This is a genomic window from Nitrincola alkalilacustris (genome assembly GCF_008973755.1).
In the GTDB taxonomy this organism is placed as follows: Bacteria; Pseudomonadota; Gammaproteobacteria; order Pseudomonadales; family Balneatricaceae; genus Nitrincola; species Nitrincola alkalilacustris.
Map to the genome: position 1 here is coordinate 1 of NZ_WBOM01000013.1, position 57304 is coordinate 57304.

Genomic DNA, 57304 nt, shown 5'->3' on the forward strand with positions numbered 1-57304 from the left:
TCACCGAAGAATGTGTTTATGACCAGACCAAGCTGGTGGTCATCAAAGAGCAGTACCGTGAAATCGAGGTCAACCAACGCTTTTATCAGTATGCCACCACAGCTGGCTTCAGAATCCATGCCTGTGAAGGCTACGACCCTCAGAGTAAGGGTAAGGTGGAGGCCGGGGTTAAATACGTCAAGCGGGACTGTTTTTATGGCGAATACTTTGCCAGTCAGCAAGCGGTTAAAGAGCATCTGCAAAGCTGGTTGGATGAAGTCGCTAATCGTCGTGTACACGGCACCACGGGCCTGGTGCCCCACACCGTGTTCATGACTGAAGAACGCACTCAACTCAAACCGTATTTAACCCCCGGCAGCCTTCATGCCCCTTCAGCTGTTGAAATACGGCGTGCGGATAAAACCGGACTGATCAGCTATCAGGCTAACAAGTACTCCGTACCACTGGCCTGGCAGCAGGCTCAAGTGGGCGTGATGGAGCAAGAGAGTCAGTTGATCATCACCGATCTGAATACAAGAGAGATCCTGGCTGAGCACCCCTTGTGCCTGGAGAAAGGCCGCATTATCAAAAACAACCATCATTACCGAGATAAAGAAGCACGAGTGGCGCAATTGGTCGCTGAGATTAATCAGGTACTGGGCGATGAATTAGGCACGTCGCTCTGCCAGCAAATCAAGCGTACCGAACCCAAAATCATCAAAGACCAATTGGTTGCACTAAAGATGCTCATCACACATCTGGAGCCGGTTGAACGAACACTATTGGAGCAGTTGTCAGATCGGCCGGGGATAACTGCTGGCAAGATCAAACGGTATCTGGAAGCGGAGCGTCAAGCGCGGGACAAGGGGCGTGAAGAGGATCAGCATCCTGTCGCCAGACCATCCAGCACTGTGGACCTCTCAGCGTATCAGCGACTTGGCCACTCCAGTGGTCAGGAGGTGACCCATGGGGCAGCTTGAACAAACCCGAGCCCGTTGCCGAAGCCTGCGCTTGACCTGGATGGCTCAACAGCTCCCGCAACTGCTCAGTGAGGCGGAGAGCAATGAGTGGTCATATCTACAATGTGTTGACCATCTGGTGGATTATGAACTGAAGGAGCGAGATCAAAAACGCATCCAGCGCCACTTCCGTCAAGCTCACTTCCCGATGGAAAAGCGCTTGGATGACTTCGACTACCGTCACCAGACAACCATTACCAAACGCCAGATCAGTGCCTTGTTGGACTTTAACTTCCTGGATGCGCGCCAGAATCTGGTGTTCATCGGCCCTCCCGGTGTTGGCAAAACCCACCTTGCCATTGGTCTGGGCTACAAAGCCATCGAAGCGGGCTACAAGGTACTGTTCAAAACTGCCATGGCCTTAGTGGAAGAGCTGGAGCTAGCTGAGAAGCGGGGTGAGCTGAAGAAGCGAATCAACCTCTTGGCCAAAAATGACCTACTGATCATCGATGAGTTAGGTTACCTGCCAATGAGCCGGCAATCGCGGTACAACCTCTTCCAACTGGTCAATAGCCTCTATGAGTACCGCTCCATCATCCTGACCACCAACAAGGATTTTACAGACTGGGGTGAGTTCTTCCATAACGACAATGTGGCGATCCCGATCGTGGACCGGATCATCCATCACTCACACATCTACATGCTGGGAGGTGAGAGCTATCGACTGAAAGAAAAACTGACCAATTAGCGAACTAGGTGGGTCAATTTTATTGGCCAAAAGGGGGTCAAAATAGATGGCCATTGACAGTGGCGTCATCCTCGGTGCGTTTATCACGATGCCATCGAGCGTCAAGCTATGGCGGACGTTTCCGCGCCGAGCACCCTGAGCACCTTGGACAAATTCTTGTCGGAGCAGGAGCCGGGGACTAAGCATTGGCGTACGCTGGGCCGCTCTCGGAAGAAAGTTGTACGCGAAACGATGCCGAAAACTGCCGATGAGTGGGTAGCCTTCTACGATGCGATCAACGAGCGCGAGAGCGAGCTAGAGCGCGCCGGCATCGACTTAGAGATTGTCCCCTCAATGCGCGTTGGTCTTTGTTCGACGGCTACCACGGTCGATTTGGTTGCGCCGGTTGAAGTTCGATCCAAAGACGAAGTCCGAGCATTGGCGATGCTTGCCAAGCGGTTGCTTAAGCGCGAAACCACCATTGCCGACGAGTGGCCCGGCTACAGCTATGGACGTGATACGTGGTTATCTGAAGCCGGCTTGCGGAAACGTCGTCGATCAGAAGTTCAGTGAGGCCGCCCCCCAAGCGTCAGGTCCGGCAAGCAAATTTCATGGTTTCAGTGTTTTGGCTGGCTTCAACTGATGCAACCGCCGGCAGTGGTTTGTCATTCATATTGATTTCGACCGGTGATTTTCGTGTTCTCATTGATCTGCCTACGAAGCTAAGTCAACCGCCTGATAGTAACGTTACTAGTGTCGATTCAGTGTTGTATTGCTACTGTACTGCTGATGTAAACCCTAATGGTCAGGCAGTTCAATGATGAGAGCTGTCCATGCTCTTTGTGATCGCCTGTGACACTCAGGTTGCGGCATGAATGTGGAGCGGCACAATACTGCAGCTGGAGTGACTGGAAACTAGCGAGAGATGAGTCAAATAACACATTGTGATGATCTGACAATGAAGCTCCCCAATGTTAGTGGATAGAAATAACAGATTAGACCTACATCACAGAGTCATCATTAGCTTCCGGCCACCAGTAATCGTGAAGCCTTCCCGTTCGTAAAATGCTAGCGTCTCATCAAACTGTGGCAGAGGTGGTGTAGTGACCTCCAGGCGTTTCCAGCCTTGATAAATTCCAAAAAACTTTGCTCTTGCTATAAGACTGAATCCAATATTATTTGAACGATATTTAGGGAGAACATAAAGTTCAGAAATCGTACCAAAAGCACCTTCAGCATAAAGAGCATGGTTTTCATGAAGCGACAAAAATCCAACAGCTTCGTCACTATTATTTCGAGCTACAAACGCAAAATATTTCTCACGCTTGATAAAGTGCGTGACCCTGCTTATTGTCTCTTCAAGATTAAAATCAAACGATTGAACACCAGTTTTTTTTATAATCTCAGAAATCAATTGTCCGGCTAATATGGCGACTTCAACAGCGTCATTTGATGTTACACGATGAATAGAAAAAAACTCACCAGCTCGTTTTTCGTCTAACATTATAACTTTACCACCCATTCTAAATATAAATTCAAGTGAAGTTCTGCATAAAACTAATAAATATTATATAAATAGCGTAAAAATTAAAAAGAACTACTTATTACAGCTAGAATTGATCCTGAATTTTGCGGTTTCTTGTAGTAAGTCTCTTGCAATATATGATAACTCATTAGATGAACTAAGCACCTCTTCACTTTGTAAACTAGCTTTCCTCATACCATCCTGAAGTTGTGATAGCCTGTTGGCAATATCTTCAGAAACTTGGCTTTGCTCTTCTGAAGCACTTGCAATAGAGGATGACATGTCACCAACATTAATAACTAAAGAGCGAATTGATTCGAATACTTCCCCTACTTTTCTAGACTTTTCCAATACAATAAGTGCCTCATTATTACTACTCTTCATTCGTTCACTCATTGACTTGGAAACTTTCTCAAGAGTATCGATCTTAGCTTGTATCTCAATAGTAGAATCTTGAGTCTTCTTGGCTAGGGATCTGACCTCGTCAGCAACTACTGCAAATCCTCGTCCTTGATTTCCAGCCCTCGCCGCTTCAATCGCCGCATTGAGAGCAAGTAGGTTTGTTTGTTCTGCAATACCATTAATCACATCCAATATATCTGCTGCATCATGTACAGAATTGTTGAGTGCCTCCAAATCCTCGATGGAGTTACTCAGTGTTTGAGCTAAAAGCTCAACAGAACCTAGAGCCTGTTTTATTGAAGAGTTACCTATGTTGGTAATATTGTTCATTTCATCAGCAGATGCTGCTGCTTCGGAACAGCTTTGGGCAACTTCCTTGGCAGCCGAAGAATTTTCATATACTGATGTAGCGATCATTTCTACCAGCTTACTCTGTTCAATAGTTGTCTGTGACGACGCTGAAGAAATCTCACGTAAACTATCGGAATTCCTTGAAACTAATCCGGATAAGTTAATTATATTAGATAAAGATCCAGAAAGCTTTTCAGCCATTTTATTAAAACTTGTTGCAACTCGACTAAGCTCATCTTTATTATTGATTGTTATAGTTTGCGTAAAATCACCATCTGCCATAACACTTACTTTGTCTTTTAGAGTTTTGCTAGATTTCACTACTCGATTTTCGATCACAATATAGCAAATTATTAGTACTGCTATAATGGCTGCACATAAGACTATACTAACCCTGCTATATAAATATGCTGCATTACTTACTAGATCAAGGCTTTTCGTTGATTGTTCATCTGTTAAATCAATAAATTTCTTAACGGGGCGAGCAACTCTTTCCAATTCGGCTATATATAATTGACTATGTAGCATATCTAAAGCTATAGCCCATTTTTTTAATTCATTTTCATTAAGAGATTCCAGAGATCTCCCCTCTAAAGAGGTAACCAAATCAAAAGCGTCTACCTCTATGTCTACAATATTTAGTGATAACTCATTCGAATCCTCAAGTAGTGAAAGTGATTCTCCACTAACTCCAATCTCTATAAGTCTTTCAATATAGGATAAATCACGCCCATCCTCCCACTTTTCATTCCCTTCAATTTGATCGACCAGTAAGTTATAACTATCCTTGTATACAGGATCAAGAGTTGAAATGTATTTTCTGGCGAGCGAGGTAAGTTGATCAGAATGATATATTGACAGACTGGCTAACTGCAAAGCATTGATTCTGAAATCAGCCAGCTCCTGACTTTTTTCCATCTTATGGTTGAGAAGTATTGAAGTTATAAATAAGGCTGTGGTTAATAGAGATATTATCCCAAAAACACTTCTCATGATTATCCGTATGCTCATAAATACCTCATACAAAGCCTAAAATATGTTGCTTTATTTAATATATTGATTTCAATAAGCAGCCAAATGCGTAGCTTAATAATTATGCCTCATGGCGAGAATGGATAGACCAGTCACTATAAATGTAATACCCGCACCAAAATTAAGTCCTGAAATAATTCTAGAGCGTCCTATAATCAAGTCGGATAAGCGTGAAGAAAATATACCCATAAGTGAAAATCCGAGCCCCGTCAAAAGGGCGAACCAGACACCATATACCAGCATTTGTATTGTGACAGATCCTAATTCAGGATTAATAAACTGAGGAATGAACGCGAGTACAAATAGGCCAGGCTTCGGGTTAAGGGCAGCAGAGAGAAACGCTGTTAGAGCAATATGACTCAACGATTTTGCCGCAACAGGCTCAAAGGTAATCAGGCTACGTGACCTTATCACTTTAAAACCCAACCATATTAAATAACTAGCACCGATGACCTTGATCACCCAGAAAGCCACCTCTGAGGTTTGAAGCAAGAGTGTGAGGCCGAACGTTGCTGTTGCAACATGAAAGAGAATACCAATCCCCGAAAAGGCTCCAGAGACACTAGCAGCCAAGTTTCCCTGGCTTAACCCACGACCAATCGCTAGTAGGTTGTCTGGTCCTGGCGCCAGAACAAGAAGAATGCAAGCAGCTGTATACGCGAGCCAGATCTCGATGGGAAACAATTTATCTACCTCTCATTGATGCTAATAATTTGTCGAAAACTATATATTTAAATATACTGCTTAATCTTCCATATAAGATTGAATCGTGTACTTTCATCACAATAAATAGTAACTTGATTTTATGTTATATAGCTCATCTAAGATGTCTTCTTATATTGCGCGTTTATACCAAGATATTTGTCTAGGATCATAATCATATATCCACTTATTAGACCGAGGTCCTACAATTGGTAAAATCACAGATAAAGCCTTTTTTATAAACCAGAATTTTAATGGGCTAACTGGAGGCTGCCGTTGACGGCGAGCCAATTCGGCTATTTTTTCAACTCGCTCTTTACGCATCGACGCATACTGCTCAAATGCTATTTGAGGACATAAATCATTAACACTCAAAGAACATGCAAGACTCAGTGCATCCTCCATTGCTAGTGAAGCACCTTGGCCTGAGCTTGGTGGCATTGCATGTGCGGCATCCCCAATCAAGACAGCCCTATTTTTGTGCCATGAATGGAGTGGTTCTAAGTCATAAGCGTGATTCACAGATATATACTCTGTTTCAAGCAACAACTCTTGAACTGGTGATTTCCATCCACTAAAGGCATTCAGAAGTAGCTCCCTTTTTTTCTCTCTGAGCGTATGTGAAATTTTTTCAGAAATATCATCATCCACCCTACACCACCACATCCAGATAGATTCATCCTTAGATCCGCAACAAAAGCCAAAGGACTTATCATGATGTAGTAATAAATTTATACTGCTTCTTGAGCTATCATCTTTATAATTAATAATTGATTTGATATTTTCTGATTTAACAAGTCCACCTATTACTACGGATTTATGAATTTTTGGGGTTGATTGACCGTCACAAACATATTGTCGGATAGTTGAGTTAGCTCCATCTGCTCCAATTACCATATCCGCTTTTACCATCTCTTTATTTTTAAAATACAAATTGACGTAGTCATGATGGTAATCAATGTGGTCGATAGAGAAGTCATTTAGAACAGTGATCCCGGCTTCGCTAACCTTTTCACGTAGTACCTGCATTAAAGTACTACGTGGCAATGCTATCGCGCCGACCTCATCAAGTTTAGAGCTCTTATTACCAAACCGTGAAATAGCTTTATCTGTCTTATCTGTGAATCTTATGAAATCAATAGGTGCACCAAGTCTAGCGATCCTATTGCCAATTCCAAGGTGGTTCAGAATCTTCATGCCATTTGGTGCTATGGTCATACCCCCTCCTCCAGGCTCGGTTACTTGGGCTTCATATACTGTTGAGCTAATACCTACAGATTTCAGGCATAGAGCTGCTGTAAGGCCAGCTATTCCTCCGCCTACGATCGATACATGCAATGCTCTTTGATAGTTCTTAGGAGAATTCATTTGACACCATATAGATTACTTAATAAGATACTTAGAAAGTAAGCTAAGGACATAGAGATGTCAAGTTCAGTATCTAACAGCAGTATTGTTGAAGATAAAATAACTAATGAAATCAGGGTATTAATTGCAAACTCGGGGCTCTTTAATCAAAAAATTGCTGACCAGTTGCACATAACACCTTCAGATTTGCAGGTTCTTCACCTGATAGCGCTTAGCGGGCCTATGACGCCTGGATCTTTAGCTAAGGCAACAGGTTTAACTACAGGGGGGGTGACAGTATTAATTGATAGGCTTCAATCACAAGGGTTTGTATGTCGTAAAAGAAATGAGAAGGATCGCCGTAGTGTGTTCATACATTTAATAAGAGATAGTCTTGCTGATGTAGAGGTGGTTTATGAAAATAAGCGAACAGATACTTTGAATGTAATACGAGCTTTCAATTGCGATGAGCAAAGTATCATATTTAACTTTTTATTTAAGCTGAATAACGAAGTGTCATAGGAGGATAAGAGAATGACAAGCTATAAAGATGAAAATAATAATGAAGTAAAACATGAAAGTATTGGAGTAATTGATAGAATATTGCAAGGGCTATCTGAAAAGCTTGGTATTTCACGTAAGTTTATTATTGTTTTTCTAGTGTTGATCATGCTAGTGAACTTTCCCTTAGCAGTTCTTTTGGTAATACTTTCTTACTTTTGGATTGAGCACCCAGGAAAGTTTGACTCATCTTTCTCTAGCATTATAGGCTATGTAAAACGTTTGTGGTCTGGTGAAAGTAATAAGGATGACTCTAAAACCAATCATACTCCTGATATTAATGAAAAAATAAAAATAATCGAAGACAGGCTAAGTGAAATTGAAAATAAATAAAATGGTATTCGCTTTTTGCGATCTCCATACGCTCGCTCTTCGCGCCTTTTATTACGAACGATAACTGTCATAAAGCATATAAGGAGCCACATCTATGTCAAATGACTTTTGTGTACGACAGATTACTGCAAATGATTTGGAGTTGATGGTGGCTCTCTTGCACACTTTCGGTGAGGTCTTTAATGAGCCCGAGACCTACACAGCAAAACGGCCTGAAGATGCTTACCTTCGCCAACTACTTGCCAGTGACTATTTCATTGCTCTTGTGGCCATTAAAGATAGTTCTGTTATAGGTGGCTTGGCTGCTTATGAGTTGAAGAAATTCGAGCAGGAGCGTAGTGAAATCTATATCTACGATTTAGCTGTTTCAGGTGAGTACCGGCGCCAGGGCGTTGCCACTTTACTGATTCAGGAGCTCAAAAAAATAGCTATGTTACAAGGTGCCTATGTGATTTTTGTTCAGGCTGATACTGGAGAAGAAGACGAAGCAGCCATCGCTTTATACACAAAGCTGGGCATCAAGGAAAACGTTCTACATTTTGATATACCAGTACAAAGGCAATGATACGGAGTTATAAGTTATGCGGCCTCTTCATTATTGGAATTCGCAGCATAGCTTAATATCTTTATATGAGCCGTAATACTAAATATACAGGGTTAGTTATCCATTGTTAGTTACGTTTATTTATAGCGGAGTGACTCTTTCATGCTAGAGATACCAATAGTGTTTGAGAACAAGTACTACTCAAGTGTGACTAGCCTGGAAGCATGGTAGATTGAGCAAGTAGTACCCCCCCCATTCATATTTTTACTGTGCAATGGGTGCGGAGATTTTGCTGGACTTATTTATTGAATTCTCGATATTACACTAAATGTAGGCCCTACAAAGGGACTTATTTTCTATGAAAAACCTGACTGTTCGAAAGCTGTTTTTCCTCCTTGCATTTGCCGTTACCTCTCTCATGATACTCCTTGCACTAGCCACAGTTCGCCAGCTTGGACTGGGGCAGGAGCTGGCTGAATCCAGTCATAACCGATATCAATCCTACCTGTTGGCAGACGAATTACGTCAAAGTTCCGATGAGTTGACTCGCCTGGCGCGTACCTATGCCGTGACCGGGGATCCAAAATGGGAAAAACAATACTTTGATATTCTCGCCATCCGCAACGGAGAAAAACCTCGCCCGCAAAACTATCACCGCATCTACTGGGACTTTGTCGCTGCCGGAGAGCCGGCCCCTCAGCCTCCGGGAGAAACGATTGCGCTGACACAACTGATGCGCCAGGCAGGCTTCAGCCATGAAGAGCTTGCGAAACTGACCGAAGCACAGCAGAACTCGGATGCCCTCGTCGCACTTGAAACCAAAGCCATGAATGCGGGTAAGGGCCTGTTTGCCGACAGCAACGGCGCTTATACCCTGAGAGGAGAGCCGGATCTGGAACTGGCCCGCACCCTCATGCACAGTGATGACTACCACCGCTTTAAAGCCCAGATCATGAAGCCTGTGGATGAGTTTTTCGAACTCCTTGATCAACGCACCTTGGCTGCCGTAACAGAAGCGAACCATCAGGCCACTGCGTGGCTCACTCTTCTGATCGGCATTGTTTTCATCATTCTGCTGGTATTGCTGGGCGGGCTCTACTTCAGCTATCTATTCCTCAAGCGAACAATAGGTGGCGAGCCGGTCATAGTTGCAAGAGCCTTGCAGGATATTGCCGAGGGTGACATTTCCAACACCCTGCCAAGCGCCACTCATGGCAGCATCATGGCCAGCGCTGAAGCGATGCGTAGTAGTCTGGTGCATGTGATTTCGGCTACCCGCAAGGCTGCAGAATCGATTACAGGTGCAGCCACGGCACTTCATCATAATAGCGAGCAGGCCAGTGAACGTGTCGACCATCAGCAAAAAGAGGCTGAACAAGTAGCGGCCGCCATGACGGAGATGGTGGCGACCGTACAGGATGTTGCACTCAGTGTTTCCAAGGTGGCCGAACTGAGTAAGGAGACAGATGCTCATGCAAGAGAAGGATTGGGTATCATGACAGAAAGTGTGGATGCCATCGGCACGCTGGCAAGTGAGATCGAGGATATCGCCAGGGTGATCGAAACCGTCAGGGCTGACAGCCAGGCCATATTTCAGGTGGTTGATGTCATCAACGGTATTGCCGAGCAGACCAATCTGCTGGCACTGAATGCTGCCATAGAGGCCGCACGTGCTGGTGAGCAGGGTCGAGGATTTGCAGTGGTTGCTGACGAGGTTCGCACGCTGGCAAGCAGAACCCAGGGATCCACCAATGAGATCCACTCCATGATTGAAAGACTGCAGTTGAGTGCATCAAACGCCGTCACTGCGATGACCGAAGGGTGTAACCGAGCAAGGCGTAATGTTCAACTCTCCGCATCCGCCAGTACAGCCTTCAATACCATCTCCTCATCTGTCAATGAGTTGAATGATATGAATGTCATGAGTGCCACGGCAACCGAACAGCAGGAAGCTGTCGCTGAGCAGATCAACGTCAACCTCAACAACATCAGCAACGCTGTCACCGAAACAGCCCTGTCAGCAAGACAACTTGCCGAGTCTGCGGCTTCCCTGACAAATCTGACGGATGAGATGATGATCAGCATCAGCCACTTTCAGCTTCCACAAAAACGTGACATCCCATAAATCATTATTGCCAATGAATTACTGGTCCTACAAACAGCAACTGAAATGGAGGGGGATGCTCCGTACTTTGAAAGTTGTATGTTTGAAAGCAAGTGGATGTCATCTATGGTGTTACCGACTAGACCAATAAGATATCGAGCTGAACGTATGTCATATAAAGCAACCAGAACACTTTTACAGCCTTGGAGCCCTGATTTCATTGAGCTTGAGCCCCTTAACTCGTTGGTGAAATCAGCTAGAGTCATTGGTGTTGGTGAAGGGGCCCACTTTGTTTCTGAGTTCTCTTTGGCTAGAGCTACCTTCATCCGGTATTTCGTGGAGACGCATGGGTTTAATGCAATCGGACTGGAGTGTGGGGCTATTCAGGGTGATCGAATTTCCAAATGGCTGAATTCTCCATCAGATACAAATAAGCTTGATAGCGTTACTAATCCATTAACTTTCGCTCTGTATGGGGCAGTGCTCGTCTGGCTCAAAGCCTATATCCGAGATACTGGAGCAAAGTTGATCGTTATAGGTATTGATCTGCCCAACACCCTAAGCCCTTGCGAGGATCTAGAGCAGTTGGTAAGGGGTATTGAGGTCCTTGATCCTCTTATGAAATCGGAAGTGGATCTAATGAGACAATCTTTGGCATCAGTCTCTGGCGAATCGGCAGTGGTTTCTTCAATGCAGTGGGGTGAGCTGGATCTAACTTCACGTAATAACGCACTCTCTGGGATAATGCGACTGAAATTGCGACTTTTGGGATTGGCACCAGTTTTTACCAAACATAGGGGGGAGCCGTTCAAAAAGCTATTCGAGAGCGTGTTGTCGATTGAGCATACGCTGGAAACCCTGCGTATCATGAAGACACTATTTGATGGCACTTCGCTTGAGGGCGATACTTCTGTGCGAGAATCATTCATGGCTAGCGCTGTGGAGAGGTATCTCAAGGAGTATCCAGATATGAAGATGATTTTACTTGCGCATAACAATCATATTCAAAAGACGCCAGTCTCCTATTCTGGTGAGTTGATGGCCGTCCCGATGGGGCAGCACCTAGCACATCGAGAGGACTACTATTCCATTGGTGCGACCCACTTGGGGGCCACAGTTCCTGAGATGCAGTATCCATCACCTAGTAGCCCGCTTGGGTTCTCAGTCGAACCTGTCTTGGCTGATAAAATTCGTAAAAGCAGCGTAGAGCACTTTATCCTGGATGCTGGTTGTGTCATGGATCCTTGTGTACTGCTCGCTGATGATGTGAGGCACACACAGCGAATCAGATCGCAAAGTTCGTCGATTGTAACAAGTGTGGCTGATGCATTCGATGCACTCTACTGCATTCCTTCTGTCAGCAAAGACAAATTGGTAGAGGTATAAAAGACAGGCTTTACCTAGTTGTTGACATACTTTCCTGCAGTGTGGTGGCTTGTAGGATGAAACGACATTACCTAGCAACTTAGTAGTGGAAGCCAAATCTGTCCTTGATGTCCGAGGATTAAAGTACAGGAGGGTAATTAACTTGGTGATGGGTTCATTTCTTAAAGCTCGATGGTTTCATTTCATGCTTTTGAGAAGCGCTCGACACTGCATTTTTTTCATGTTCAATTAGCCAGCGTTTACGTGCTAAACCACCACCGTAGCCTATCAACGAGCCGTCTTTGCCAACTATGCGATGGCACGGAACAATAATAGCAATTCGGTTTGCTCCGTTGGCCGAAGCAACCGCACGTACGGCTTGTTTTTTACCCATTTTATCAGCCTGTGCCTGATAGCTGCTTGTCATACCATAGGGAACTGTTTGCAATACTTTCCATACTAACTTCTGGAAATCACTTCCTGGCATATCCAATGCCACATCGAAACTTCTTCTCTGGCTGGAAAAATATTCTCCGATCTCATATTCGGCCTGTCGCGTGTGATCGTTCTCTCCTGCAATGATTTGGGAGTTAAGCAAGCGTTGTAAATCTTTGAACTCAGTTTCCAGCATACGCCGGTCGACGAACTCTAATAGGCAAATACCTCTGTTTGTGGCGCAGACAAACATAGGGCCTAAGGGGGTAGTGAATCGATTGATGACGATTACATTCGTACTTGCACTTTTTTTGGGAGTTTTACCAATCAATTTCTTGTAGGTATAGTTAAATCCACTAAGAGACTCATAGCCGCTATCAAATGCTGTAACCGTTGCCAGCTTTCCTCCTTTTAGTTCCTGCAAAGCAGTATTCACGCGCAGCATACGCTGAAAAGCCTGAAAGGTCATACCATAGTGCTTTGTAAACCAGCGTCTTACCAGTTCAGGGCTGATGCCATGTTGCTTCAATTGTGTATCGCTAATACGAACTTTTGGGTTGACTCTCACCAGTGCTATGGCCTGCTCGACTGGAGGTGGAGCGAGATAAGCATTTTCTGTGGGCCGGCAGATTTTACAAGGACGAAATCCTGCAGTAAGCGCATCTTTAAAGTCGGTATAAAACTCGACGTTCTCACGTTTTGGTTTACGTGCACGACAGGTAGAGATGCAAAACACACCAGTTGTTTTCACACCTACAAAGAAAATTCCGACGTAGTCTGTTGCACGCTCTATCAACGCCCGGTAGTACCTCTCAATCTGAGTGCTATCAGTAACCAGCATGATTGAACACCGGCTGAAAGGATTGCTGCAGCTGGATGTTCTGAAAAATTTCGAACAACTGCTGTTGTAAATGTGCGTGGATAAAGTTCCCCATGCTGATCCGCTTTACACCAAGCTCAGCTAGCCTATCGAATGCTGGAAGATCCGGCGTACACATGACGTTCAGTGGTAGTGATACAGATTCGACGATCTCGGAGATGTCTCGCACTTGAGTGATGTAGGGTACAAACAAACCGTCTGCTCCAGCCTTAGCAAATAGGCGGCCACGGCGGATGGTTTCTGACTGCGCATTCTCTAGGCCTAGCAGGAAAGTATCCGTGCGAACATTGAGAAAAAGCTCAACCCCCCTTTCCTGAAGATCCAGCTTTATTTTCGCTAGCTTTGCCGCAAAGCAATCGGCGCTGAGCAAGTAGCGCCGGCCTTTACACACCATGCTGTCTTCTATGTTTACACCTACAACTCCAAGTGCTGCCAGATACACCAGATTCTCAATCACCTTTTCCGGTGTGTCTGCATAACCTGCCTCTATATCGACACTTAGAGGAAGGTCACATTCAGCGCGCACTCTAGAGATAATATGGAGTATTTCAGAAAAGCTTACTCCTTCGCCGTCAGTGTAACCGAGCATGTGAGAGATGGCAGCACTCGATGTACCAATAGCACTGTAGCCGGCCTGTCGGGCAGCTTGCGCACTTGAGACATCCCAGATATTGGCAATCAACAGCGGCGATGCTTGCTGGTGCAGAGACGAAAAGTTCATAGACTGGTTCCAAGTGAAGTTCGAACTCCAGCTTATCGGCCTGCCTATCTGACGTACAACCGAAAATTTGACAAGTAATTTATACTATTCATTGTAAAACTATCTGTTCAGCTTATTCAGGGAAGCAGGATTTGTTACATCAGTTTCGAAATTAAGGGGCGGATAGTTGAACGAGATATTCGTGAAGCACTGAGTTGGATCGAAGCGAACCAGACCTTTCTGTTTGATGAATGGCGAAGGAGTAACTCATGAGAGAATATTTTTCCCCGAAAATGACGGCGGTCATTGCTTTGGCACCTTATCGCTTGCGCACGACCTGGAGTACGGGAGAGGTGCTGGAGGTTGATGTGAATGACATTCTACATAAAATCCCAGCACTGGCGCCCATTCTGGATCCTGAGGTTTTTGCGTGTGCACACATCGCCGAGTGGGGGGGCAGTATCGAATGGCTTGATTCAGAGTTCGGCGAAGATAATGTGTACGCATGGGCGAAGGAACAAGCCGGAGAAGTCAGCCACGAAATGTTTGGTGACTGGATGTCTCGTAATGACTTGTCACTGAGCACGGCTGCAGAAGCATTGGGTATCAGCCGTCGCATGGTGAACTACTATCGCACTGCACACAAAGCTATTCCTCGTGCTATCTGGCTTGGATGTCTGGGCTGGGAGGAAACCCGGCCCAAGGATAAAATTCTGCCGTGCACCTTGCCAACATGTCAGTGAGTTCGTTGTTTTTCATACTTTAAAGATGGGGATCACATCTGTGTGAGGTGTGCTTCTTCTCAGCCCTGGCTCCACTTAAAGAGCAGCGTTGTAGTCCAAGATAACGTCCTCACCCCCTTTACGGACTTTTAGCACTGTTGCTGACACTGGCCGATGCTGGGAAAGCGACGGGTCAAAAGCAGCTCGGCCACCTCCGGTCCGACTGCCTCAATGTGAATCACCTCTATTGTCTGAGGCTTGTCATCCCTGATGTCGTATTCAACGGTGATGAGGCTTACCTGGCCGCCTGCGGCCGATACCTTGCTGGCTAGCAAAGAGTGTAGTTCTGATGGGCAATTATCAAGGATCATTATGGTACGTCGGCCCTCAGCCATCAGCCTATCCAACATTGCTGCTGAAGGATCAGGTCCAGCACCGGTGTCGACATAGACAGCGACGGTCCGATCAAGAGCATCTACTCCAACAGTCTCGTCAAAGAGAGTTTGCACGATCCTGGTCTTCCCGACGCCGGACAAACCCGTTATGCGAATCGCCTTCTCCGTAGTCCGAATGAGCTTCCGCATCGGTTCAATGGCATCTTCTATGCTGAGCTTCTGATCCTTCCCTGATGGCAGCGTGACCATAGCGCCAGAGGCAGAAATCAGCGTATCGTCGGCACCATGAGGTGGATTGCTCCAAGCACCGTATGGCTGCCAACCCGAATATCCTTGACCAAGCTTTCCTTTCACCCACAGCATGACGGACGGGTGCTGGCGCAGCCATTGGGAAAGCTTCGAGAGGTCGTAGAAGTCCAGGTGAATATTGCCGCCATTGGGATCCTCTTTGACAGCATCCTGCATAGCTTTGAGGCGCACTTTCTTCATGGGAGGAGAGCAGTCATCAGCCAAGCTGACGATGATGTAGCTACCACCCTTAGCCGCTTGCTCAGAGATAGTTGGTGACAATTCTCTGTCGGAGACCATTTCCTTTGTGATCTCGGCCTTCGGCATCGAATGTTTCTTGGCCTGAAAGATTGTATCCGACCTTTCAAGAAACCCCGTGCTCAGTGTATCGACAGGAATCTGAACGTGAATATCAATTCCCTCGTCAGGAGAATTGATTGAACCTGACCAGCTTACCCATGCAGGGCTATAACCATGTGCTGCCACCTCAGCCTCAGAGAGGCGAGCAATCAACTCTTCTAGCTGAGTATCGGACAGCCGGAGCAATTCGTCTTTCTCAATGTCAAAGATGGCCACGACCTCTCCTCAGTAGAACATTTTGGTGTTATACCCAGAGGTAACCCAATAATCCAGCTAATATGAGAAAGAGTGCCCGCTGGAGTGCTTGTTGTGAACGGCTACAACTAGTAATTTATCGGGAGAGGACTAGGTATTATGAAAGTAATGATGCAGCAAACTGTAGAAGTGACCAGCCATGTGTTGTGTGATGTCTGTGGTCGCAACACTTCAGACGGTAAAACATCTGAGTTTGGGACGCTCAAAGCGGATTGGGGGTATAGCTCTGCGCATGACGGTGCCAGCTATGAGGTACATCTGTGTGAGGTGTGCTTCTTCTCAGCCTTGGCTACACTTAAAGAGCAGCGTCGCGCTCACACCTTATTTTCAGATGATAATTTGGACAGCGCAATTGAGTTCGGGCGGGTAATTGCCGAATAGCATTGGTAGGCAGATCACCTCTTCAGCCATGGGTATCTGCAACAGCGCTGTTTGGCCGCTTCATCAGTTGAGATTGTCCGGTTTATCGGATCTGGCGACGCGTGTTGCTTCGCTCATTTTCAGCGAAGGTGGCTGATGATCCATTCGGCTGTTCTCAATGCGCGGATCGTGATATTGCTGAGGGATACATGTTCACACCCTCCTTAGGCAATAGTCGCTACTAAAAATATCAAACTTTATTATCAATAGTTTAATGATAATGGCGCTGTATTAACAATAAAAAATATCAAACTTTAATAGCGCTCAGATTTGAAAATTCGCGTAAAATTTAAATTTTTTATCAAACTTTATTATCCTCTTACAACTGTGACTTGTGATCAGGGTGGAACGCGATGACGGCCTTCCATGAATCATCCCACGTTTTTACTGGTCAGGATCCAGATCGGACAAAAAGCGACGAAGCCGATCCTCTTCCGAGAGGTCACCATAGAGCACGGAAACGCCACCGGTCGGGCTAACTTTCAGCAAGGAGGGCGTCGCAAACACTGAGTGTTTGATGCCTTGCTCAGGTTGTTCGAGCAGATCAATCTCATAGGGCTGAATGTCAGTGCAATTGAGTTGCTCAAGCATCTTGGCAATGTTGGTCCGGGCGCGTTGGGAGCGTGGCGCTGTGCCCGTCACGAACAACATCAGCACTGGCAATCTCGACTCTCCAGATTGTTTTATAATGCTCATGACAGCCCTCCTTCATCGCTGGCGGGGTGCAAAGGCGGATTATTTTTCTCCGGGTCGCGCCGCTGTTTGATCTGTTGGCGCTGAATGCGCTCCAGTCGATCCGTTTCGGCCGACTCTTCTTTCTCTAATTCCAGCTCTGCTGCCAGGGTTTGGCGTTCTCGCTCAACCAGCTCCATCCGGCGTTCGATGTCCAGCAAACGTTGCTTGCGCTTTAGTTGCCGGCGTCGCTCAGCCGTAGCCTCCTCTCGTTCTCGGGTCGCGCGCGCGGTGCCCATCAGCACCTCAGAGCCATGCTCGTAAACATCGGCAAGGTAGATGCCATCACCCGATAGCAGCAGCTCGCGCTCCTGATTCGAATGGGCCGAACCGCGAGACTTCACAATCGATAGAGAGCGATTTCGTTCACCGCCGCGCACGTTGTAGTCAAGCACAATCCAGCTGTCAGCCAGTGTTGATACTTGGCCGAGTGTAGACTCACCCTCTGGATCGTCTATGCCGCTTAATGATGTGAGCACGGTGGTGATACCCCGGCGGCGCACCAGATCTATCAGGTGCTCGGTCGCCATGCTTGCCCCTTCGGTGCCACTGGCCTTGTACAGTGCGGAGACTGGGTCGATCACCAGGCAATGAGGATCGAAAGAGTCAAGCAGGCGGCGTAGAATTAAAAAGTGCTCGGTCACCCGCAAGGAGTAGGCGGATAGATCCTCGAATCGGATCAGTCCGGCTTCAATATGGGCGCGCAATTTGATCCCGACAGAAGCCAGGTTGCGCACGTACGGGGCTTCCATTTCGTCAAAGCTCACATATAAAGTGCGCTCGCCTCGCAGGGCGGCGGTCTGCGCGAAACTGCCGGCGAGGGTGCTCTTGGCGGTACCAGGGCGGCCTGAGATCAGTAGGCTCGATCCACGGTAAATGCCCCCGTCAAGCAGCTTATCCAGACGCTTGATGCCGGTGCTGAGCCGTTCGTTGCTCGCTATCACCTCATCAACGGGTAGATGTTCATGATAGGGGAGCTGAATACCCTCGTCGTCGATAATCATCGGTAGCTCGTCTGCCAGGTGCCCGGAACCCCGGAACTTGGAGATGCGCAGTGACCGGTTGAGCTGTTGGTTAACCAACCGCGCGGACAGCACAAGGGTCGCTGATAGCAGATACTCAATCCCCTCCAGGTGGGCTGGTGCCATGCTGTCGCCGATGGCCTTGCCACTCAGCAGGAGGGTCCACCCGTTGTTTTCACAGTATTCGTTGATGAGTCGCACTTGGTCGATCGCGACTCGTGGATCTGGCTGGTACTGCAGCAGCTGATCAATACCGTCGAACACAACCCAGGTTGCGCGAGTCTTTGCGATGGTCGCCGCGACAATGCTGAGTAGGCCCTCGATATCGAATTCGCCCGCTGCCTCGGTATTGAAGCGCGGACGAGCGTCGATCAATTGCCAGCGATCAGACTCCTGGAGGTGCACTCCCCAAGAGAACGAGGCTGCGTCACGTTTCACCTGTGCCGGTGATTCCTCAAAGGTTACGAACACGCCGCCCTCGCCGCGCTCAATGGCACGGGCCAGTATCTGGAGACTCAAGACCGTCTTACCCGCTGCAGCCTGGCCGAGTAAAAGTGTCACCTGACCCGACGGTAGGCCTCCACCAGTGATATTATCCAGGCCGATGATGCCGGTTTTAAGCTTTTGCAATTTAGTCTCTTTTTCGCTCATTATGCACGCCTTGTTAGTGGCCGGGGTCGGTCGTGAGTGGAAGTTTGCTTCTCTGTTCCAATAACCAGCGAAAGTCCTCTGCCTCCAGCGGCATGCTGTAGAAAAAGCCTTGACCGGAACGGCAACCCATCTCAATAAGGGCATTTCGCACCTCGGCGGACTCTATGCCCTCTGCTATGACTTCTGCATTCAATGCCTTGGCGAGCATGATCACCATCTCGACGATATTGCGGCTAAAGGGATCTTCGAGCAACTTGAATACGAAACCCTGGTCAATCTTGATCTCATTGAAGGGATACCGCTGCAAGTACAATAGTGAGGAATAGCCGGTCCCAAAATCATCCAACGACAGCCACACACCCATGTCGCGTAATACGGACATCTGGTTCAGCAGAACTGCTGACTCACGTTCGAACACACTTTCAGTGACTTCCAGCGCAAGTTCTTCCGGTGCCACTTCGGATTGATCGAGGGCGGTTCGTACCCGGCTTGCGAAATCACCCCTCTGAAACTGGATTATGGAAACGTTCACGGCCACACGCACAGGCTGCAGGCCGGCATTACGCCAGTCGCGCAGGTGTTGGCAGGCCCGATATAGCACCCAGTCGCCGATTGGTCCGATCATCTGGCTTTGTTCAGCGATGGGAATGAACTCTCCGGGTGAGATCAGCCCTCGAGTGGGGTGATTCCAGCGAATCAGTGCCTCGCAGGCGATGAGCGTACCGGTAGCCAGATCGACTTTGGGCTGGAAATGTAGTTCGAATTGGTCTTCAGCAAGCGCCAAGCGCAGCTCACGGGCCAACTCAATGCGCTTTTGAGTCTCTTTTTGAATACGTTTGCTGTAGGCAACCCAGGGTACGGACGTGTCCTGGCGATGCAGGGATAAAGCCCGTTCCGATTCGCGTAGCAGGTCTTCAATCGGGCGTTGGCGCTTTCCCAAACGGGTGTACCCCAGCCGTAATTCTATCTCGATATTGACGCTGGCAAGCTGGAAAGGGAGAGACAAGGACTCAACCAGCCTGTTCAAGTATAGCTCTAGCGCCTCGCCATGAGCTGGTAGAATAAACAGTGTGAATTCGTCGCCGCCGATACGACCAGCCAGAATCTGTTCACCTGGCAGGTCTTTCAACCGACGACCAAACCTGGACAGCAGCCAATCACCAGCTTCGTGACCGTAGGCGTCATTGATATCTCGCAGGCGAGCAATATTGAACGTCACTAAAGCTCCCGTAACCGGCCAGCCGTGTTGGTCAATGTGCTTTTGCATTTTCCGGGTGAAGCCGACAAAGTTGAAGAGGCCTGTCAGCGGGTCTTCGAAAGCAATTCGGTTGAGCGCTTGCTCGGCTTCCTTGAGCGCAGTGATATCCTGCTTGATAGCGACATAGTTGGTAATTCGTCCCGATTCGTCTTTGAGCGGCGAAATGACTTCGGACTCCCAGTACAGGGTGCCATCCTTGCGCCGGTTCTGCAGCTCGCCGGTCCAAACCTTCCCGGCAGTAATGGTTTCCCACAATTCTTGATAGGCAGTCTCTGGTGTATGGCCGCTCTGGATGCTCGCTGGCGTATTGCCCAGGAGTTCCTCGCGACTGTACCCCGAGATTCTCTCGAAGGCAGGGTTGACGTATTCGATGCGACCTTCAAGGTCGGTAACCGCAACCGGGCTGGGGCTTTGCTCCGTGATGTGGGCCAGCTTGCGCAATTCCTGGTCACGCGCACGAATCTCGGTTACATCGGTAATGACCGCGCCAAGCAGCGTATTCGGCTTATGGGGCAGATCGATCGGGTAATAGCGTACCAGAAGTTTGCGCAACCCGAGCCCGGCGTAGTTCCATTCAGTTTCGTAGTGCTGGGCTTCTCCGGCAAAGCAGCGATCAATCCGGGGTTTTATGGTCTGCCTGAAATACTCTGCGCCAACCACATCTTCGACGGTGCGCTCCTCGATTTCCTCCAGCTGCAGCCCGTAAACATCCAGGTACGCCCTATTAGCCCACACATAGCAATAATTGGCATCAATAATGCAAAAAAGGTCATCACCACCATCCAATAGATAGTGGAACTCTTCAAGACGCTCCCGGAAGTATTTCGATGCCTTCGTGTTGTTTGTCATATCAAAAGCCTTACTAACTCCAAGCTTCGGGAGTGTGTGGCAACGCATTATGGTGGGCGTTTTAAAACATCAATTTGACAGGCTGCTGCATCGATTCGAATTATTATAATCCATAACCGAAAAAAAGCTATGGAGTCGGCACGCTACATGCTTGCATGCTGTGCGTTGCGTCCGACCAGCCGCGCTTGGCAAAAGCAGGCCTGGCTGGCCGCTGCACCCCTTTTTCAGTTTTATAACCCACGGTGAAGGCAGCATTTCTTCATTGATATTCGATATTAAATGCTGACTTCATCATCTCCTGTTCGGCGCGTGAAATACCGATAGCGTTGGCCATATCTCGCCACTTGCCGACAGCAGTCAGCACTTCGATGAAGATCGCCTCGGCCTCCTCCTTTGCAAGCTGGAAAAAGTCGATCACCTCGAATGCGAGCTCATAGCTCAGACGGTTGTCCTTGTCATCGATGTTGAGGTGCAAACCATTGGCGAGCGCTGTTGGATTGATATCGTATGCGGGCGACAGCCTCCAGCCCTCACCGTCGAAGAGGAAGCCGTGGTTGCGCAGATGATCATCGACATTGGACACGGCGATATTAAAGACGATACGGCGCCATAGCTGTGCCAGATCCAACTTGCCTTGCGTGCCCTGGTTGGTCAGAAACTCGGCGAGTTCCAAATAGCTCGCCATCAAGAAGCGGACCCTCCAGGCTGGTTTTGAAGCGGAGAGCGCCCATGCGGTACTCATCATAGACACCCAGCAGGTAGTCGCTTTCTTGTAGAGTGCTCGGGCGGCGATTCTCCTGACGAGCTAATGCCGCTTCGCGTCGCTGCATCAAAAGGCGACCCCATCGGTCTGGGCAGGAATCAAGAAAAGTCCTGAAATTATTTCCATCACCCTTATGCTGGCTGCCTGTAAACAGATGAAGATCAGGATCAAGCTTCAGATAGGGGGCATCGTCCCGCTGAAGCCATTCATCGGCATAGGCGAAGCTGAAATGCTCTTTGCCGCGTATCTGGTCCGCCGTCAGGGTGCCGATCAGGACAGGTTCGTTTTCGATCCAGTCAGCAAAGGCATAAATATTACGGCTCATGTGTCCTCTCCATTTGACGTTGCTGTTGAGGGGCCGTCCTGCTCGCTCCTCCCCCGATTATCTTCCTTGTTTGCACGAGTCTTGGCCAACGCCATGAGTGATTGTATACGTTGGGAGCCTCCTGATTCAGATGCCTGTGCAGAGGTTGTTGTCTCACGTCGGATTGGCGCGTTACTCGACCTGGAGGCTTTGAGCAGTTCAATGTCCTGAAGCTTACGCCCCATATCGTCATCAGATGCCACTTTGGCCAGGTCCTCAGCCAGCCCCAGTACCGCCAGCACGCGCAGGTAGTGTCCGATAGACACAGTAGATTCGCCCCGCTCGATGTTGCGCAGCGTGGGTTTTGAGAGCCCTGTCCGCTCAGCGATCATTGTCTGGGTGATTTTGCGACGCTTCATTGCCAGTCGGATATTCTCTCCCAACTGCTCAAGCATCTTCTGTTCTTTGGGGAAGACAATGGCTTGTCGTTTTTGCTTGGTATTCATAAAACTATATTTTCATAAATTTTTAATAAATGAAAGTATAGTTTTATTATTGGTATTAGCAAGGTGATTACTTTACAAGCTCTTCTATAAATTGTATAAAATATACAATATTAATCGAATCAACCGACATCTGTCGCGAGCGCTATAATCGAGCCTCGTCTGACCCAACCTAACGAAGGTAGAGCCATGAACGATACTATTTTTAACGGCTGCATCCCCGCCCTGATGACGCCCTGTACGCCAGCGCGCAAACCCGATTTTGATGCATTGGTAGCCAAGGGCCGTGAGTTGATTGATATAGGCATGAGTGCAGTTGTCTATTGTGGCTCTATGGGAGACTGGCCGTTACTGACCGAAGGGGAACGACAGGAAGGCGTCGCTCGGCTGGTGGCGGCCGGTGTTCCGACGATTGTAGGCACAGGGGCCGTGAACAGTCGTGAGGCTGTCTCTCACGCTGCCCATGCCGCAGCGGTAGGTGCACAGGGTTTGATGGTGATTCCGCGTGTATTGTCACGGGGCACATCAGTGTCTGCGCAAAAAGCGCATTTCTCAGCCATTCTGAATGCGGCCCCTGCTCTGCCAGCCGTGATTTACAACAGCCCCTACTATGGCTTTGCCACCCGCGCCGATCTGTTCTTTGAGTTGCGTGAGCAGCATCTAAACCTGATTGGATTCAAGGAGTTCGGTGGGGCTGCGGATCTGCGTTATGCGGCGGAGCATATCACTTCAAAGGATGAGGCGGTGACGCTGATGGTCGGGGTCGATACCACTGTGTTTCATGGTTTCGTTAATTGCGGTGCGACAGGAGCCATCACAGGTATCGGCAACGCCCTGCCACGGGAGGTGCTACAACTGGTTGCCCTGTGCAGGAAGGCAGCCGAGGGGGATGTGCAGGCACGTCGCCTGGCTCTGGAACTGGAATCAGCGCTGGGTGTGCTCTCCTCCTTTGATGAGGGCGCGGATCTGGTGCTCTACTATAAGTATCTGATGGTGTTGAACGGAGACGAGGAGTACGCCCTGCACTTCAATGAGACGGATGCGTTGAGCCAGTCACAGCGCCACTATGCTGAAAACCAGTACCGCCTGTTCCGCAGTTGGTATGAGCAGTGGTCGGCATCACTGAATGGCTAAGTGGCGACTAAGTAAAACGTCGATAACTATTCCCGATGACATTACGGTCATAGTGGCTCAATTGTCGCCATTGATTACTGGTAATTATTCAAAACGGCATCCCTGTTCAGGGGTGCCAGCCCTCCAGCCTTACCCTATCTGTCAATCCTGAAGGCTATCCAGACAAGCCATCCAGACAAGCCATCCAGGCAATCTCTTCTGATCTCTATTACTCTGACGCTGATATAGCAGCGTCGCATTTTTATCTATTTATGTCGTATATTTTCGGTTTCCTCTGACACCCAAAGGGTACTTTAATCAGACACCTTTAGGGCGGTGCAGAGGGAACTGGCAGTCCTGTGATAACAATAATGAAACCGGGTAGAAAGAGGTGTTCCCTTGGACATTATCAACTTTCTGATGCAGAACATCGATCTGCTGCTGAAACTGACGCTGGAGCATATCTCTCTGGTGGCGGTAGCGGTGGGTCTGGCAACCCTGACGGGTGTGCCGATCGGAATCGCAATCACGCAGAATGAGCAGGCTGCCAGAGTGGTGCTCTATATTGCGTCAATCATCATCACCATTCCATCGATTGCCCTGTTCGGCATCATGATTCCTGTTCTCTCCATCATCGGGCATGGCATCGGCTATCTGCCTGCAGTGATTGCGGTGCTGCTCTACTCGCAGCTGCCGATCATTCGCAACACCTATACCGCGATCAATAATGTCAGTCCGGCACTGCGTGAGGCCGCGCGAGGTATCGGCATGAGTCCGTTACAGCGCTTGCGCATGGTCGAAATTCCCTTGGCGATTCCGGTCATCATGGCCGGTGTCAGAACCGCTGTGGTGATGAATATCGGAGTGATGGCGATTGCGGCCTATATCGGTGCCGGTGGTCTGGGAGTCCTGATCAGTCGGGGTATCAGCCAGAGTGACCCGCGACAGCTGATCGTCGGTGCGATCGCTGTCAGCATTCTCGCAATTATTGCCGACTATGCGCTGCTCTGGCTGCAGCGTCGCCTGACCCCTCGGGGCATCTGAATACCGAATTCACGTTTGCAGGAAAGAAAAATGATAACCATCGATAACCTGACAAAGATTTTTGAAACCGAGAATGGCCCTGTCACTGCAGCTGACCATATCAGTATGGAGGTACCGGAGGGGGAGATCTGTGTACTGCTTGGTCCATCCGGTTGTGGCAAGACAACCACGCTGAAGATGGTGAACCGCATCGTCCCGCCTACGTCCGGACGGGTGCTGATCAATGGTGAGGATACCACGGGACTGAACACCGTCGATCTGCGACGCCAGATAGGCTATGTGATTCAGCAGATAGGACTCTTCCCGAATATGACCATTGAAGAGAACATCAGCGTGGTGCCGCGCCTGCTGGGCTGGGATAAGGCTCGTTACAAAGCGCGGGCGACAGAGCTGCTGGATATGGTGGCACTGGACCCGTCGATCTTTCTCAAACGCTATCCGCGTGAGTTGTCGGGTGGGCAGCAGCAACGGGTGGGGGTGATCCGTGCCCTGGCGGCTGATCCGCCGGTGATGCTGATGGATGAGCCCTTCGGTGCGATAGATCCGATCAACCGTGAGATTATTCAGGATGAGTTCCTGAAAATGCAGAAGGAGCTGCGCAAGACCATCATGTTCGTCAGCCACGATATTGATGAAGCGGTGAAGATGGCCAATCGGATTGCGATCTTCCGCACCGGTAAGTTGGTGCAGTATGACACGCCGGATAATCTGCTGGCGCATCCGATCGATGACTTTGTCGAGAGCTTTGTCGGTGATGATCGCGCCCTTAAGCGGCTGAGGCTGGTGCGGGTCGGCCAGGTAATCGAACAGTCGGCACCCTCTGTACGCATGGGGGATTCACTGGAGCATGCGTTCCGCCTGATGGAGCAGCACGGCTATACCCAGGCCATTGTTCTGGTGAACGAACAGCAGCAGCCGATCGGCTATGTCTCACGAGCTGTGGCTCAGACGACTCAGGGATTCTGCGGTGAGCATTACTTCGGTCTGAAGGCGACGGCCCATATCGAGGATGATCTGCGCAAGGTGGCTTCACTGATGTTCAACCATGACACCACCTGGTTGCCCTGCACTGATTCGACGGGGCGCTTTGTCGGCCAGGTCACTCAGCGTGGAGTCACCCATTATCTGGGTGCAACCTATCATGCACAGTCGGATACGGCTGCTCTGAAACATGTCGCTGCGCAGGCAGAATAGGGGAGACAACATATGTATTTCCCACGTTTCAAGCCGTTGTTTCTGCTCGCTCTGCTGGTGTTGGTGTTCCTGTCTGGCGTGATCATAGAGCGCAACAATTGGCTGGCGCAGTTTCTGTTTTACTCGGAAGACATCATCTATCTGACGGGTCAGCATATTGAGCTGGTCGTGATTTCGGGTGGACTGGCGATTCTGATCGGGGTGCCGCTGGGCATAATCTTGAGCCGTCCGAGTGTCCGGTATCTGGCTGAGTCGGCGATGCAGGTGCTGAATATCGGTACCACGATCCCGACGCTGGCGATTCTGGCGCTGTCGATGAGTTTTCTGGGTATCGGCATGGTACCGGCAGTGTTTGGCCTGACCATAGCGTCACTGCTGCCGATCGTGCGCAACAGTTATACCGGGCTGCTGGAAGTGCCGGCACACCTCAAGGAAGCGGCCGCCGGCATCGGCATGACGCCCCTGCAGATGCTGCTTCGGGTTGAGATACCCAACGCTCTGTATGTGATGTTTGCCGGTATCCGTACCGCCCTGGCGATCAATGTCGGCACTGTTCCGCTGGCCTTCCTGATTGGTGGTGGCGGCCTAGGCGAGCTGATCTTCACCGGTATAGACCTGAATCGACCGATCATGATGCTGGCGGGTGCGATTCCCACCGCGCTGCTGGCCATCCTGGTCGATATGCTCGTCGCCATCTGTGCCTGGCTGATTGTGCCCAAAGGGGTCAATCCGCTGCGCAACTGAGGCTGTAATACGACACACCCCGGTGAACAGCTGAGTCCATCAGCCAGTCACTGGGTAGCAACAACCTGAACCCGTTGCTTCATCGCGATGTGCCTGCATAGACAAGCAGTCGGTAGTGAAATTACGGATTCAGCAACAAGATAACAACAAGATATCAACAGGAGATTCACATGCACAAACTGATCAAGCCTTTCATTAAACCTCTCATTAAGCCTCTGGGTATAACCCTTGCGGCCATGAGCATGAGCTTCGGTGCGATGGCATCCAGTCTGGTGGTGGGCGGCAAGAACTTTACCGAACAACAGATACTGACCGAGATGACTGCTCAGTATCTGGATCATCTGGGTTATTCCGTGCAGCGTCGCGGTGGTATGGGCAGTGCCGTGTTGCGTGCGGCTCAGGAGAATGGCCAGATCGATCTTTACTGGGAGTATACCGGTACCTCGCTGCTGAACTACAACCAGGTGGAGGAGAAACTGGATACCCCCGAAGCCGTGTATGAAAAAGTGCGTGAGCTGGATGCGCAGAAGGGGCTGGTCTGGCTGAACCCGTCACGGGCGAACAACACCTATGCACTGGCGGTCCGTCAGGTGGATTCGGTGCTGAAAAACATGCACACATTGAGTGATCTGGCGGCTGCAATCAACAGTGGTGAAAAACTGGTGCTGGCATCCAATGCTGAGTGGTATGCGCGTGATGACGGTCTGCGACCACTGCAGGAAACCTACGGTTTTGAACTGCCGCGCAGCCAGGTCAAGCGCATGGATTCGGGCCTGACCTATGTCGCACTGCGTGAGCAGCAGGTGGATGTGGCACTGGTGTTTGCAACAGATGGTCGTATCCCGGCATTCGACTTCGTGATCCTTGAGGATGACAAGGGCTTCTTCCCGGACTATGCCATCACGCCTGTGGTGCGACAGGATACGCTGGACAAGAACCCCGAGCTGGCTGATCAGTTGAATGCACTGTCGGCGAAGATCGACAATGACATCATGGCAACCTTGAATGCCCGTGTTGATGTTGAGCGCCAGGCGATAGAAGCGGTAGCGGAAAACTTCCTGCGCGAAGCAGGTCTGCTCTGAAGGATCATCAGGTGCACCGGGCTTATGCCCGGTTTTTTCGTTTATGGCTTTATGAGGAGGTTTAATGAGCCAATTGAATGTCGCCGTTGCTCAGATCAATCCGCAGCTATGCGAACTGGATGCAAATCTTGCCATGCATCATGACTGGATAAGACAGGCAAGAGAGCTGCAGGCTGAGTTGCTGCTGTTTCCAGAACTGTCGCTGACAGGCTATCAGGTGGGGCGGCGTACGCCAGCGATGGCGATGAAGCGAGATGATCCCAGACTGCAGGCGCTGGCCAGAGAAAGTGGTGATATGGTCAGTTGGGTAGGGTTTATCGAGTCTGCCGGTCCGGGTGAATATTACAACGCCATGGCTGCGTTGCAGCAGGGGCATGTGATTGGGGTGCATCGCAAGCTGAACCTGCCGACCTATGGCGGGCTGGAGGAGGGCAAGTGGTTCCATGCCGGGCAAGATCTCGACCTTTACTCCTGTGCATCAGACTGGCAAGCCGCCTGCATGATCTGCGCGGATATGTGGAATCCGGCGCTGGTGCACTGTGCCATGCTACAACGACCGGACCTGCTATTGTCACCAGCTAATTCAGCTTCAGCCATAGTGAGTGATCACTTTTCAAATGAGCAGAACTGGGCGGTCAATCTGCAGTTCTATGCCATGATCTACGGCATGCCGGTGCTGATGGCAAACCGCTATGGCCCGGAAGGTGATGCGCACTTCTGGGGTGGCAGCCGTATTCTTGGTCCTCGAGGCGAGATACTGGCATTGGCGGAAGATCAGGAGTGTCTGATCATGGCACAACTGGATGCCGAGCAGACCGCCGCAGCCCGCTTTGATCATCCGGCAATCCGCGATGCTAATACCGCGCTGGTTCAGCGCCTGCTGAAAACGATCGGCTGAGGAAAGAACATGACCCCGATGGTTAGTTTCATTCATCAGTTGGATTTCGAGCATTTACCCCCCTCAGTGGTGGAGCAGGCAGGTGTATGTCTGATGGATCTGCTGGGCGTCGCGGTAGCGGGTCATGGCACTCGCCTGAGCCAGATAATGGAGGCGTTTGTCTGCAGTCAGTATCCCGGCGATCTGCCGCTGTTGTTCAGTAATCAGCGCGCCAGTGCCTGTGGTGTAGCGCTGTTTGGAGGTACACTGATTGATAGTATCGATGCACATGATGGCCAGGCGCTGACCAAAGGGCATGCCGGTGTCGCCCTGCTGCCAGCGCTGGTGGCCTGTGCGCAGGAGCGTATATTCACGGGCAGGTCTTTGATGGACACAGCCTTGACGGGCAGGGAGTTTGTGACAGCGCTGGTGCTGGGATACGAGATCGCCACCCGTGCCGGTATCGCCCTGCACGCGATGGCCAGTGATTACCATACCTCAGGTGCCTGGAATGCGCTGGGTGTGGCAGCGGTGGCTGCAAGGTTGCTTGATCTTGATCCAGCACAGACATATGAGGCGTTGGGAATTGCCGAGTTTCATGGTCCGCGCAGTCAGATGATGCGCTGTATCGAATATCCAACCATGCTCAAGGATGGATCGGGCTGGGGAGCTCTGGCGGGAATGAGTGCGGCGTTGTTGGCCCAGTCTGGATTTACCGGATCTCCGGCAGTGACCCTGATGAGGCATGAAGTGGCGCCGATCTGGCAGGATCTGGGACAGCGCTGGTATATTCTTGAACAGTACTTCAAGCCCTACCCAGTCTGTCGCTGGGCGCAGCCTGCCGTGGAAGCTGTGCGCGCATTGCGATCTGCTCATAGGTTTGACCCGATCGATATCGTACAGATTCATATCCATACTTTTCACGAAGCGGCATCACTGCATACACGTTTGCCTGAGACCACTGAGCAGGCCCAGTATAGCCTGCCCTTTTCGGTTGCCTGTGCGTTAATGGACGACACCATTACCATACAAGCGATCGCAGAAACAGCGCAGGGCCTGCAGCACCCGTTGCGTCGGCAGTTAAGCCAGTGCGTTGTAATGCATGAGGTGGATGGCTATAACGCCCGTTTTCCGGCCGAGAGATGGGCCCATGCCAGGCTGTTGCTCAAGAATGGCCGAGAGTTGATCTCTAAACCCTGTACTGCACGAGGTAATCCGGAAAATCCTCTACCTCGGCATGAGTTGATCGACAAGTTCAGATCACTTCTGGCAACGAGTGCCTTGGCTGATCTTTCAGATACATTGCATATAAAATGTTTAAATATGGCGAACCTTGATGCGGACCAGTTGCGTGCCTTTCTGCAGTTGTTGCAACAGCCTGCACGCCTCTGAGCTGGTCGCTTTCCTGAATCACACACCGCCTGCTTCTGGCATTACTGGCAATTGCTCCTGAAAAGAAAAGGGGTCACCCATAAGAAGGAAAAGGGGTCGAAAAGGCGAAAAGGGGTCGGCGAAAAGGGGTCAGGTACATTTACGGTGAGCCGTAAATGTACCTGACCCCTTTTCCCTGCGTTACCAGCATACTGTCCACCCCGGAGATAAAAAAGCCCGCACATGGCGGGCAAAGGCAGACATTATTCAGGGCAGGGAGGACCTGAACAACACTCAGAAGCCATAGAGGCGGGCGGGGTTATCCACAAGAATCTTCTGTTGCAGATCGGCATCCGGTGCCCAGTCGACTAGGGCATCCATCAGGTCGCCATCGTTCGGCATCGCTTTTGGGGTGTCTGGATGGCTGAAGTGCGGATGTGGCCAGTCCGATCCCCACAGGCAGCGATCTGCATTTGCGGCGATGAGGGCCTGAGCGAAAGGCCTGACATCCGTATAGGGTGGCAAGGCTTCGCCACTGATGCGATAAGCCCCAGACAGCTTGACCCAGGTATTCCCCTGTTGCAGCAGGCGCAGCAGGCTCTGAAAACCCGGATCATCAATACCCTTGCTGCAGGGCATATGTCCCATATGATCGATCACCACCGGAACCGGCAAGGCCGCAATACGCTGCTCCAGATCGGCATAGTCAGAGACATCGATCAGAAACTGCAGATGCCACCGGCGCTCAGCCAGACGTTGCGCCAGATGCTCGACATCCGACCAGGCAATGCCACCCTTGAACAGGAGGTTCATCCGTATGCCACAATGTCCACTCTGTTGCAGCAGATCCAGCTCCTGCTCGCTGACATCGGCGTGTACCACGGCCACCCCTTTATATTGTTTACCCATCTGTCGCAGATAGAGCAGCGTGTCGCTTTGCAGGCTGTTGTCGGTGCCATACACACTGGGTTGAACCAGCACACCGCGCTCTATGCCCAGTTGCCGGTGCAGATGCAGGTAGGCACCCACGCTGGCATCAGGCGGAGTATAGGTGCGATGAGGAGTATAGGTATAACGACTGGCTGGCCCGAAGACATGGGCATGAGTATCCGTGGCACCCGGTGGCAGTCGCCTTTGAGGTTGCTTCGGGAAAGGGTCGGCGGCTTCACAGACAGGGATGCTGCTCATCTTGAGTACTCCTCATACACGCCAGTGATTCAGAAACAGTTGCTCAGAAAAATGGCTCAGAAACAGTGATTCAGAAAAATGGTTCAGACAAACCGGTGATGGCTGCCGCTCATTGGCAGCCATCACCGGAGAGAGAATCAGACGTTAGCGCTGACCCAGCTGGCGATATGGCCGGAGAAGCGGATAAAGCGTGGATCTTCATCCAGCATCCACTCGGTATGACCGCCGCCTTCGAGCAGGAACAACTCTTTAGGGCCCGGGTAGATGGCATAGAGGGATTTGGCCTCAGTGACCGGGTGCAGATCATTCTCGGCACCATGTGCAATCAGCAGCGGGATGCTGGCATAGCGCTCATCCAGATGTTTCTCAGGACAGAAGCTGATCAGCGAATCGGCAAAATCGAAGGTGGATGTCACACCGTAGCCAGGTGCCTTGACCAGCTCGGTGAAGACATATTCGCGGCTGACGGGGTCCAGCGGATAGATATCAAAAGGATCAATCCCCTTGGGCTCACCACCCTTGGACAGGCGCAGCCGCTCTTCGGCCATGAACTGCTTGAAGGCTTTCCAGCCATGCTCGCCACGAAGCGCTTTCTGGACGCGGACCGCATCAAAGAAACCATTCATGCTGACCAGTGCATCGATCTGATCTTCGCACAGACGGAAGGCATCCAGAATCAGGCCACCGGCCATACCCCAGCCAGCCAGTACCACCTTGCGACCCTCTGCCTGAGCGCGTTCATGCACAATGGCGACGACGCTGGCGATGTCGCGGACCTGCTCTTCGATCAGTACACGCTCACGCACCCCTTCAGACTCACCGAAACCCCGATAGTCAAAGCCGAATACGGTGAACCCTTTAGGTGTGAACGCACGGGCGTAACGTTCCGGGTGGATATTTTTCTGTCCGGTGAAGCCGCTGCAGACAATAATGATCGGCAGGTTCGGCTGGCTGTTCTGCTCGTCGGTAAAGAAGGCGCCGTCGAGTTTCAGACCGTCGCTGGTGAAGCTGATTTTTTGTTCTTTCATGGTGATTACAGTCCTGAGTACGGTGTTGTGTTGTCGTTACTGGTACCTATAATGGCGGATAGAGAGGCGTTTATTTTTAAATATTCCGACATTATTGATTAAATTGCCGACGTCAGGAGCCCCTGTGAGCAGTGAAGCCTTTGCAGATGAGACAGAGCATTTCGGTTTCTTTCTGCTCCCTGAATTTTCCATGATCTCCTTCGCAGCAGCGGTGGACCCTTTGCGCATGGCCAATCGCATGAGCGGGCGTCCACTCTATGCCTGGCACTTCTATGGTTTGAATGATGAGCCCGTGCGCTGCAGTAATGGTGTGGTGATCCCGCCGACGCGCAAGATGGAAGATCTGGAGGGGTTGGACTGCATGTTCGTGGTCGCGGGGATCGGTGCCCATCAGTTGGATCAAGAGCCTCTGTTCAAGTGGCTGCGTAGTCTGAAGCGCCGAGGCATGAGTCTCGGTGCTACCTCGACCGGTAGTTTGCTGCTGGCTCGCGCCGGTCTACTGAAAGGCAAGACCTGTACCATCCACTGGGAAAACCGCGACAGTCTGCAGGAGATGTTTCCCGACCTGATCGTGACGGAAGAGCTGTATGAGCTGGATGGTAAGGTGATGACCTGCTCCGGCGGTCTGGCAGGGCTGGATATGATGCTGCAACTGATCGGTCTGCGCCATGGCGAGGCGCTGGCGCAGGATGTGGCGGAGCAGTGTATCCACCCTGATATCCGGCCGGCACATGACAAGCAGCGGATGAAACTGCAGTTGCGTTATCATGCCAATCATCCGCGTCTGCTGAAGGCGCTGGAGCTGATGCGGACACATGTTGAAGAGGCATTGACGATCGATCAGATCTGCAGCCGAATAGGTTTGTCATCGCGTCAGTTGGAACGTCTGTTCAGGCAGTATCTGGAGGAAACCCCCGCACAATACTATATGGCCCTTCGGCTTGAGCGTGCCCGCCATCTGTTGCAGCAGTCATCCCTGTCGGTCCTGCAGATTGCCGATGCCTGCGGTTTCAGTTCCACCTCCTATTTTTCTCGCTGCTATCGGCAGCATTTCGGCAATACGCCGCGTGAGGAACGCTCGGCCGGATGACCGGAGTGCCTTAAACGGTCAGATTAAATCCATGAGCAGCCCAGCTCCAGTTAGACATAACACCCTATGGCCAGAGGTACACAGATCTTGGCTTTGTTATCTGGGGCAAAACAAAAACATACCGCATGAACTTAGGCTTGGTGATCAGAGTCCAATCTCTATGGAGCTGAATTATCCAGGGAGTGGAAGGGGTTATGTGTGCAAGTGTGCAGGCATGAGTCCAATGCATAACAACAGAACCGGATACGATCAGACCTGGCGGTCAGACATTTTGAGTACAGCCGTCGCATGATAGTAACCTTATATAGGTAACATGATGAAAACACTACACAAAGGATTGCTCAGTATATTGGTTGCTGTGCTTTTTATAGGTCTGACAGGGTGCAACAACCTATCCAAGCGTGACCAGAACATGGTGATAGGCGCTGGGGTGGGTGCTGTAGGTGGCGCTGTATTGACTGGCGGCAGTACCCTTGGCACGGTGGGTGGCGCTGCAGTGGGTGGTTATATCGGCCGCGAAATCAACAGGTAATCAGGCGCCGGACAGCAGTCGAGCCAGCGGGTCACCTCTTCAGTGAGCCGCCAGCACTGGCCGGGTGCATTCCTGAGTTTCTTACTCCCTGTTAAACAGGGATCAATTCTCAGACCAGACTCTGTTCAAATCGCGTAACCAGCAGTGCAAGCCCATCCTGATCAGTCTGATCGAAACGGGCCAGGATGGGGCTGTCGATATCCAGAACCGCAATAATCTTACCCTTGCAACGCACAGGCAGAACAATTTCTGATTCACTGGCGGCATCACAGGCAATGTGGCCGGGGAAGGCGTGTACATCCTCCACGCGCTGTATTTCGCCTGTAGCGACAGCCGTCCCGCAGACGCCTTTCCCGACAGGTATCCGAACACAGGCAACCTGCCCCTGGAAAGGACCCAATACCAGCTCATCGCCGCGTAAAATATAGAAGCCTGCCCAGTTGAGATCCGGCAGATTGTGGTAGATCAGGGCGCTGAGGTTGGCCATGTTGGCAATCTGATCCGTTTCACCTGCCAGCAGGGCATCGGCCTGTTGCAGCAGCAGGTCGTAAGCAGCGGATTTGGACATCGAAACGCTCTCCATTCAGTAATCATCCATCCAGAAAACAGCCTGTCTGAACAAGGCAGCCAGAGTACTCTACCTTCGGTTTGGACGGCAATCCAGTGCGCCGATCTCTTCAACAGTGAGAAAACGCCACTCTCCCGGGTTGAGGTCAGGATCCAGTGCTACAGTTCCGATTCGCTCGCGATGCAGGGCTGTTACTTTGTTATCCACAGCGGCAAACATGCGTCGAATCTGATGATAGCGCCCTTCATGGATGGTCAGGCGCGCCTCACGAGGGGCCAGTAACTCCAGTTGTGCGGGCCGGGTTGTGAGATCTTCGAAGGCAAAGTAGATCCCTCTGGCAAAAATATCTTTGGTTGCTGGCGAAATAGGATCTCGCGTCGTGACGTGATAGGTTTTCGCCAAACCGGTATCCGGCAGTGAAAGGTGTCGTGACCAGTGTCCATCGTTGGTCAGCAGCAGTAATCCGGTGGTGTTGAAGTCCAGTCGACCCGGCAGGTGCAGCTGATCCTTCCAGGGCTGATCGAGATAATCCATCACTGTCGGATGTTCGGGGTCGGTTGTAGCACTTACACAGCCGGCAGGTTTGTGCAGCATGACATGATAGCGAGGCTGGCCGAGCTGCAGCGTTTCAGCTTCACCAGATGTGGATAACAACGCGATATGGCTGAAAATACCCACAGGATACAATGCATCGATTACAATACAGCCATTCACGCATACACGCTGCTCGCGCAACAACTGGCGTGCTGATTTTCGGCTGAGGTGAGGCTGATTACTCAAGAATCGATCGAGGCGCATGCAGTGCATTGTATAGGGCGAACAGCAGCCAAGGCCAGCAGGTGCCATCGCTTGGAATAAAGGAAGGTATACAGGCACCACGTTCTGCGGGCTTTCAGGCAGATGCAGTGCCTTATTGCTCTGATACGACGGCTTTCGTTCAGAGGAGGCGTATTACGATGCTAGTCGTCGGTTTCGAACCAGCAGTCTTCATCAATGAAGGTGGCCAGTTGCCTCTCTTCGCGCCTTCGCTCTATAGCGCGACGGGCTTCCAGCAGGCGTCGTGATGCGTGCTGTTTGCGTTTGTTCTGCTCCTCTATGTCGAATCCAACCATGATGTCGAAAACTTCGGTCTGAAGTGGGTTCAGATCCTGCTCTTTCCGTATCAGCATAGCACTCGCTCCGATCAACTGTTCGCAGACGTTGATAGCGATCGCATCATAATGATCGCTTACCTGCGATACTTGCGTTAGACCATTTTTTAACCTATTCGAGATTAAAAATCAAATTCAGCTATATCCTGCGACTGAATATGAGAGCAAGGGTAGCGCTTAAATATTGCACAATGATGAAAGGGCAGCGATCAGTCGTTGGATTCCTGACCGCGCCGGACCGGGAGCAGGCGATCGTTCTGACGCAGACTGCGCAGACTGCGCTTGATCGTCTTCAGGTGGTCGAAGAGTGCCGGTCCCAGCTTCATTGCGACACCGACAGCAAGAATATCGATCACCACCAGATGCACAACGCGAGAGGACATCAGAGTGCTGAGATCCTTGTCCTCCTCGACATCGACATGGATCGGGATGGTGGCGAGTTCCGCCAGAGGGGTGGTGCCGGGGCAGAGGGTGATAACGGTGGCTCCGGCTTCCTTGACCAGCTTGACCGTGTGCAGCAGGTCTTTGGTGCGGCCTGTCTGGGAGATAGCCACGACAACATCACCCCGAGTCAGCGTCAGAGCCGAGATGGTCTGCATGTGCGGATCGGAATAGGCGGCAGCGGAGATCATCAGGCGATAGAACTTGTGTTGGGCGTCGGCACAGACGGGAGCCGATGCGCCGAATCCATAGAACTCAACACGGTTGGCCTTGGCCAGCACATCGATCGCTTCTTCGAGGGTTTCCGGATCGAGCTGCTCACGGATATTGATCAGGTTACCGATCATCGAATCGAAGATCTTCTGCTTGAACTCAATGACGGTGTCTTTGGTATCGAGGGAGAACTTCTCAAAGCTGGTGTTACTGGCCAGACCCTGTGCCAGTGTCAGCTTGAAATCCTGAAAACCATCGTAGTTCAGCGCACGGCAGAAACGGACGACCGTCGGCTCGCTGACATTGGCTTCTGAGGCCAGATCGACGATACGCATATGGATCACTTCATGAGGATTGGCGAGTACATAATCAGCCACTTTTTGCTCTGATTTACGCAGCTTGTCCTTTGAATCGGCAATCGACTTGAGGAGATTGAAGGAGTTCAACTCTAATACCCGTAAGATCAATCTGTTATCAAACAGCCAGTATAGCAATGAAATCAGGTTGCGCATAATCCGAAAAAGCATCGGAATTTCAGCTGTTTTTGGTTTGTGACTATGGATTATGTGGGCAAATCCGTACAATAGCGCTTAAACCCAAGGATACACATCGGAGAACCTGATGAAAGAGTGGCAGGAACTGGAACACCAACTCGAACAATTCAAGCCCTGGCAGCTGACTGCCTGTGCGGTGGCGTTCACTGAGCGGATGTTTCCCAATTTTTCGCTCTTCTCCAAACTTCTGTCATTTGGTGACAGCGATAAACTGCGCCAGGTTCTGAATGCCCTTTGGGATCAGTTTACAGGCTCCGGTGCACGCATGAATTTCGAAGTGCAGCTGGATCATGTTGAAGCCAATATGCCCTCGCTGGAAGAGTACGACATGTATGGTGCCATGCCGGCGCTGGATGCTGTGGTAGCGCTCTACTCCACACTGGTGACAGTGCTGGAGGAAGATCCGCAGGAGGTGCTCAGTATTATCCAGCTGTCACAGGAATCGGTGGCCACCTTCATTGAGGTCAATCATGCCGATCCGCAGATGTCGGATATCGAACTGGTACGCTTTATCTCCACCCATGAGCTGATGATGGATGAAGAGGCCTTCCGCGAAGAGGTACTGGAGCGAGTGTCACATCAGGTGAATCCGGATAAAGCCTTTATCAGCCAACTGCGCGAGCTGGCCGAGAATCAGGGTATCAGCAATATCGGAATAAGCGACGACGAGTGATGATGCGTATTGGTCTGTTTCTGCTGGTCGTGCCGGGGTTGCTGTTGATGCTGGTATTTTTCCAGGAGCATACGGCGGTGACAGCCTGCGTTGAATCCGGTGGCTCCTATGATTATCTCGAGAGTTTATGTGATAGCGAGCGCTCACATCCATTTGTGCCGATGCTGATCCGCAGGCCCTTGCTGGTGAATGGTTCGTTGCTGCTTTGCTGTGCAGGGCTTTTGATGACGCTGGTGGCGCTGTATCGTCGTCGCTGATCCCCTGAAATCATTTTGAAAATCCAAGAAGATGACACATGCGTAAAAAAATCTGGATTGGCATCGCTTTTCTGGTGCTGTTGCTGGTTGTACTGGTCAAACTGCTGGGGCCTGGCTGGCTGGAACGTTTCAATACCGAGCGCCAGCAGGAAGCGCAGGAAGCAAGGCAGTCAGGACTGGCGTTTGGTCAACAGGCGGATCAGATGCAGTGTCTGAATCAGGCGCTGACCGATTTCACCAGCTGCAGCGGTTCAGGCTGCACCATTAAACAGGGCGTGTTTCTGAAAGCCTGTTGGGAAAATGCCAGTCAGACGGAAGGTTTCTGTGAGGATGTTCCCGCTTTTGAAGAGAAACCCAATGAGGAGGCCAAGGAGTGGGCCAAACATAGCTGCTGGGCACGCAATATTCCCGGTGAAGGGTGTCGTCTGCTGATGCGCCAGCGTCAGCAACTGTGTACCCAGTCAGACTGACTCATCTACCTCTTCCCTGTCGAGCATCTCACTGGGGATCAGCATATCGCTTGGGAAGTGGCAGCAGAAGGTGCTGCCCTTGCCAACTTTACTCTTGATACTGAGTTTGGCGCCATGTCGCACCAACACATGCTTGACGATGGACAACCCCAGCCCGGTGCCGCCACTTTCACTTGAACGCCCTTCATCGACACGATAAAAGCGCTCGGTCAGGCGGGGGATATGAATTGACTCTATCCCCAGCCCATTGTCTTCGACACAGAGCTTGCCACCTTTGTTGTCCACCTGCCAGCTGATCAGAATATGACTGCCTGCTGGTGTGTAGCGTACGGCATTGAACACCAGGTTGGAAAAGGCGCTGTGCAGCTCCAACTCCTGACCCAGCAGGTCATATCCCTGCTCCAGTCGCAGCTCGATATGATGTGAGTTTTCGCCACTTAGAACCTGGGCATCGCGCTGAATCTGCTGCAACATCTGCTGGATATCCACAGGATGTTCATCACTGACGTGTTGACTCGATTCAAGGCGTGACAACAACAGCAGATCCCTGACCAGCCCCTCCATACGCTGTGTCTGCTTCTCCATCTGGCTCAGGCCGCGCAGAATCGGTGGTGGCAACTCCTGATCCAGAAAGGTTTCAATATACCCGCGCATCACTGTCAATGGGGTTCTCAGCTCATGTGAGGCGTTGGCGACGAATGTCTGTCGCGTCTGCTCCAGGCGTTTCAGGCGGGTGATGTCTCTTGCGACCAGCAGCCGGTCCCCCTCACCAAAGAGTGTGATGGTATACAGCAGGTCCATCTGCTGATGGCGCGGAGATGGCAGCTCCAGAGATTCACTGTAGTTGCCTTTGCGATAGTAGCGGATAAAACGCGGGTCACGCAGCAGGTTAAGGACCGATTTGCCGCGATCAGCGCGGGCCTTGAAGCCCAGCAGGCGCTCGGCTGAGCGGTTCCACCATTCCAGATTGTTGCGTTTGTCTATGATCACAACAGCATCGCTGAGCGCAGCGGATGAGTGCTGGAAACGCTTGATCACCTGCTGCAACGCATGCTCCTTGTTTCTGGCGGTGCGCTGCATGCGGTACAGACCATCCAGCAGATCTCCCCAGGCACCCTTGGCCAGTGGGGGTTCGGAGCCATCTTCGCGTTTCAGCCAGGCCATCACCTTGCTGAATTGCCAGATCTGAAATCCGGCCCAGCCAAGCACTGCCAGCAGGGCACTGCTGATTGGATAGCCCAGTAGCCAGCCGATCAGCAGCGCGACACCCAGTGTCGTCAGCAGGCTGTAGAGCATCAAATGCCTGGATTGGTACATGCTACGCAGTTCCCGGTGTCAGTGGCGTGGCGGCAGTCTGGTTACTGAAGTGACAGTCACTTCAACTGGTCTGTGAAGAGAAGCGGTAACCTGTGCCTCGAACGGTCTGTATCAGGTAGTCGTGACGCTCACCCAGCGCTTTGCGAAGTCGTCTGATATGGACGTCAACCGTGCGCTCTTCGACGTATACGTTACCGCCCCAGACCATATCCAGCAACTGGCTTCTGGAATATGCACGGTCCTGATGTGTCATGAAGAACTGCAGCAGACGAAATTCGGTGGGGCCGAGCTCCACGGCCTTGCCATCTGCCATGACACGATGTGAGCCGGGATCCAGTGTCAGCTCGTCCACGCTGACTGGCTCCTCTATCCCCTTGGGGGTGGCTCTGCGCAGCACAGCCTTGAGGCGAGCCACCAGCTCGCGGGGTGAAAAAGGCTTGGTAATATAGTCATCCACACCTATCTCCAGCCCCTGTATCTTGTTGTCCTCTTCCGCCTTGGCGGTGAGCATGATGATCGGAATATCGGCGGTGGTTTCATCCTTGCGCAGCCGTCTTGCGAACTCTATGCCGCTGCTGCCTGGCATCATCCAGTCCAGCAGCACCATATCGGGTTTGTTATCCACAATCAGGGCGTGTGCCTCCTGACTGTTGCTGGCTTCCATGCAGTCATAGCCTGCCATTTCCAGGGCTACAGCGATCATCTCTCTGATGGGCGCTTCGTCGTCAATGATCAGGACTCTTTTTGCAACAGACATCGGTTAAGCCTCATACCTGAATAGTAACGCACTCTATTACAAGACGTTTCTGTTACATAAATATGACAGCTGATACAAAAGAAACCACTTCTTTTATATTTGATGTATTAATCGCCGCTTAATGCGTGTTTACACCAGGGCGTAATGCAGCACGATACCGATCAGAACAGCCAGTTCGGCCAGATGGTTGTTGAGGAAAGCCTTGAAGCAGGGATCGCGCTCCCGCTCACGGATAAGGTACTGCTGATACACGAAAAAACCAGCTGCAATGACCAGCCCTGCATAGAACCAGATGCTCATCTCAAGGTGCAGGCCGGTCAGGATCAGTATTACCAGAGCCGCCAGTTGCAGCAGGCCGATGATCAGCCTGTCGGCCCGTCCAAACAGAATCGCCGTTGATTTCACGCCGATCTTGAGGTCATCATCCCGATCCACCATCGCATATTGGGTGTCGTAGGCAACGGTCCAGAGGATCTTCGCCAGATACAAAAGCCAAGCGGCCAGCGGCAGGGATTCACCGGCTGCGGTAAAGGCCATGGGGATCGCCCAGCCGAAGGCCGCGCCCAGCACCACCTGTGGCCAGTGGGTATAGCGCTTCATGAAGGGATAGGTGAACGCCAGTGCCAGACCGACCAGCGACATCAACAGAGTCATGGTGTTGGTGAAGAGCACCAGCACGAAGGCCAGCAGCATCAACCCGGCAAACAGCAGCAAGGCTTCACGCTCGCCGACCAGCCCGGTGGCAAGCGGGCGCTGTGCGGTACGTTTGACATGGCCATCGATATGTCGATCGGCATAGTCGTTGATCACACAACCGGCCGAGCGGGTCAGGAACACGCCCAGAGTGAAAATCAGCAGCAGCTTCAGACTGGGCAGGCCATCGGATGCGATCCACAGCGCCCAGAGTGTGGGCCAAAGCAGCAGCCAGGTGCCTATCGGCCGGTCGGCTCGCATCAGGCGGATGTAGGCAGACAGTTTCTGACGAAGTGGTGAGGTTGCGTGATCCATTCTTTCGCGCCGGTTCAGGTTCAGAGAGGGTATTGTACGCGCTGCAGCGGCGGCAGAAAAACCTCGCACACCAGCAGCGGCTTCTCGCTCAGATAAAACAGCGAACGTCGTGCCCAGAGTTCACCCAGTTCAGGGCTGTGAAGACGACAGACTTGCAACGGACCGCGGCGCATATCAGGATCCTTGAACAGCACAGCCCCCAGGGAGGTGGCACCAAGATGACGCAGTTGCCGATGTCGGCCAGTGAGTGTTTCCTCAGGGATAACGGAGCGGGCATAGACCCAGGGTTCGCCCTGGCCGAGCAGTTCCACTTCGCGGATGATCGCCACCTGACGGCCGGGCATTCCCAACACACGAGCTTCGCTGGCGCTGGGACACCCCCAACCCTGTTCCAGCAGACGCACACTGAATTGGTTATGGCTGGCACGCGTCAGTCGCAGCGTCAGCGAGCCGCGATCACAGAGCCAGTTACGCCATTGCCAGGGCACCAGGTTGCGTCGGGCAGCGGTAATCCAGTGCTGTCCGGCCAGGTTATGTGTCAGAAGATGTCGAATCGATGAGGTCATGAACAGGTCGCCCAACAAGATGCACGCGAGTGTAGCATTTTGAGTGCAGGGGCAGTAAGCGGGAGATTAAATTAGTTGCGGTTCGAAACGATCAGCAAAGGTTCACTGTCTGGCGCCCAACGCTCGCCAGACAGTGAGGAGGGCTTGCTCAGTTGCCTTCAGACAGGTCAGTCTCATCATCCGGAGACTCGTCACGTACTGTATGCTTGAGCTCCTTGAGGCTGGTGTGGCGCACATCGGTACCGCTGACCTGGTAGACCAGATGTTCAGCCAGATTACGTGCATGATCGCCGATCCGCTCGAGGCTGCGCAGCACCCAGATCACGTTCAGTACCAGTGAGACGGAGCGAGGGTCTTCCATCATGTAGGTCACCAGTGAGCGCAGTGCCGTGCGATACTCCTGATCCACATTTTTGTCCTGCTTGGCCACCTTGTAGGCCAGTTCCAGATCACTGCGCGCGAAGGCGGTCAGTACATCCTTGACCATGTTGGAAACCAGTGAGCCGACATGACGCACCTCCTGATAGCCGCGGGGTGAGGTACCATTCTCGACAATCTCAATCGCATGCTTGCAGATACGGCTGGCTTCATCGCCCATCCGCTCCAGGTCATGGATTGAGCGGCTGATGGATACGATCAGGCGCAGGTCGCTGGCCGTGGGCTGGCGGATCGCGATCATCTTGGTGCACTGTTCGTCGATGGTCAGCTCCATCTCATTGGTCTGCTTATCGACACGGATCGATTTTTCGGCCAGTTCGGCGTTGTTGGTCACAAGTGCTTCGACAGCGTCACTGACCTGCCGCTCGACCACGCCACCCATCGCCAGCATCTGAGTGCGGATCTGCTCCAGCTCCTCATTGAAGCGGCGGGAAATATGGCGTGAATAGTTGTCTTTTCCGGGTTCCATTCTCTGATTCCCCTGTTGAATAATTTAATTAACCGTAACGACCGGTGATGTAGTCTTCGGTCTGTTTTTTGTCCGGATTGGTGAACAGGGTATCGGTATCACCATATTCGATCAGATCACCCATATACATGAAAGCTGTGTAATCCGACACACGGGCCGCCTGCTGCATGTTATGCGTGACGATCACGATGGTGTAATCGTTCTTCAGATCGTTGATCAGCTCTTCGATCTTCAGTGTCGATATCGGGTCCAGAGCCGATGCTGGTTCATCCAGCAGGATAACTTCAGGCTCAATGGCGATGGCGCGGGCAATCACCAGCCTCTGCTGCTGTCCACCGGACATGCCGAAAGCGTTGTCCTGCAGGCGGTCCTTAACCTCGTCCCACAGGGCGGCAGAGCGCAGTGAGCGTTCAACCACTTCATCCAGTACGCGCTTGGAGTTGACGCCCTGCAGGCGCAGGCCATAGGCGACGTTCTCATAGATCGATTTTGGAAAGGGGTTCGGCTTCTGGAATACCATGCCGATACTGCGACGCAGTTCGGCAACATCGACCTGACGATCATAGATATTCTGGCCATCCATCAGAATCTCGCCTTCGATGCGGCAGATATCCACCAGATCGTTCATGCGGTTGAAACAGCGCAGCAGCGTGGATTTACCACAACCTGACGGACCGATAAAGGCAGTCACACGCTTTTCGGGAATCGTCAGGTTGATGTTTTTCAGTGCCTGATCATTGCCGTAATAAAGGTTGAGATTCTTTACCTCAACCTTGGTTTTTTCGTCTGCCAGTGACATCGCTTCACGTTCTACGCCACCACGTGCCTGGGCTGCAGAAATGGATACTGAATGGGTACCGGTTGCCTGTGTATTCATAGTCGTACGCTCATTATTCATGTCATTACCTGTTGTTTAGTCAGAGGCACTGCGATAGCGCTCACGTAGACGGTTACGTATGCTGATGGCCGTGAGGTTGAGGATCACGATCAGCAGCACCAGGACCAGTGCAGTGGCATATACCAGAGGGCGGGCTGCTTCAGCGCTCGGGCTCTGGAAGCCGACATCATAGATATGAAAGCCCAGATGCATGATTTTACGATCCAGATGGATAAACGGGAAGGTGGCATCAATCGGCAGGGTCGGGGCCAGTTTGACCACACCCACCAGCATCAGTGGCGCCACTTCACCCGCCGCACGGGCGATCGCCAGAATCAGGCCGGTCATCATCGCTGGCGTAGCCAGTGGCACGATCACCTTCCACAGAGTTTCCGATTTGGTTGCACCCAGTGCCAGGCTGCCCTGGCGGATGGTGCTCGGAATTCGCGCCAGCCCCTCTTCGGTGGAAACGATCACGATCGGCAGTGTCAGCAGAGCCAGAGTCAGCGAGGCCCAGAACAGACCCGGCGTGCCAAAGGTCGGTGTTGGCAGAGCTGCTTCATAGAAGAGGCGATCTATGTTGCCACCGAGGAAGTAGACGAAGAAACCGAGACCAAACACACCGTATACAATCGAGGGTACCCCCGCCAGATTGTAGACCGAAATGCGAATGATGCGGGTCATGAGATTCTGACGGGCATATTCGCGCAGGTAGATTGCGGCCAGGATGCCGAAAGGGGTGACAATGATCGACATCACGAACACCATGGTGACGGTGCCGAAGATCGCCGGGAATATACCCCCTTCTGTGTTGGCTTCACGCGGAGGGGTAGTCAGGAACTCCCAGAGCCGTTCTACATATTGCCCCATCTTCTGTGGTACCGACATGGCGTTCGGTGCAGTGATGCGCACAATGGCTGCCAGACTCAGATCCACCTCGCGGCCATCGCTCATGCGCATGCGCAGCGTGTCGCGTCGGGTGCTCTCATAAAGTGCATCCAGCTCGACACGCAGGATCGCATACTCCTGATCCAGGCGGTCGCGCTCAGCTGCGATGCGGGCCTCTTCGGCAGCCCGCTGCTCAAGCGATGGGTTGGACAGCTCCAGGCGACGGCCATCAAGGCGCAGACGCTCGATCTGGGTGTTCATGCGGCCGATTTCGCCACGCTCAATCGTATGGATGTCGCGGTGGATCTGAATACTGCGCTGGATCGATTCCTGGATGTCAGACCAGAAATTTGCCTCACTGGCGATGGCGATTACTTCGCCGTTGCGGGACAGGGATACCGGCTGGCCATAAAAATTACCCCACTCGCGGCGCTCGATCTGGTAAGCATCCTTCGGGTACTGGAACTCTCCCATGCCGGTTTCAAAATGCCAGGCAAAATCGTTGCTGGTCTGATCCCGGTTACCCTGTTTGAACAGATAGCGGGTGAGTAGATCCACCCCTTCCGGCACATGGTGGCCACCGTCACGTGCCACTGCCGCGGTGATGGTCTGAGCGCGGACAACCTCGCCCATCACCACCTGTCGGTTACCATCCCGGTCGATGATTTCGACCTGGGCGATATCGGCAGGCCAGAAGTGGCCGAAGCCACGTACCGCGATCAGTCCGATCAGACCCACGACCATAATCATGCAGAAGGCTACGGCACCACCGTTCAGCCAGATCCAGGGTGCACCACTTTTAAACCATGCTTTCATTTCAAATTCCCCAATCCGATCATCACAGGTTGCTATAGCGTGTACGCAGACGCTGACGAATAATTTCGGCGATGGTGTTGACCACGAATGTCAGCGCCAGCAGCACCAGTGCCGCCAGGAACAGCACTCTGAAGTGAGATGAACCGACCGCTGTTTCGGGCAACTCCACCGCAATGTTGGCCGACAGAGTGCGCATCCCTTCAAAGATATTGAAGTTCACGACCGGGCTGTTACCGGTGGCCATCAGTACAATCATGGTTTCACCGACGGCGCGTCCAAAGCCCATCATCACGGCTGAGAATATCCCCGGACTTGCGGTGGGCAGTACCACACCCAGTACGGTTTGCCAGCGGGTTGCACCGAGTGCCAGAGAACCCTGTGTCAGATGTCTGGGCACCGTGAACACCGCATCTTCAGCGATTGAAAAGATGGTCGGGATAACGGCAAAGCCCATCGCGATACCCACGATCAATGCGTTTCGCTGGTCATAGGTGATACCGATATCGGTGAACCACTGGCGCATACTGCCATTGAAGAACCAGATCTCGATCCAGGGGCTGGCAACGACACAGAAATAACCAAACAGCAGGATCACCGGAGCGAGGAGTGCTGCCTCCCAGCCCTCTGGAACCAGTTTGCGGATCGGCAGACGACTCCAGATGAAAGCAAACAGCAGCATCATCACCGGCATCAGAATGAAGAAGCCGAAGATCGCCGGTAGATTTTCCTCGGCAAAAGGCGCGAGCCAGAGCCCGGCAAGAAATCCCAGTATAACGGTCGGTAAGGCTTCCATGATCTCGATGCTGGGCTTGACGATGCCGCGCAGCTTCGGTGTCATGAAGTAGGCAGTGTAGATCGCACCGGCAATCGCCAGTGGCATGGCGAACAGCATCGCATAGAAAGCCGCCTTCAGTGTGCCGACCGTCAGTGGAACCAGGCTGAACTTGGACTCGAACTCATCCGAGGCTGAGGAGGACTGCCAGATATATTCCGGATTGTCTCGCCCCTCATACCAGACCTTGTTCCACATGGCTGAGAAGGAGAGCTGGGGGTGACGGTTCCAGAGTTCGGCTACCTGCAGTTGATTCTGTGAATCCAGCAGCATCAGGCGACCATTGACCTGAGAGATTGCCAGGTTCTGAACGGCAGACTCTGCCAGTCGGTCCAGATAAAGGGTGCGTGCAGAGGTTCCGTAGTGGATCCCGAGCTGGCCGCTGGCATCGCCTGCCAGAAAACCCTTGCGGGTATACTCAGGTGCAATACTGGTGATGGCGGCGCCATGCGGCTTGAAGTCGCGGATGCGCTCAAGCGAATAACGGTTCTGCTCATCGCGCACCAGGAACCATTGGCTGAGCTGGCCTGACTCAGTGCCGACAATCAGCGAAACACTGCCTACCAGAAAATCGATGGCAGTGATCGCACTGCCATTTCCGGCATCATATCTGTCTATCAGGCGGACATTACCCAGGTCGGAGATATCGTAGTAATAGATAAAGCCACTGCGATCGGCAATGAACAGGCTGCGCAGCGCCTTGTCCAGCAGCATCTTCACTGGTTCTGGTGGCACTGTAGATATGCTGGCATGGCGGCTAGTGACACTGGTTTCACCGGTCATCATATTGGTGCGGCTGTTCAGGCTGGTCAGCACCAGACGGTTATCTGCGGTGATGGCTGCCATCATTGAGCCTCCGCTGCCGCGAGTAACGGTTTCCAGCGCCAGCAGTTGCAGCGGCATCCCTTCAGGGTCGACCATAATCGGGCTGTCACCGAAGGGGTATTCGATCTTCGGGGTGATCACACGGCGATCAGTCGGGAAACTCAGGTCAAATGCATGGCGGGCAATGATCGCCTCACCGCTACTCAAACCCTGGGCAATGACACCACCGATCACCTCGGTATGGGCAAAACTGGTGATCTTGGCGTGGTCGGGAATCGGCAGATCAAACTGGCTGCGGATATTGCCATTATCAGCTTCGAAAAAGGTGACCTGGCCATTGTCTGTATACTGGATCCCCAACTCCTGATAACGCTCAATAAGCAGGTGTTGAAGTCCCGCATCCTGTACCGGCAGAGGGTAGGTAGCCTGAGGTGTGACGGTGGCGCCTTTCAGAATCGGCATCACTTCGTAGAAAAGATAAATGAAGATCATCGCCAGGGCGAAGACCACACCGTATCCAGCCAGCGTGATCCCCCAACGGGAGGCGCTGTCACGACGGGCACGTTTTTTGCGCAACTTCAGGCGTGCTTCTTCATCGGGTAGTAATGACCGACTGCGGATGGAGGTCGGAACCGCCGGAGTCACCGTATCATTCATGAGAAATCGCTCTTTCCGAATCGAGTTTAATGATGCTCGCAAGAATAATGCCGTTATATGACAGTTATGTTACGGCAATGGCGAACGATGGGTGGCAGATGGATCTGATCTGCTGACTCTTTGTTTTTGCATCGCTGGCAATTGCTCCTGCATTGCCAGCATACTGTCCATCCCTGGACATAAAAAAAGAGGCCATGCAGGCCTCTTTTCTTCTCGGATGACAGGGCTTACAGACCCAGATCCGCGCGAACGCGTGCTGCCAGTGATTCAGGCAGCGGCACATAGCCATCGCGGAACACGACTTCCTGACCCTGCTTGGAGTAAAGCATCTTCACGAATTCGCGAGTCTGTGGGTCCAGATCCTGGTTCGGGTTCTTGTTGATGTAGATATAGAGGTAGCGAGCCAGTGGATAGTCGCCAGTTGCTGCATTTTCGGCACTTGCTTCGAAGAACTCACCACCTGCTTCAGCAGCCAGCGGTACAACACGAACACCGGAGGTGCGGTAGCCGATACCGGAGTAGCCGATACCATTGATTGATTCACTGACGCCCTGTACTACAGAGGAGGAACCTGGCTGCTCATTGATGCTGGACTTGAAGTCACCGCCACACAGGGCGTTGTCCTTGAAGTAGCCGTAGGTGCCGGATACAGCGTTACGGCTGTACAGAGCAAAGTCACGGTTTTCCCAGGCACCGCTCAGGCCGACCTGACCCCAGCGAGTGATATCAGCTTCACCGCCACAGCGACGGGTTGCAGAGAAAATCGCATCAACCTGTGGCAGGCTCAGGCCTTCAATCGGGTTGTCCTTGTTGACATAAACTGCCAGCATGTCGATCGCAACCGGCAACTCATAAGGAGCGTAGCCAAAACGCTCTTCGAACGCCTGAATTTCGGACTGACGCATACCACGGCTCATCGGAGCCAGAGTAGCCGTACCCTCAGTCAGAGCTGGTGGCGCAGTGGAAGATCCAGCACCCTGAACCTGAATGTTGACGTTTGGATAGAAGCGGTTGAACTCTTCAGCCCAGAGTGCCATCAGGTTGTTCAGTGTATCAGAACCGATACTGGACAGGTTGCCGGATACACCGGAAACCGCACTGTACTCAGGCAGGTTCGGATCGACATCGGCAACAGCAATGTTGCTGACCATGACAGCGGTGGCAAGCGCCGTTGCTGCAAATACTTTGTTCAGGTTCATGACTTGCGTCTCCTCGTTAAAGACTCTGACGTTTGGTAACTCTCAGTGGGGTTCACTATAAGGAGCGAATGTGACGAAGTTATGACAGTAAATCAGGCTGGCCAATTTTTTCCGCAGCGGACACTATAGAGCTTTGAATAGCGGAAATTAGGGAGTTGCCTATGGCTGTGCTCGTTGAAGTTACCTCGGTCATCATTCGCGCAAGTGCGATTGATGAGTTGATTGAGGGGGGGTGGGAAAGCTTCAGAACCCGGTTGCCGACAGATCGCGTCTGCTCCGATGGTGAGTTGATCAGCGTGATACTGATTAATCCCCCGGATGTGACAGCCTTTGCTGATCAGCTGATTGCAATGGGTCTGAACTTCAGGTGGGGGCAGGATTCACCGGATGTCGTCTTTGCGGATCAGAAACGTGGCCTGATCAGCGCCTGTGACTGGGCTGAGTTCAGCCATGTGAATATCGGTATTGGAGGAACCGGCCCCAGCGTGGCGATCTGCCGTCTGGCCGGGAGTCAGTTGAATGAGCTGCGCTTGCCACCCGACTGGCAATACAGAGGGTCGTTGACCGAAACCTTTGGCGCTGATGCAGTTCCCTATTAATCTCATACTTTAGTTAAAGACGTACATTAATTGTGCTTATTTGATTGATGATCATAAATTCACCTGCCATACTGAATTATCATATATGGATATAAGTATATCCTACTAAGCTGGTCGGTTTTTAATCAAACAAGAATAAGTATGAACAACATGTCAGATTCCGAGCGTCAGCAGGCATTGCCTGTGGCTTTTTCTGCACTGTCAGCGGCTACCGCACTGGGCTGGGTCAGTGGGCGCTGTATTCGCAGCGCCCCACATCATCTGGGTTGTGACCAGTGCCTGAACGCCTGCCCTGTGCAGGCGCTGGAGTTCATTGAAACGCCTGACGACCCAGCCCAGCCAGTTCGACTGGTGGTCAATGATGCTTGTCATGGCTGCGGAGCCTGTTTGCCCGCTTGTGAAACAGAAGCTATCCTGAGCAGTGAGGTGCAGCGGGTTGAGCTTGAGCTGATCAGGAGTGTGGCGCATCAGCAGTGTAATGGCCCGGATATCAGTTATGCCATCAAGTGCCATCGGTTAGCTGAGACAAGCCTGACGAATCAGTCAACGCTTCACTGTTTGCGTGCCATTGGCCTCGATCAGCTTGCCCATTGGCAGGCTTTACTTTCTGAACCACTGCAGTTGAAAGTGGCGGCCGACTGCGCTTGCTGTCAGGCTTCTCCATCATGTCATTCACAGAAGCCTTTTCAGGATCACACTCAGGGCCATATTCAAGATCCATGGCTGGAGACTGTCATGGCTCATTTCGAGCTGTTGCCTGGTGCCGGAGAGGCTTTCAGACCGGCATCCGGGGCACAGCTCAGCCGTCGCGGCTTCTTTACCTCATCTCTCTCTGCGGGACGACCCCTCTACGAAGCTTCCAGTGATATGCCCAGGGCGCGGCGCCTGCAGCGTCAGCAGCAGACGAGGCCGGGCCTGCTTCCTTTATTGCAGCTCAATACCTCATATTGCGATGCCAGCGGAGTGTGCGCGCGTGTGTGCCCGACGGATGCGATCACGATAACCCCGGCCGCAGGAATGCGCTTTGACCCGCAGGCGTGCATCAGTTGCGGCTTCTGCGCTCTTCACTGCCCAGAGCAGGCATTGACACTGGCTAGCTCGCTTGAGACAGAGCCGCAGCTCCTGCGAGAGCAGCATGCACAGAGCTGCTTCAGATGTGGTCGAGCCTTTTATGTCGAATCAGCAACCTCAGATGAGAGCGCTGTGTGCCCGGCTTGTCAGCGTGATCAGTCGCTGTTCACAGATGGATTCAACGCCCTGTTTGGATAACAGGTATCAAGTGAGTGGCTCATGATGGGCCACCTGTGTTGGCCGACAGGTCAATCCACGGAGTGGCTTCATGGATGAACTTCAGGGATGAAGCGAATAATAAAAAACAGCCCAAGTGGAGAAACAACATGTCAATGAATCTGTTTCAGACCCTGCTGAACCGGCGTCGGTTTCTGAAGGGGAGTGCTGCCGCGGGAGCGGCTGGTGCGGCAGTTACCGGCCTGTCTGGCCTGAGCGCAATTGCTCCGGTCAATGAGGCGAGAGCTCAGGTACCCAGAGGTGAAACTGTTATCACTAAAAATATCTGTGCCCAATGCCCTGCCCGCTGTGGAATTGATGTTTACACGACCAATGGCAAGGTGCATGCGATCTATGGTGATACGGATAACCCGATTGCGAATGGCAAGCTCTGTCCAAAGGGGCATCTGGGGTCCTACTTCCTTTATGATCCTGATCGCTTCAAAGGCCCGATGCGACGCACCAATCCCAATAAAGGCCGCAATGAAGATCCGGGGTTTGTACCCATCTCCTGGAACGAAGCCTTCGATACCATCGCAGCACGCTTGAATAGCTTGCGTGAAAGGGGTGAGTCTCACCGCTTTGCTCATTTCTATGGTCGCGGATGGGGGGCGTCAGATGCTGGCCTCTATGGTGACTTTGGAAAACTCTATGGCACGCCAAATTCGGCTATTGGCCATGCTTCCATGTGTGCCGAAGGTTCCAAAAAAGCCAAGCACGCGACTGATGGCAACAACTCCTACAATGCTCATGATCTGCGTAACACCAATTATCTGCTGATCATGGGGGCCAGCTTCCTTGAGGCGTTTCGCCCCTATAACAATATGATGCAGATGTGGGGTGAAATGCGCAGCAAGAGCCCCAGAACACAGGTTACCTGTGTTGATGTGCGCATGAATCCGACCATGGCGGCTGCTGACCGCGCACTTTATATCAAGCCCGCTACAGATGGTGCATTTGCTCTGGCTGTGGCGCATGTGATTCTTACGGAAAGTCTGTGGGATCGTGATTTTGTCGGTGATTTCAAGAATATCAATCAGCGTTTCCGCACCGGTTCACGCATCATGCCTGGCAGTTTTGATGAGAAGTGGGTATCTGGTCTGACCGAATGGTGGAATGAAGAACTGAAGGATCGCACTCCCGAATGGGCGGAAGGCGTTACCGGTATTCCAGCAAGACACATTCGTCAGACAGCCATTGAATTCGGATCCACTCGTCCGGCAGTCGCTATCTTTGAGCGTGGCCCGACCGGCCATACTAACGGTACCTACAATGGTATGGCGATCCATGCATTGAATGCTCTGGTCGGCTCCATGTTCACCGAAGGCGGACTTTTCTACCAGATGGGTACGCCCTATGGTGGATTGCCAGTGAATGCAGATGATTACATGGATGAGTATGCAAAAGAGGGTGCATGGAAGTCTCAACCGCGAATTGATATGGCGCGAACAGAGCGCTGGCCAATGACTTCGCACATGATGCAGGAAGCGGGTCCTAACCATCTTAAAGGAGATCCCTACAAGATGGACACGGCGATGTTTTTCTATACCAACCCGATTTGGACCGCACCGGATCCGAAGGTGTGGGAAGAGGCCTTGAAAGATGTGTTCGTTATTGACACATCACCTTTTCCAGGAGAAACCGCGATGTATGCGGATCTGGTGCTGCCGGAGTCAACCTACCTGGAGCGTTTGCAGGACTCGCCGACCTATCCATTTGAAGGCTGGCCGATGTCGGCCCTGCGAGTACCCGCCGTTGACCCGATCTACGATACCAAACACTTCGGTGACATGCTGATCGAAATCGGTAAACGCATTAACGGCCCCACTGGCGAGTACTACAGCATCATCGACAATGTCGAAAATGTACTGCGCCATCGTGCGAAAGGCTTTGAAAACAACCCTGGTGATAATGGTGTCACTGATTTTGAAAGCTGGAAAGAAAAGGGCGTCTGGTATCGTAAGCCCTACCACTGGCGCTTTATCCGTGGAGACTTCTATGAATGGGATGGTCAACGCTACGGTAATCTGATGACGGCTGAGGAGGTAAAGGAAAAACTGCTGAAAACACCTTCTGGCAAGTTTGAGTTTAAATCCGGCTATCTGGAACAGTACGCCAAATATATAAACAGGGAGCTGGGGATACCCACTGAACGTGTTGGTCTGGTGCAATGGGTAGAGCCAAAACACACGGGCGGGAACGGTGATCTGTATTTCGTCACACCCAAAACCCCGATACATGCTGAAGGGCGTGGTGCCAATGTTCCTCATGCGATTGCAATTCATCAACCTATTGCGGGTGGTCGCGATACGGTCTATCTCGAGGTGCATCCAGACACAGCTAAACAGCGCGGTATCCGCAATGGTGACCGGGTTCGCATCACCTCGGATCTGGGCAGCATTGAGGCCCAGTGTCGTTATGTGGCATCGCACCGCCCTGACACCATTGTCCTTCCGTTCGAGTTTGGGCACTGGGCACAGGGGCGTTGGGCCAAGGGTCGTGGACCGGGGCATTCAGGTGAAATCACTGCCAACGTGTCAGATCCAGTTTCTGGTCTCGCCAGTTACTACACCGGCAAAGTGACCCTTGAACGGGCTTAATCACGCAGAGTATTGAGGAATTGAACCATGGCTAAATGGGGAATGGTCATTGACCTGGACAAATGCACGGGCTGTCAGGCCTGTACCACAGCCTGTGCGATGGAAAACAATACGCTGCCCGGTGAGAGCTGGCAGGATGTATTGTTTTACCATGAGGGGGAGTATCCCAGCGGGCAGATGAAGTGGTTGCCGCGTCCATGTATGCAGTGCGAAAAACCTTCGTGTGTGTATGTGTGTCCGACGCGCGCTACGTATAAAGATGAAAATGCGGGTGGTATCGTATTTGTAGATTGGAACAAGTGCATAGGCTGCAAATACTGCATGATCGCCTGCCCTTATGGGGTGCGTTTTTACGCAGATGAAAAACCCCTGATAGAACCGGATATGCGCGAGGTGTATCCCGGGCAGAACAAGCAGTTGTGGAGCCCGCCCTATCAGAATCCCGACGAGGACTGGCGCCGGGGAATCGGTATACAACCACCGGGTGTCGTGTCTAAATGCACCTTCTGTTACCACAAGGTCAGCAAGGCACCAGCCGGCACGGTGGACTTTGATGAAGATAATCCTGCCGTAAAAGAGTATGTACCGGCCTGTGTTCGAACCTGTGCCCCCAAAGCACGCTATTTCGGTGATCTGGATGCACCCGACAGTCAGGTCAATCAGCTCATTGGTGACAAGCATGGTGTACGTCTGAAGGATCATACCGGTAATAAGCCTCAGGTCTATTATCTTGGTGCAGGCGCAGGTGTGCCAGCGTTCACTCCGGCAGACAAGGGGGATAAGTCATGAATAACAACAGTAATCTGCTCAAGGGCGGCATGGGTGTCGTGTTACTGATATTATCTGCGGTGATTCTGGTTGTCAGTCTGTTTGTTGCGCTGACCAATCTGGGGTCACAGGGACATGCTTCCTTTAATACCAGCTCAACCCTGCCATGGGGACAACCGATTGCGACCTACCTCTACTTTGCCTTGGCATCGTCAGGCCTGGGCCTGCTGGCGTCCTTGCCTCTGGTGTTCGGATTCAAGCAGTATTATCCGGTGGCCAAGCGCTGTGTTTTTCTCGCATTCGTCATTCTGATCTCAGGGATGGCTGTGCTGGCGCTGGAGCTGGGTAATGTATTTCGCATGCTCTGGGCAATTCCGCTCAATCTGCAGGTGCAGTCAGCGATGTTCTGGATGGGGGTGTTCTATGCCCTGGACCTGCTCTTCCTGCTGTGGAAATTCAGTAAGCTGGATGCCGGAGAGTGGGACAGCAAGACCAGCAAGCAGGTAGGGATCGCGTCTTTTATCGGCGTTCTGCTAGCTAGCGGTAACTTGGCGCTGATCTTCGGCATGATGAGCATGCGCCCCTTCTGGTTTGATGGACTATTGCCCATCTACTTCTACTTCACCGGCGTGACCAGTGGTATGGCAGCGCTGGTGTTTTTTGTCTATCTGGCTCATGGCTTCAGTCGGGATAGAATGCATCCGACACTGCAGTCGCTGTTGAGCGGGGCGTTACCGAAGATGTTTGCAGCTCTGATCGGGGGAACCTTGCTGTTTATTGCCGCACGCGCCATTACCGGGGTGTACAGCAATAATCCCGAAATCCATCTGGTCTGGAGTGACTATCTCTTTGCATCGTCTCTCTACCATCTCTCTTTGTGGGTCGGTCTGCTGTTGCCCTTCCTGCTGATGCTGAATGGTAACTTCCGTAATCAGGCAGGTGTGCAACTGCTGGTGTCTGTTCTGGTGTTTCTCGGGCTGTTTGCCGAGCGCTTCTACTTTGTTGTGGGTGGGCAGGTGGTGCCGCTGTTCAAGGGTACCTGGTATCCCGATATGATCGCGTATACCCCCTCTCTGACGGAGTGGGCGCTCACATTTGTGGGCTGGTCACTGGCGCTGCTGCTGATCGTTCTTGGCGAGCGCTTTCTGAACCTGTCGGCTATGCCTGATGGGGTTGCTGAATCAACGTCCGCTCGGCCTCTGGCTGCAGGCTGAGCCCAACCCAACCGGGCAGGCCAGTTGGCGTGCCCGGTATGACAGGAGCTGATGTATGAATGGAACCATGGTGATTGAAGCACGGCAGCTTTTGAGTTCAGCCGAGCTGTATCTATGCCTGTCTCGGGCTTTTCAGCTCGGCCAGCAGACAATCACGCTGGAACAGATGCGTGAGGCTTTGCTGCCTGACCTGCAGCAGCTGGCCGAGGCACTCCCTGCGCTATCGCCAGCGATGCTCAGGCAGCTAGAGGATGATCTGGGCTGTTTACCGGATACGGATGCGCTGATGCGCGAGTTCAGCAGGCTGTTTCTGATGCCGCCGGCACCGGCTCCTCTGAATCTGGGGTTTTATCTTGATGGCGGCATGATGGGTAACACCCCGGTGATGCTTGAGGCATTTTATCACCGTTACGGACTGGCGCGATCGGATCATTTTCATGATGTGTCGGATCATCTGTCACTGATTCTGCACTGGCTGGCATGGGTCTATGCGCAGGTCAATGATCCCATCACTTTCGCTGATCAGGCTGATGAGGGGTTGCAGGATGCTGCACAAGTGATAGCACGCTACACCCTGCCAGGTTTGGACAGGCTGATCGAAACACTACAAGGCAAGGATGTCGCAGTGACCGCTGGCGCTATCTGGCTGCATCTTTTGCAACTGCTGCAGGCGCAACTTCAAGAGGATTTAGCCCGATTGCGTGGTATGCAGTCAGAAGAGCTGTTCAGCCCTGTGAGCTCTGCTGAAGCAGTGGTGGATGAGGGGATGTATGGCAAACATGCCGATATTGATAAGCAATTAAACTGCCAGCAGTGTGGCCGCTCTTTTGCGGCCGGCCGGATTCTGGCCGAGATGATAGATCGTTTGCAGGCCGCTGATGTTTCTACACGTCATGTTGAGGTTTGTGAGACCTGTCGTGACACCGGGGATAATCAAGGTCGGTCATCCGTGGTATTGCAGCACCGAGGGTGTGGATAATGAGAGCAACTGCTTTACGCATTACAGCTGACTATCGGCTTCTGAACAGTGCAGGCGAGTGCCTGGATCAGTCGACCCCTGAGCACCCGATGCGCTTTGTTACGGGGCAGCGACAGGTGATGGCTGCGATTGAGCAGCAATTGTCTGGCTGCTCGGTAGGTGATGAGATATCAATCACGCTGACACCGGAGCAAGCGTTTGGTCCACATCGGCCGGAGTTGGTTTTTGAAGCGGTACGACAGAACTTGCCACCGGATCTGGACATTGTACCCGGAATGACCCTGATTCCGGGCGGTCAGACGGGTCGATTCGAGTTGAAAGTGCTGGCGTTGACGGAAAAAGGAGCGCTGCTGGATGGTAATCATCCTTTAGCTGGCCAAACACTGACCTGGGAGATCAAGATATTGGATGTGGCTGAGAGCCCTGAAGCAGAAGAGCCCGATATCATGCCGATAAGATGGGTGTAATGAGATGTATGTGCTCAATAAATAAGCAATCTATTTTCCATGCGGTATTCTCGCTATAATGCACTGCAACATTTTAGGTTCTGACCCACACAGCGAGATCCGGATAATGACAACGAATGACGATCAGCTGCTGCCACCGGAAGGTGTGCTCAGTCTGCAACGCCCTGCTGGCCACGAAGCGATCAACATGTTTGGTGATGTCTATGGTGGGTGGGTCGCCTCTCAGGCGGTGCTGGCCAGTGAAATCCGTGCCGGACAGGAGGCCGATGGCCGTGTTGCGACGGTATCGGTCGGTCGTATGTCGTTCATGTCACCGGTGCTGCAGGGCACTATTCTCAGCTTCTATACTGAGGTTCTGGAGCGGGGTACCAGCTCGTTGCGTATCAAGGTTGAGGTCTGGGGGCGCTGCCCGGACGGCAGAGAGCCGCGCAAGGTGACCCAGGTTGAGTGTGTGCAGGTCGCCATCGACGGCCATGGGCATATCCGCACCCTGCCCTGATGTTCCCGACAGGCCAGCTCCCGCTACAGCAGGCCTGTCAGCACTTGTCATCCCCTCACTGTGAACATTCCTGTACACCCGCCTTCACTTTCCTTACCCCGGCTACCGTTATTGGCCACCTTTTATTGGTCATTGACCTGCCCCTCACAAAGCGATACATTTCACCACAAAGCGATACATTTTT

General features: G+C 51.9%; 58 protein-coding genes. 30 read left to right on the forward strand and 28 right to left on the reverse strand.

All coding sequences use genetic code 11. The features are described 5' to 3' along the window. From F7R27_RS18665 to F7R27_RS17700, 3 genes are all read left to right on the forward strand, one after another. The coding region (locus tag F7R27_RS18665; RefSeq protein ID WP_168927552.1) for a transposase at positions 1-959 on the forward strand (959 nt) is incomplete at its 5' end. After that, the gene (gene istB / locus F7R27_RS17695; protein WP_151705602.1) at positions 946-1686 is read left to right on the forward strand and encodes an IS21-like element helper ATPase IstB; all 741 of its coding nucleotides are present in this window, start codon (positions 946-948) and stop codon (positions 1684-1686) included. The genes F7R27_RS18665 and istB, both read left to right, overlap by 14 nt. Positions 1687-1794: 108 nt before the next feature. After that, positions 1795-2238, forward strand: a complete 444-nt coding sequence (locus tag F7R27_RS17700; protein WP_151705603.1) for a hypothetical protein — start codon at positions 1795-1797, stop codon at positions 2236-2238. A 433-nt stretch (positions 2239-2671) separates the two neighbouring features. Here F7R27_RS17700 and F7R27_RS17705 read toward each other — a convergent pair whose 3' ends face one another. The 4 genes from F7R27_RS17705 to F7R27_RS17720 form a co-directional block, all read right to left on the reverse strand. Further along, on the reverse strand, positions 2672-3169 hold the full coding sequence (locus F7R27_RS17705) for a GNAT family N-acetyltransferase (protein ID WP_151705604.1): 498 nt from the start codon (positions 3167-3169) through the stop codon (positions 2672-2674). A gap of 93 nt (positions 3170-3262) precedes the next feature. Beyond that, complete coding sequence (locus F7R27_RS17710) at positions 3263-4936, reverse strand: methyl-accepting chemotaxis protein (RefSeq protein ID WP_168927553.1); 1674 nt, start codon at positions 4934-4936, stop codon at positions 3263-3265. Positions 4937-5029: 93 nt separating this feature from the next. Further along, entirely contained in the window at positions 5030-5659 is a 630-nt protein-coding gene (locus tag F7R27_RS17715; RefSeq protein ID WP_151705606.1) for a LysE family translocator, read from the reverse strand. A 150-nt stretch (positions 5660-5809) separates the two neighbouring features. Further along, on the reverse strand, positions 5810-7045 hold the full coding sequence (locus F7R27_RS17720; protein ID WP_151705607.1) for an FAD-dependent oxidoreductase: 1236 nt from the start codon (positions 7043-7045) through the stop codon (positions 5810-5812). 57 nt (positions 7046-7102) lie between these two features. On the opposite strand from F7R27_RS17720, the gene F7R27_RS17725 reads away from it, so the two are divergent. The 5 genes from F7R27_RS17725 to F7R27_RS17745 all read left to right on the forward strand — a co-directional run bounded on the left by F7R27_RS17725 (position 7103) and on the right by F7R27_RS17745 (position 11952). Then, entirely contained in the window at positions 7103-7546 is a 444-nt protein-coding gene (locus F7R27_RS17725) for a MarR family winged helix-turn-helix transcriptional regulator (RefSeq protein WP_151705608.1), read from the forward strand. A gap of 12 nt (positions 7547-7558) precedes the next feature. After that, complete coding sequence (locus F7R27_RS17730; RefSeq protein WP_151705609.1) at positions 7559-7918, forward strand: hypothetical protein; 360 nt, start codon at positions 7559-7561, stop codon at positions 7916-7918. Between the two features lie 94 nt (positions 7919-8012). Beyond that, complete coding sequence (locus F7R27_RS17735; protein ID WP_151705610.1) at positions 8013-8483, forward strand: AAC(3)-I family aminoglycoside N-acetyltransferase; 471 nt, start codon at positions 8013-8015, stop codon at positions 8481-8483. A gap of 337 nt (positions 8484-8820) precedes the next feature. Continuing rightward, positions 8821-10587, forward strand: coding sequence for a methyl-accepting chemotaxis protein (locus tag F7R27_RS17740; protein WP_151705611.1), 1767 nt, complete (start codon positions 8821-8823; stop codon positions 10585-10587). Positions 10588-10692: 105 nt separating this feature from the next. Beyond that, the gene (locus F7R27_RS17745; RefSeq protein WP_151705665.1) at positions 10693-11952 is read left to right on the forward strand and encodes an erythromycin esterase family protein; all 1260 of its coding nucleotides are present in this window, start codon (positions 10693-10695) and stop codon (positions 11950-11952) included. Positions 11953-12106: 154 nt separating this feature from the next. Here the strand turns inward: F7R27_RS17745 and F7R27_RS17750 are convergent, their stop codons facing one another. Both F7R27_RS17750 and F7R27_RS17755 read right to left on the reverse strand, forming a co-directional pair. Beyond that, a complete protein-coding gene (locus F7R27_RS17750) occupies positions 12107-13207 on the reverse strand; it encodes a bifunctional transcriptional activator/DNA repair enzyme AdaA (RefSeq protein ID WP_151705612.1) in 1101 nt (366 codons plus the stop codon). After that, on the reverse strand, positions 13194-13967 hold the full coding sequence (locus F7R27_RS17755; RefSeq protein ID WP_151705613.1) for an isocitrate lyase/PEP mutase family protein: 774 nt from the start codon (positions 13965-13967) through the stop codon (positions 13194-13196). The genes F7R27_RS17750 and F7R27_RS17755 overlap by 14 nt, the downstream gene beginning before the upstream one ends. A gap of 248 nt (positions 13968-14215) precedes the next feature. Between F7R27_RS17755 and F7R27_RS17760 the strand changes: the two genes are divergently transcribed. Beyond that, positions 14216-14689, forward strand: coding sequence for a DUF2442 domain-containing protein (locus F7R27_RS17760; RefSeq protein WP_151705614.1), 474 nt, complete (start codon positions 14216-14218; stop codon positions 14687-14689). Between the two features lie 128 nt (positions 14690-14817). Here F7R27_RS17760 and F7R27_RS17765 read toward each other — a convergent pair whose 3' ends face one another. Continuing rightward, a complete protein-coding gene (locus tag F7R27_RS17765; RefSeq protein ID WP_206060557.1) occupies positions 14818-15927 on the reverse strand; it encodes an ATP-binding protein in 1110 nt (369 codons plus the stop codon). Positions 15928-16065: 138 nt separating this feature from the next. On the opposite strand from F7R27_RS17765, the gene F7R27_RS17770 reads away from it, so the two are divergent. Next, the gene (locus tag F7R27_RS17770; RefSeq protein ID WP_151705615.1) at positions 16066-16347 is read left to right on the forward strand and encodes a hypothetical protein; all 282 of its coding nucleotides are present in this window, start codon (positions 16066-16068) and stop codon (positions 16345-16347) included. Between the two features lie 423 nt (positions 16348-16770). Here F7R27_RS17770 and F7R27_RS17775 read toward each other — a convergent pair whose 3' ends face one another. From F7R27_RS17775 to F7R27_RS17795, 6 genes are all read right to left on the reverse strand, one after another. Continuing rightward, the gene (locus F7R27_RS17775; protein ID WP_151705616.1) at positions 16771-17082 is read right to left on the reverse strand and encodes a circadian clock KaiB family protein; all 312 of its coding nucleotides are present in this window, start codon (positions 17080-17082) and stop codon (positions 16771-16773) included. Beyond that, a complete protein-coding gene (locus tag F7R27_RS17780) occupies positions 17079-18791 on the reverse strand; it encodes a DUF7125 family protein (protein WP_151705617.1) in 1713 nt (570 codons plus the stop codon). Before F7R27_RS17780 ends, F7R27_RS17775 begins: the two co-directional genes overlap by 4 nt. A 13-nt stretch (positions 18792-18804) precedes the next feature. Continuing rightward, positions 18805-20898, reverse strand: a complete 2094-nt coding sequence (locus F7R27_RS17785) for a putative bifunctional diguanylate cyclase/phosphodiesterase (RefSeq protein WP_151705618.1) — start codon at positions 20896-20898, stop codon at positions 18805-18807. 259 nt (positions 20899-21157) lie between these two features. Next, the gene (locus F7R27_RS18865) at positions 21158-21583 is read right to left on the reverse strand and encodes a type II toxin-antitoxin system HipA family toxin (RefSeq protein ID WP_240776430.1); all 426 of its coding nucleotides are present in this window, start codon (positions 21581-21583) and stop codon (positions 21158-21160) included. Beyond that, positions 21489-21986, reverse strand: coding sequence for a hypothetical protein (locus F7R27_RS18870; RefSeq protein ID WP_240776431.1), 498 nt, complete (start codon positions 21984-21986; stop codon positions 21489-21491). Before F7R27_RS18870 ends, F7R27_RS18865 begins: the two co-directional genes overlap by 95 nt. Further along, the gene (locus tag F7R27_RS17795) at positions 21983-22471 is read right to left on the reverse strand and encodes a helix-turn-helix domain-containing protein (RefSeq protein WP_151705619.1); all 489 of its coding nucleotides are present in this window, start codon (positions 22469-22471) and stop codon (positions 21983-21985) included. Before F7R27_RS17795 ends, F7R27_RS18870 begins: the two co-directional genes overlap by 4 nt. A gap of 186 nt (positions 22472-22657) precedes the next feature. Here F7R27_RS17795 and F7R27_RS17800 point away from each other — a divergent pair, with 186 nt between their 5' ends. The 7 genes from F7R27_RS17800 (at position 22658) to F7R27_RS17830 (ending at position 29914) form a co-directional block, all read left to right on the forward strand. Next, positions 22658-23602 carry a dihydrodipicolinate synthase family protein gene (locus tag F7R27_RS17800; RefSeq protein ID WP_151705620.1) on the forward strand — a complete coding sequence of 315 codons (945 nt, stop codon included), beginning with the start codon at positions 22658-22660 and terminating at the stop codon, positions 23600-23602. A gap of 378 nt (positions 23603-23980) precedes the next feature. Beyond that, positions 23981-24625, forward strand: a complete 645-nt coding sequence (locus F7R27_RS17805) for an ABC transporter permease (RefSeq protein ID WP_151705621.1) — start codon at positions 23981-23983, stop codon at positions 24623-24625. A 30-nt stretch (positions 24626-24655) separates the two neighbouring features. Then, positions 24656-25819 carry an ABC transporter ATP-binding protein gene (locus tag F7R27_RS17810; RefSeq protein ID WP_151705622.1) on the forward strand — a complete coding sequence of 388 codons (1164 nt, stop codon included), beginning with the start codon at positions 24656-24658 and terminating at the stop codon, positions 25817-25819. Positions 25820-25831: 12 nt separating this feature from the next. Continuing rightward, positions 25832-26563 carry an ABC transporter permease gene (locus F7R27_RS17815; RefSeq protein WP_151705623.1) on the forward strand — a complete coding sequence of 244 codons (732 nt, stop codon included), beginning with the start codon at positions 25832-25834 and terminating at the stop codon, positions 26561-26563. A 170-nt stretch (positions 26564-26733) separates the two neighbouring features. Then, positions 26734-27645 (forward strand): glycine betaine ABC transporter substrate-binding protein, encoded by a 912-nt coding sequence (locus tag F7R27_RS17820; RefSeq protein ID WP_151705624.1) that lies wholly within the window; start codon positions 26734-26736, stop codon positions 27643-27645. Positions 27646-27709: 64 nt separating this feature from the next. Next, complete coding sequence (locus F7R27_RS17825) at positions 27710-28543, forward strand: nitrilase-related carbon-nitrogen hydrolase (protein WP_151705625.1); 834 nt, start codon at positions 27710-27712, stop codon at positions 28541-28543. A gap of 9 nt (positions 28544-28552) precedes the next feature. Continuing rightward, the gene (locus F7R27_RS17830; RefSeq protein WP_151705626.1) at positions 28553-29914 is read left to right on the forward strand and encodes an MmgE/PrpD family protein; all 1362 of its coding nucleotides are present in this window, start codon (positions 28553-28555) and stop codon (positions 29912-29914) included. A 273-nt stretch (positions 29915-30187) separates the two neighbouring features. Here F7R27_RS17830 and F7R27_RS17835 read toward each other — a convergent pair whose 3' ends face one another. Both F7R27_RS17835 and F7R27_RS17840 read right to left on the reverse strand, forming a co-directional pair. Next, the gene (locus F7R27_RS17835) at positions 30188-31081 is read right to left on the reverse strand and encodes an amidohydrolase family protein (protein ID WP_151705627.1); all 894 of its coding nucleotides are present in this window, start codon (positions 31079-31081) and stop codon (positions 30188-30190) included. Positions 31082-31218: 137 nt separating this feature from the next. Then, a complete protein-coding gene (locus F7R27_RS17840; RefSeq protein WP_151705628.1) occupies positions 31219-32109 on the reverse strand; it encodes an alpha/beta hydrolase in 891 nt (296 codons plus the stop codon). A gap of 124 nt (positions 32110-32233) precedes the next feature. Between F7R27_RS17840 and F7R27_RS17845 the strand changes: the two genes are divergently transcribed. Further along, a complete protein-coding gene (locus F7R27_RS17845) occupies positions 32234-33199 on the forward strand; it encodes a GlxA family transcriptional regulator (protein ID WP_240776432.1) in 966 nt (321 codons plus the stop codon). 316 nt (positions 33200-33515) lie between these two features. Next, positions 33516-33731, forward strand: coding sequence for a glycine zipper 2TM domain-containing protein (locus tag F7R27_RS17850; RefSeq protein WP_151705629.1), 216 nt, complete (start codon positions 33516-33518; stop codon positions 33729-33731). A gap of 109 nt (positions 33732-33840) precedes the next feature. Here F7R27_RS17850 and F7R27_RS17855 read toward each other — a convergent pair whose 3' ends face one another. From F7R27_RS17855 to hexR, 4 genes are all read right to left on the reverse strand, one after another. Next, on the reverse strand, positions 33841-34299 hold the full coding sequence (locus F7R27_RS17855) for a GAF domain-containing protein (protein WP_151705630.1): 459 nt from the start codon (positions 34297-34299) through the stop codon (positions 33841-33843). A 69-nt stretch (positions 34300-34368) separates the two neighbouring features. After that, positions 34369-35145 carry a pseudouridine synthase gene (locus F7R27_RS17860; RefSeq protein WP_338088415.1) on the reverse strand — a complete coding sequence of 259 codons (777 nt, stop codon included), beginning with the start codon at positions 35143-35145 and terminating at the stop codon, positions 34369-34371. Positions 35146-35258: 113 nt separating this feature from the next. After that, positions 35259-35468: a PA3496 family putative envelope integrity protein gene (locus tag F7R27_RS17865; RefSeq protein ID WP_151705632.1), complete on the reverse strand. Its 210-nt coding sequence runs from the start codon at positions 35466-35468 to the stop codon at positions 35259-35261. Positions 35469-35659: 191 nt separating this feature from the next. Next, positions 35660-36550, reverse strand: coding sequence for a transcriptional regulator HexR (gene hexR / locus F7R27_RS17870; RefSeq protein ID WP_206060558.1), 891 nt, complete (start codon positions 36548-36550; stop codon positions 35660-35662). Between the two features lie 175 nt (positions 36551-36725). Here hexR and F7R27_RS17875 point away from each other — a divergent pair, with 175 nt between their 5' ends. Genes F7R27_RS17875 through F7R27_RS17885 form a run of 3 tightly spaced genes read left to right on the forward strand, consistent with a single transcriptional unit; the run spans position 36726 to position 38058 of the window. After that, the gene (locus tag F7R27_RS17875) at positions 36726-37331 is read left to right on the forward strand and encodes a YjaG family protein (protein ID WP_151705633.1); all 606 of its coding nucleotides are present in this window, start codon (positions 36726-36728) and stop codon (positions 37329-37331) included. A 2-nt stretch (positions 37332-37333) separates the two neighbouring features. Next, entirely contained in the window at positions 37334-37588 is a 255-nt protein-coding gene (locus tag F7R27_RS17880; RefSeq protein ID WP_240776434.1) for a hypothetical protein, read from the forward strand. A 38-nt stretch (positions 37589-37626) separates the two neighbouring features. Further along, positions 37627-38058: a hypothetical protein gene (locus tag F7R27_RS17885; protein WP_151705635.1), complete on the forward strand. Its 432-nt coding sequence runs from the start codon at positions 37627-37629 to the stop codon at positions 38056-38058. On the opposite strand, the gene phoR is transcribed toward F7R27_RS17885, so the two are convergent. The 9 genes from phoR to F7R27_RS17930 all read right to left on the reverse strand — a co-directional run bounded on the left by phoR (position 38050) and on the right by F7R27_RS17930 (position 48707). Beyond that, a complete protein-coding gene (gene phoR, locus F7R27_RS17890; RefSeq protein ID WP_151705636.1) occupies positions 38050-39375 on the reverse strand; it encodes a phosphate regulon sensor histidine kinase PhoR in 1326 nt (441 codons plus the stop codon). The genes F7R27_RS17885 and phoR overlap by 9 nt on opposite strands. Positions 39376-39436: 61 nt before the next feature. Beyond that, complete coding sequence (gene phoB / locus F7R27_RS17895) at positions 39437-40132, reverse strand: phosphate regulon transcriptional regulator PhoB (RefSeq protein ID WP_151705637.1); 696 nt, start codon at positions 40130-40132, stop codon at positions 39437-39439. Positions 40133-40261: 129 nt separating this feature from the next. Beyond that, positions 40262-41140 carry a 4-hydroxybenzoate octaprenyltransferase gene (gene ubiA / locus F7R27_RS17900; RefSeq protein WP_151705638.1) on the reverse strand — a complete coding sequence of 293 codons (879 nt, stop codon included), beginning with the start codon at positions 41138-41140 and terminating at the stop codon, positions 40262-40264. 20 nt (positions 41141-41160) lie between these two features. Beyond that, the gene (locus F7R27_RS17905; protein WP_151705639.1) at positions 41161-41706 is read right to left on the reverse strand and encodes a chorismate--pyruvate lyase family protein; all 546 of its coding nucleotides are present in this window, start codon (positions 41704-41706) and stop codon (positions 41161-41163) included. Positions 41707-41854: 148 nt separating this feature from the next. Beyond that, complete coding sequence (gene phoU, locus F7R27_RS17910; protein WP_151705640.1) at positions 41855-42613, reverse strand: phosphate signaling complex protein PhoU; 759 nt, start codon at positions 42611-42613, stop codon at positions 41855-41857. Between the two features lie 28 nt (positions 42614-42641). Beyond that, a complete protein-coding gene (gene pstB / locus F7R27_RS17915; RefSeq protein ID WP_240776436.1) occupies positions 42642-43412 on the reverse strand; it encodes a phosphate ABC transporter ATP-binding protein PstB in 771 nt (256 codons plus the stop codon). Positions 43413-43526: 114 nt separating this feature from the next. Beyond that, complete coding sequence (gene pstA / locus F7R27_RS17920; RefSeq protein WP_151705642.1) at positions 43527-45194, reverse strand: phosphate ABC transporter permease PstA; 1668 nt, start codon at positions 45192-45194, stop codon at positions 43527-43529. 22 nt (positions 45195-45216) lie between these two features. Next, positions 45217-47508 carry an ABC transporter permease subunit gene (locus F7R27_RS17925; protein WP_151705643.1) on the reverse strand — a complete coding sequence of 764 codons (2292 nt, stop codon included), beginning with the start codon at positions 47506-47508 and terminating at the stop codon, positions 45217-45219. 227 nt (positions 47509-47735) lie between these two features. Further along, on the reverse strand, positions 47736-48707 hold the full coding sequence (locus F7R27_RS17930) for a PstS family phosphate ABC transporter substrate-binding protein (protein WP_151705644.1): 972 nt from the start codon (positions 48705-48707) through the stop codon (positions 47736-47738). A gap of 161 nt (positions 48708-48868) precedes the next feature. On the opposite strand from F7R27_RS17930, the gene F7R27_RS17935 reads away from it, so the two are divergent. The 8 genes from F7R27_RS17935 (at position 48869) to F7R27_RS17970 (ending at position 57120) form a co-directional block, all read left to right on the forward strand. Continuing rightward, entirely contained in the window at positions 48869-49306 is a 438-nt protein-coding gene (locus F7R27_RS17935; protein ID WP_151705645.1) for a hypothetical protein, read from the forward strand. Positions 49307-49447: 141 nt separating this feature from the next. Beyond that, a complete protein-coding gene (locus tag F7R27_RS17940) occupies positions 49448-50575 on the forward strand; it encodes a 4Fe-4S binding protein (protein ID WP_151705646.1) in 1128 nt (375 codons plus the stop codon). Positions 50576-50703: 128 nt separating this feature from the next. Beyond that, positions 50704-53193 (forward strand): molybdopterin-dependent oxidoreductase, encoded by a 2490-nt coding sequence (locus F7R27_RS17945; RefSeq protein ID WP_206060559.1) that lies wholly within the window; start codon positions 50704-50706, stop codon positions 53191-53193. 27 nt (positions 53194-53220) lie between these two features. Then, positions 53221-53982, forward strand: coding sequence for a 4Fe-4S dicluster domain-containing protein (locus tag F7R27_RS17950; protein ID WP_206060560.1), 762 nt, complete (start codon positions 53221-53223; stop codon positions 53980-53982). Then, the gene (nrfD, locus tag F7R27_RS17955) at positions 53979-55175 is read left to right on the forward strand and encodes an NrfD/PsrC family molybdoenzyme membrane anchor subunit (protein WP_151705647.1); all 1197 of its coding nucleotides are present in this window, start codon (positions 53979-53981) and stop codon (positions 55173-55175) included. Before F7R27_RS17950 ends, nrfD begins: the two co-directional genes overlap by 4 nt. A 55-nt stretch (positions 55176-55230) precedes the next feature. Beyond that, complete coding sequence (locus tag F7R27_RS17960; RefSeq protein WP_151705648.1) at positions 55231-56154, forward strand: TorD/DmsD family molecular chaperone; 924 nt, start codon at positions 55231-55233, stop codon at positions 56152-56154. Then, on the forward strand, positions 56154-56621 hold the full coding sequence (locus F7R27_RS17965) for an FKBP-type peptidyl-prolyl cis-trans isomerase (protein ID WP_151705649.1): 468 nt from the start codon (positions 56154-56156) through the stop codon (positions 56619-56621). The genes F7R27_RS17960 and F7R27_RS17965 overlap by 1 nt, the downstream gene beginning before the upstream one ends. A 106-nt stretch (positions 56622-56727) precedes the next feature. Beyond that, a complete protein-coding gene (locus F7R27_RS17970; RefSeq protein ID WP_151705650.1) occupies positions 56728-57120 on the forward strand; it encodes an acyl-CoA thioesterase in 393 nt (130 codons plus the stop codon). Positions 57121-57304: the final 184 nt, after the last annotated feature.

Bases quoted from the DNA above. Each gene is read 5' to 3' on its own strand.
- istB (WP_151705602.1), top strand. From the start codon at position 946: ATGGGGCAGCTTGAACAAACCCGAGCCCGTTGCCGAAGCCTGCGCTTG.
- F7R27_RS17700 (WP_151705603.1), top strand. From the start codon at position 1,795: ATGGCGGACGTTTCCGCGCCGAGCACCCTGAGCACCTTGGACAAATTC.
- F7R27_RS17705 (WP_151705604.1), bottom strand. From the start codon at position 3,169: ATGTTAGACGAAAAACGAGCTGGTGAGTTTTTTTCTATTCATCGTGTA.
- F7R27_RS17710 (WP_168927553.1), bottom strand. From the start codon at position 4,936: ATGAGAAGTGTTTTTGGGATAATATCTCTATTAACCACAGCCTTATTT.
- F7R27_RS17720 (WP_151705607.1), bottom strand. From the start codon at position 7,045: ATGAATTCTCCTAAGAACTATCAAAGAGCATTGCATGTATCGATCGTA.
- F7R27_RS17725 (WP_151705608.1), top strand. From the start codon at position 7,103: ATGTCAAGTTCAGTATCTAACAGCAGTATTGTTGAAGATAAAATAACT.
- F7R27_RS17730 (WP_151705609.1), top strand. From the start codon at position 7,559: ATGACAAGCTATAAAGATGAAAATAATAATGAAGTAAAACATGAAAGT.
- F7R27_RS17735 (WP_151705610.1), top strand. From the start codon at position 8,013: ATGTCAAATGACTTTTGTGTACGACAGATTACTGCAAATGATTTGGAG.
- F7R27_RS17740 (WP_151705611.1), top strand. From the start codon at position 8,821: ATGAAAAACCTGACTGTTCGAAAGCTGTTTTTCCTCCTTGCATTTGCC.
- F7R27_RS17745 (WP_151705665.1), top strand. From the start codon at position 10,693: ATGGTGTTACCGACTAGACCAATAAGATATCGAGCTGAACGTATGTCA.
- F7R27_RS17750 (WP_151705612.1), bottom strand. From the start codon at position 13,207: ATGCTGGTTACTGATAGCACTCAGATTGAGAGGTACTACCGGGCGTTG.
- F7R27_RS17755 (WP_151705613.1), bottom strand. From the start codon at position 13,967: ATGAACTTTTCGTCTCTGCACCAGCAAGCATCGCCGCTGTTGATTGCC.
- F7R27_RS17760 (WP_151705614.1), top strand. From the start codon at position 14,216: ATGAGAGAATATTTTTCCCCGAAAATGACGGCGGTCATTGCTTTGGCA.
- F7R27_RS17770 (WP_151705615.1), top strand. From the start codon at position 16,066: ATGAAAGTAATGATGCAGCAAACTGTAGAAGTGACCAGCCATGTGTTG.
- F7R27_RS17775 (WP_151705616.1), bottom strand. From the start codon at position 17,082: ATGAGCATTATAAAACAATCTGGAGAGTCGAGATTGCCAGTGCTGATG.
- F7R27_RS17780 (WP_151705617.1), bottom strand. From the start codon at position 18,791: ATGAGCGAAAAAGAGACTAAATTGCAAAAGCTTAAAACCGGCATCATC.
- F7R27_RS17785 (WP_151705618.1), bottom strand. From the start codon at position 20,898: ATGACAAACAACACGAAGGCATCGAAATACTTCCGGGAGCGTCTTGAA.
- F7R27_RS18865 (WP_240776430.1), bottom strand. From the start codon at position 21,583: ATGGCGAGCTATTTGGAACTCGCCGAGTTTCTGACCAACCAGGGCACG.
- F7R27_RS18870 (WP_240776431.1), bottom strand. From the start codon at position 21,986: ATGAGCCGTAATATTTATGCCTTTGCTGACTGGATCGAAAACGAACCT.
- F7R27_RS17795 (WP_151705619.1), bottom strand. From the start codon at position 22,471: ATGAATACCAAGCAAAAACGACAAGCCATTGTCTTCCCCAAAGAACAG.
- F7R27_RS17800 (WP_151705620.1), top strand. From the start codon at position 22,658: ATGAACGATACTATTTTTAACGGCTGCATCCCCGCCCTGATGACGCCC.
- F7R27_RS17810 (WP_151705622.1), top strand. From the start codon at position 24,656: ATGATAACCATCGATAACCTGACAAAGATTTTTGAAACCGAGAATGGC.
- F7R27_RS17815 (WP_151705623.1), top strand. From the start codon at position 25,832: ATGTATTTCCCACGTTTCAAGCCGTTGTTTCTGCTCGCTCTGCTGGTG.
- F7R27_RS17820 (WP_151705624.1), top strand. From the start codon at position 26,734: ATGCACAAACTGATCAAGCCTTTCATTAAACCTCTCATTAAGCCTCTG.
- F7R27_RS17825 (WP_151705625.1), top strand. From the start codon at position 27,710: ATGAGCCAATTGAATGTCGCCGTTGCTCAGATCAATCCGCAGCTATGC.
- F7R27_RS17830 (WP_151705626.1), top strand. From the start codon at position 28,553: ATGACCCCGATGGTTAGTTTCATTCATCAGTTGGATTTCGAGCATTTA.
- F7R27_RS17835 (WP_151705627.1), bottom strand. From the start codon at position 31,081: ATGAGCAGCATCCCTGTCTGTGAAGCCGCCGACCCTTTCCCGAAGCAA.
- F7R27_RS17840 (WP_151705628.1), bottom strand. From the start codon at position 32,109: ATGAAAGAACAAAAAATCAGCTTCACCAGCGACGGTCTGAAACTCGAC.
- F7R27_RS17850 (WP_151705629.1), top strand. From the start codon at position 33,516: ATGAAAACACTACACAAAGGATTGCTCAGTATATTGGTTGCTGTGCTT.
- F7R27_RS17855 (WP_151705630.1), bottom strand. From the start codon at position 34,299: ATGTCCAAATCCGCTGCTTACGACCTGCTGCTGCAACAGGCCGATGCC.
- F7R27_RS17860 (WP_338088415.1), bottom strand. From the start codon at position 35,145: ATGGCACCTGCTGGCCTTGGCTGCTGTTCGCCCTATACAATGCACTGC.
- F7R27_RS17865 (WP_151705632.1), bottom strand. From the start codon at position 35,468: ATGCTGATACGGAAAGAGCAGGATCTGAACCCACTTCAGACCGAAGTT.
- F7R27_RS17875 (WP_151705633.1), top strand. From the start codon at position 36,726: ATGAAAGAGTGGCAGGAACTGGAACACCAACTCGAACAATTCAAGCCC.
- F7R27_RS17880 (WP_240776434.1), top strand. From the start codon at position 37,334: ATGCGTATTGGTCTGTTTCTGCTGGTCGTGCCGGGGTTGCTGTTGATG.
- F7R27_RS17885 (WP_151705635.1), top strand. From the start codon at position 37,627: ATGCGTAAAAAAATCTGGATTGGCATCGCTTTTCTGGTGCTGTTGCTG.
- phoR (WP_151705636.1), bottom strand. From the start codon at position 39,375: ATGTACCAATCCAGGCATTTGATGCTCTACAGCCTGCTGACGACACTG.
- phoB (WP_151705637.1), bottom strand. From the start codon at position 40,132: ATGTCTGTTGCAAAAAGAGTCCTGATCATTGACGACGAAGCGCCCATC.
- ubiA (WP_151705638.1), bottom strand. From the start codon at position 41,140: ATGGATCACGCAACCTCACCACTTCGTCAGAAACTGTCTGCCTACATC.
- F7R27_RS17905 (WP_151705639.1), bottom strand. From the start codon at position 41,706: ATGACCTCATCGATTCGACATCTTCTGACACATAACCTGGCCGGACAG.
- phoU (WP_151705640.1), bottom strand. From the start codon at position 42,613: ATGGAACCCGGAAAAGACAACTATTCACGCCATATTTCCCGCCGCTTC.
- pstB (WP_240776436.1), bottom strand. From the start codon at position 43,412: ATGTCACTGGCAGACGAAAAAACCAAGGTTGAGGTAAAGAATCTCAAC.
- pstA (WP_151705642.1), bottom strand. From the start codon at position 45,194: ATGAAAGCATGGTTTAAAAGTGGTGCACCCTGGATCTGGCTGAACGGT.
- F7R27_RS17925 (WP_151705643.1), bottom strand. From the start codon at position 47,508: ATGAATGATACGGTGACTCCGGCGGTTCCGACCTCCATCCGCAGTCGG.
- F7R27_RS17930 (WP_151705644.1), bottom strand. From the start codon at position 48,707: ATGAACCTGAACAAAGTATTTGCAGCAACGGCGCTTGCCACCGCTGTC.
- F7R27_RS17935 (WP_151705645.1), top strand. From the start codon at position 48,869: ATGGCTGTGCTCGTTGAAGTTACCTCGGTCATCATTCGCGCAAGTGCG.
- F7R27_RS17940 (WP_151705646.1), top strand. From the start codon at position 49,448: ATGAACAACATGTCAGATTCCGAGCGTCAGCAGGCATTGCCTGTGGCT.
- F7R27_RS17945 (WP_206060559.1), top strand. From the start codon at position 50,704: ATGTCAATGAATCTGTTTCAGACCCTGCTGAACCGGCGTCGGTTTCTG.
- F7R27_RS17950 (WP_206060560.1), top strand. From the start codon at position 53,221: ATGGCTAAATGGGGAATGGTCATTGACCTGGACAAATGCACGGGCTGT.
- nrfD (WP_151705647.1), top strand. From the start codon at position 53,979: ATGAATAACAACAGTAATCTGCTCAAGGGCGGCATGGGTGTCGTGTTA.
- F7R27_RS17960 (WP_151705648.1), top strand. From the start codon at position 55,231: ATGAATGGAACCATGGTGATTGAAGCACGGCAGCTTTTGAGTTCAGCC.
- F7R27_RS17965 (WP_151705649.1), top strand. From the start codon at position 56,154: ATGAGAGCAACTGCTTTACGCATTACAGCTGACTATCGGCTTCTGAAC.
- F7R27_RS17970 (WP_151705650.1), top strand. From the start codon at position 56,728: ATGACAACGAATGACGATCAGCTGCTGCCACCGGAAGGTGTGCTCAGT.